Source organism: Mycobacterium sp. 1245801.1 (assembly GCF_001673055.1).
Lineage (GTDB): Bacteria > Actinomycetota > Actinomycetes > Mycobacteriales > Mycobacteriaceae > Mycobacterium > Mycobacterium europaeum_A.
This window is the reverse complement of record NZ_LZKY01000170.1, coordinates 1-57,671: the sequence shown is the minus strand read 5'-3', so window position 1 is coordinate 57,671 and position 57,671 is coordinate 1. Positions and strand designations below refer to the sequence as shown.

Sequence of the window (57,671 nt, the reverse complement as noted above, 5' to 3'; positions counted from 1 at the left end):
ACGACAGCGGCAGGTCGCCGTTCTTCGCCGCCTTCTGCAGCTTCTTGTCGGCGACGTGCGCTTCGATCCCGCTGATGCCGCCCTGCACCAGATTGCTCTTGTTGGCGAACGGGACACTCGGGTCGGCGAGGCTGGTGAGCACGCCGGTCAGCTGATCGGGAGTCGGCAGGTTGGCGCCCGCGACGGGCTGCGCCGGTGGCGGGTCCTGCGGAAGCGGCGCGCCGACAGTGGCGAGCCGCACCCCGGCGGCCAGCGCACTCGGGGTTGCGGTGGAGGCGACGCCGGCGGCAACGCCCCCGACGATGGCCAGGGCTGCCACCCCGGTGGCGATGGTTTTGACGATCTTCATGGTTCCCCCTTCGGTGGGCACGAATGTCGACGCAGGGTTGGCGATCCGCAACGCCGGTTCGTGGCGGTGTGGACGGTGTCAGCGTGCCCGTTGCGTTTGTTATTTCGTGTCTCGGCACCGATACGTTACGGCCATCCGATGTGCAGGCAACAGGAGAAGACTGTGCGCCGGCTGTGCGGGGGCGTCCGCCGTGGGCCCGATATGCCAAACCCCATGCGCCTGCGTTGCGGGGCGCATGGGGTTCGGCGATGTCGTCGGTGTCTTAGTTCGTCGCGGTCGCCGCCTGGATCAGCGCGATCGCCGCGTCGTGCTGCAAGACCCAGTTGCCGCCCTGGTTGACGAACACCAGGTGCTTGTTGACCGGCCCGGCGAACTTCGGGCCGGTGATGCCGACGTCGGCCTGGGCCAGGTTCGGCCCCGCCGGCGCGATGTTCGTCACGTTGAACTGCTCGGGGAAGTTCCCGTTGCGGTAGGCCTTCCGCAGGTCGTGGTCGGCCACCATGCCCTCGTTTTGAGGGATGCCGTTTTCGACGAGGTTGTTCTTGTCCCGGTAGTTGACGCCGGGGTCGGTTACTTGGGTGCACAGGTTGGCCAGCTGGTCAGCCGCCGGCAGCTGCCCCGGCGCGCCCGGCGGCGGGGGCGGAGGCGGCGGCGGATCCTGCGGCAGTGGCGCGCCGACGGCCGCCAACTGCACATGATCCATCGGTGCTGCAATGGAAGCCACGCCGGCGGCGGCGCCGCCAATGGCGGTCAGGGCCGCCACGCCCGTGGCAATGGACTTCACGGATTTCACAGGTCCCCCTTCGATGCACATGGACCGTGGCGGAATCCTGCGGATGGCCGCACACGGTCACACGTCTCCATGGTTGAAGATGGTGTAAGTGTGCCCCGTGACTTGGGATTTTGTGTCTCGGGTCGGTCACGTTACGACGACGCTACGGTCGCGACGTGCGAAAACACGCTAAATGGCCTGTGCCGCAAGTGGGTTTTGGCGCTGCAGGCACGCGGCCGGTCACTCCGCGGCGAGCGCCTCGATCAAGCTCTTGGGCCGGATGTCCGACCAGTTCTGTTCGACGTACTGCAGGCAATCCGCGCGGCTTGCTGCCCCGAACGCCACCCGCCAGCCGGCCGGTGTGTCGGCGAAGGTCGGCCACAGGCTGTGCTGGTCCTCGTCGTTGACCAGAACCACGAATGTCGCGTTCTCGTCATCAAAGGGGTTGGCGCTCATCGTGTCTCCTTCTCACGGGATACTTGGACGGGCTGACGGTGGATCCCAACACCCGATCGGACAGCAGCCCAAGGCAGCTCAGGTTGGGAAACCCGGGCCCCTGGGTGAGCCCGGACAGGTTCGGCAGGAACAACTTGGGTGTCACGTCGGTGACGGCCAGGTCATAACCTATCGCCTCCTGCAGTCGCTCCGAGGTCAGGGGCCCACCAAGGCCGAGTTCCAGCAGATCAAGCGCGTCCTGGCTGAATAACGGTGCGAACCAAAGCGAGTCGGCGCCGGAGCCGTCGATGACGAGATCGAACCCGTGTACCGTTTCGAAGTTCTCACTGCCGCGGTTGGTGGACAGCGTCAACCGGATCTGCCCCTCCTTGCCGACCGCGTGGGCGACGCGGCCACGCAGGTGGTGGATGCGATCGTCGGCCAGCAACGCCTCCTGCACGTTGGACGAGAACACCCCTCGGTCGGTGCGGGCCAACGCGTCGCGGCGTTCGGCCAGGGTCAGGGCCGGCCAGTTGGTGGGATCGGAGAACAGCGAGTTCTCGAAGAATCCCTCGCCGCGGGTGAACAACGTGGCCTGCGGGGAGATCACGGTGATGCTCGAAACCCGGTGGCGGAACAGCTCATAGAGCATCGCCGCGGCCGTCTCGCCACCGCCGATCACCGCCACCCGCTCCGCATTGATCCGGTCGTGATTGGCGGCGCGGTCCCAGAACTGGGCGATCGACAGCATGCGCGGATTGCCGGGCAGCAAGGACTTTTCGGCCTGGCCGGGGCCGGTGATCATCAGGGCATCGGCGTGCACGGTGGTTTCGTGTGTGTGCAGCGCCCAGCGGTCGCCGGTGATCGCCAGTCGTTCGACGTCACCGTGCACCACATTCATGCCCACGTGGTCGGCGACCCAACTCAGGTATTGGCTCCACCGGCGATGCGTCGGTGCCGGCCTGCCACGATCGATCCACTCGGCGAATGATGCCGTGGCGATCAGATAGGACTGCCAGCTGTACCGGGTCATCCGCTCGTCGAGTTCGGCGTTGCGGCGCGGCACCAGCGCCGAGCGGTAGGGAAACCCGACGTCCTTTTCCGGGCTGGTACCGAGCCGGTGCGCGCCGTCGGTCCATCCGCCGCTGGCCTGCCAGTTCGCCGCGACACCGATCCGCTCCACGGCCACCACGTCGGGCACCTCGACGCCCATCTCGCGCAACGCGAAGGCCTTGGCCGCGACGGCCACCGCCTTGGCGCCGGCCCCCACGATCGCCAGTGTGCTCATTTCACCATCTCCCGCAGTGATTCGATCCAAAGCTCTTGCAGCGCAGCAATATCGGAGTCATCGAGAATGTCGGGCAGCGCGCGCCACTGCGCGGCCAGCACCCGCTCCCCGTCAAAGGTCAGCACCATCGCCGCGATGGTGAGCTCATGGCGCACGGCCAGCTCCGGCTCCGGCACCGGCGACGCGCCGGCGAGCAGCTCGCGTTCGAGCCGCAGCCCCGTGCCGCCGTCGGCGTGGGCGGCGCCGAGGTAATTCAGCAGCAGTTGCGGGGGCCGGAAGCCGGCGAGCCGCTCGGCGGTGTCGGCCCGCAAGTAGCGCAGCAACCCGTAGTCGAGTCCGTCGCCGGGGATGGAAGCCAGCTGCTCCCCCACCCTGCGCGGGTCGGTCGAGTCCAGCCTCACCGGGTAGATGGAGCTGAGCAGCCCGACGGTGTCGCTGGTGTCGATCGTGTGTGCGCCCGGGCCGTCCACCAAACCGTCTGCGCGGCCGTGTGTTTCGAGCGCCAGCAGCGGTGGCGGGGTGGGCTGGCCGCGCAGCTCGCGCCAGCGGGTCACCGTCGCCGCGGTGGCGGTGACCAGCAGCGTGGGCAACGGCAGACCCGAATCCAGCAGCCGGCGGGTGACGTCGGCGTCGGTGACGGCGTTGCGGACGATCAGATCGCGGGCCCGATCGCTGCGCGGATCCAGCCGCCGGGCACCGAGGTCGGGATCGTCGCCGTCGAGCTGGGACGCCCAGAATTGCGCCGTGTCCAGCCGCTGCGCCCGCGCGGCGAGCGCGTCGGCCCAGCGGCGATAGCTGGTGTGTTCGCGAACGGGCGCCGGCGAGTGGCCGGTGGCCGCGGCCGCCAGCGCGGCGCCGAGTTCACCGAGGATCACTCGCCACGACGCGGGGTCCAGCGCGACGACGTGCGCGGCCAGCAGCAGAACGCTTTCCCCGGCGGGCGGTCGAAGCCACACCGCGGACAGCAGCGTTCCGCGTTCTGGGTCCAGGCGCTCGACGGCCTCGGTGACGCGGGCCGGTACCGCCGCGGCCAGATCGCCGCTCACCTCAACCTCGTTGAGTGCGTTGCGAATATCGGCGCCGGGGTTGGGTACCAGGGTCATGGTGGAGCGGTCCACCCGGGTGCGCAGCACCTCGTGGCCCTCGATGATGCCGGCCAGGGCCGCTTCCAGCTGTTCGCGGCGCAGCGTCTCGGGCAATCGGATGGCTTCGGTCTGAGCGAGCCTGCGCGGGTCGCCGTGTTCGTAGAGCCATCGGCCGTTGGGCAGCAACGGCATCGGTCCGGTACCGGTGTCCGCCTGCCGGGCGGCGGCCGTGGTCTCCGAGTCGATCGCTTCGGCCAGTTCGCGGACGTTGCCGCACTCGAGGATGAGCCTGGCGCGCAACGCAATTCCGCGTGCCCGGGCCGCTTGCACCACCGACAACGCCATGATGCTGTCCAGGCCCAGCTGCAAAAAGTCGGCGGTGACGTCGATGCGCGATTGCCCAAGGAGCTCGGCGAGCAGCTCGGCCAGCGCGGATTCCGTGGGCGTCTCGGGCGACGCCGTGCCGGCTTCGGATTCGTCGGCGTCGAATGCGGCCAATGCCGTTTCGTCGAGTTTTCCGTTGGGGGTCAACGGAATCTCGTCGACCACGATGATGCGCTGTGGAACCATGTAGCGCGGCAGCCGGTTGCTGAGCATGCTCCGCAACTCGGCGGCCGTGGACCCTTGGGTGGCCGGGTCGATCGCGACGTATGCGGTGAGCCGCGCAACGCCTCGGCGTTGCCGTACCAGCACCCCGGCGTGCCGCACGGCCGGATGTAATTCGAGGGCGGCCGCGATCTCGCCGGGTTCGACGCGGTGGCCGCGGATCTTCACCTGGGCGTCGGCCCGTCCCACGTATTGCAGTGAGCCGTCGGGCAATCGGCGCACCAGGTCGCCGGTGCGATACATCCGTTCTGCCGCCGCGAACGGGTCGGCGACAAAGCGCGCCGCGGTCTCCGGGGCGCGGCCCAGATAGCCGCGGGCCAGCTGGGCACCGCCCAGATACAGTTCGCCCGTCGCCCCGCAAGGCACCGGGCGCAGCGCGGAATCCAGTACGTAGCCGCGGGTGTGCCGGGTGGGGCGTCCGATCGAGGGCTCGTCGTGCTCGGCGATGGTGGCGACCACCGCCTCGACCGTGGTTTCGGTGGGCCCGTAGCAGTTGTGCGCCATCATCGAGGTGGTGTCGCAGGTGTTGCGGATCCGCGCCCAGGCCGCGCTGCCCACCGCCTCGCCGCCCAGCGCCAGCACGGTCAGCGGCGCCTCGGTGAGCAAACCGAACGCCTGCAGCTGGGCAAACATCGACGGGGTGGTGTCGATCATGTCGATGCCCTGCGCGGCGATCAGCGCGACCAGCGCCTCGGCATCGGTCTGGGTCTGCTCGTCGACGACATGCACGCCGTGCCCGTCGAGCAGACCGACCAGCGGCTGCCAGGCGGCGTCGAAGGCGAACGACCATGCGTGGGCGATGCGCAGGGGCCGGCCCAGTGTGGCTGCCGCGGGCCGCAATACGCGGTCCAGATGATCGTCGGCGTAGGCGCCCACCGCGCCGTGAGTTCCGATGACGCCCTTGGGTTCTCCCGTCGTGCCGGAGGTGAACACGACGTAGGCGGCCTGCGCGGGTGGAACGTCGACGGCGTCGAAGTCATCGTCGTGCGGTTCGCCGGCCTCGAGCAGCTTTTCGGTCAGCTCGTCGTCCAAGACGATCGACGCGCCCGATTGGCGCAGGATCGAGTCGATCCGTTCGGGGGGCATGCCGGGCTCCGTCGGCACGCACATGCCTCCGGCTTTGAGCACGGCCAATAGCGCGATGATGTAGTGCGGCCCTCGCGAAAGTTTGAGAGCCACGGGTGTTTCGGACTTGACGCCCTGTCGGGCGAGTCGCGCCGCAAGCCGGGTGGCGTGCCGGTTCAGCTCGCGGTAGCTCAGCGTCCCGCCCGCCCAGCTGATAGCCGGGTTGTCCGGCGTCCTGGCCACGACGTCGGCGAAGCGGGCGTGGATGCTCAACGGCGCCACCGGTTTCGGCGTTGCGGTCGCGCCCAGCGGGCCGTCCTCATCGTCGAGCAGGACGCTGACCTCGCGCAGGGCACGCTCCCAGCCCTGCAGCAGTCGCTCGGCGGTGGTCAGCACGCGGCGCCCGAAGGTGGCGGCGGGAACCGCCCCCAGCGCTCCGTCGATCGCTTCGATCAGCACCACCAGCTCGCCGCCTTCCATGTGGGCGGCGATGGCGATCGGGAAATGCGACAGGGTCTGCAGGGCGGACGGCCGGAATGTCGCTCCGCCGGCGGTCAATTCGCCGCCGGCGGTCAGGCCGTCCATCGGAAAGTTCTCGTAGACCAGCAGGGTGTCGAACATCTCCCCGACGCCGCCGAGGGCGCGAAGTTGGGCATGCCCGAGATAGCTGTGTTCGCGTAGCAGCGCGGCGGTGCGCTGCACGGCGCGGCACTGGTCGCCGGCGGAGGCGGACGGGTCGAGCCGGACCCGCAGCGGCACGGTATTGATGAACAAGCCGACCATGGTCTCGACGCCGGTCAGTTCGGGGGGACGGCCGGACACCGTGACCCCGAACACCACGTCGTGCGTATCGGTCAGCCGCGACAACACCAGCGCCCATGCCATTTGCATCAGGGTGTTGACGGTGACGCCCCGGGAGCGGGTGCCGTCGACCAGCCGCGCGGTGGTTTCGGCCGGCAGTCGCAGTCGGGTGGTGCGCGGCAGCCCCGGTTGCTGGCCCTCGCTCGTGTCCATGGATCCCAGGGCGGCGGCGAGCAGGGTGGGGCCCGGCAGGCCCGCCAGGTGTTCGCGCCAGACCCGTTGGCTGGCTTCCGGATCGCGGCTCGCCAGCCAGCCGATGTAGTCGCGGTAGGGCCGCGGGGCGGCGGGCAGCGCCGCCGGATCGCCGCCGGCCTGGTACAGCATCATCAACTCGTTGACGAACACCGGCAGCGACCAACCGTCGATCACGATGTGATGGGCGGTGAGTACCAAACGCCATTGCTCGCCGGGCAATTCGATCAGCAGGAAGCGGATGGCCGGCCCGTGCTCAAGATCGAACGGTCGCCGCCGCTCGCCGGTTTCCAGCGCCGCTACGTCCCCCGGCGCGGCGGCGACGAGCCGCCAGGGCAGCTCGACGCGGGACGGCACGATCTGCACCGGTCGCGGGATCCCCCGGCTGAAGAAGCTGGCCCGCAGATTCGGGTGGCGCACCAACATCTGCTCCGCGCAGTCGCGCAGCAGTGCGACGTCGAGTGCGCCGGAGATGTCCGCGGCGATCCCGATCACGTACGGGTCGTCCGCCTCTTCGCCGTCGGCGAATTCGGCGAGCGTGGTCAGCGAATACAAGCCCTCTTGCAGCGGGCTCAGCGCCATGACGTCCTCGATGTCGGGCGCGACATCGGTTTTGGCGGCCGTCACGTCGTGCCTTGGCGTGACGACGACCAAAGCTGCGTCACCGCGGCCAGGTCCGAGGACGACAGCCCGGAGGTGCTCATCGGCTCGAAACGGGTATCGGCCGCCGGCTCTTGCTGCTCGATGCCGGATTCCGCGTCGCCCAGGGCATCCAGCGCGGCCGCCAGCTGCTGCACCGTCGGATTCTCGAAGATCATCCGCGGGCTCACGGCCAGGCCGGCGGCCCGCGCCCGCGAGGCGAGCTGCACGGACAGGATGCTGTCACCGCCGAGGGCGAAGAAGTCATCGAAGCGCCCGACCTCGGGGGTGGACAGCAGTTCGGCGAACACCTTGGCCAGCGCCCGTTCGGTGTCGGTGCGTGCGGGTTCGGTCTGACCGCCGGTGCTGACCGCCGGCCGCGGCAACCCGGGCCGGTTCAGCTTGCCCGATTCGGTTTTGGGCAGGGCGTCGAGCACGGTCAGCGACGACGGCAGCATGTACCCCGGCAGCGTCGTGGCGATCGCGGCCCGCACCTCCCCCGCGAAAGCCGCCTTCTCGGCGTCATCCGAGATCGGCCGTTGCGGCACAACATATCCGGCCAGCGACGTGCCGCCGTGCACCTCCCAGGTGCGAGCCGCCGCGGCGGCGACACCATCGACGGCCGCCAGGGCCGACTCGACCTCGGCCAGCTCGACGCGGAAACCACGCACCTGCACCTGGTGGTCGGAACGCCCGACGAACTCCAGCTGCCCGTCCTCGGTCCACCGGGCCAGGTCGCCGCTGCGGTACAACCGCGAACCCGGCTCGAGTCCATAGGGATTGGCGACAAAACGGGTGGCGGTCAGGCCGGGGCGTTTCCAATATCCCCGAGCCAGCTGGTCACCGGAGTAGTACAGCTCGCCCACCACTCCGACGGGCACGGGACGCAGCCCATCGTCGAGCAGATAGGCCTGCGCACCCGGGACGGGCCTTCCGACAAGCGGATTCGGTGGGACCAACGGCCCGCGGGACACCGCACCGGACGTCTCGGTGGAACCGATGTTGTTCAACAGCTGGGTGCCGCCGTCACACTCGTCGGCGCACACCGACACCAGCCGCGCCAGCAGCGACGCGCTCACCGGTTCGCCGCCGCAGACCAGCCGAGACAGCGAGCGCACGGCGTCGGGCCGGCTGTCCACCAGGGCCGAGACCAGGCTGGGCACCGCGGTGACCTGAGCGACCGAGTACCGGTTCATCAGGTCCCCGAGGGCCTCCGGGTCGCGGTGTTCGGCGTCGTCGGCCAGGATCATGGTGGCGCCGGCCGCCAGGCCGGCCAGCATCTCCATGCCGCCTTCGAGGAAGGTGATCGAGGCCTGCGCCAGGCGCACGTCGTCGGTGCGCGGCGGGTAGTGGCGCAGCTGCCAGTCGAGCCGGGCGGCCATCGAACGATGCGTTCCCACTGCCCCTTTCGGCTTGCCGGTGGACCCGGAGGTGAACACCAGGTACATCGGGTCATCGGGGTGCGGCGCCCGCGCATTCCTCGCCTGCGGATCGACGTCGTCGCTGTTGACCAGGGTGCGCACCTGGGGATCGTCCAGCGAGATCAGCTCGACACCGGGCACCTGCGGCATGGTGTCGGTCGCTTCGACCGTCGCGACCACGACCGGCGGCGCGACGTCGTCGAGCATGAATTGCTTTCGCGCCAGCGGATAACCGGGATCGATGGGGAAGTACCCGGCGCCGGCCTTCATGATGGCCACCAGTGCCACCACCAGCTCGATGCTCCGCCGGGTCGACAATCCGACCAGCGTGCCCGGGCCCACGCCGCTCCTGATGAGCAGGGCGGCCAGATTGTCCGAACTACGGTGCAGCGCAGGGTAATCGATGCTGTCACCGCCGCAGCGCACCGCGATCCGGTCGCTTCCCCAGGCGCGGCTGGGTTCGAGCAATTCCGGGATGGTGCGCGGCCGGTCGTGCGGCGGTTGCTCGCCGCGGCTCCAGTCGCGCAGGATGCGGTCTTGCTCGCCGGCGTCGATCAGCTGGACGTCTCGCAAAGTCTGATCGAGGTCGTCGGCAAACTCGGTGAGCGCCCGGGTCAGCCATCCGGCCAACCGCTCGATGGTGGTCCTGGCGTAGAGCTCGGTGCGGTAGATGAGATTGCAGTTGTATCCGATGTCGCCGGAGCCGTCGGTGCCGAAGAAGTTGACGCTCAGATCCGCGTGCGCCATGTCGAAGATGGGGTCGAGCGAGGTGCACACGGTGTCCTGCTCGCCGCTGCCGGCCGCCGCGGTCTCGATGACCCGGGTAGCGGACAGGTGATCCCGCACGTGCACCACGACCTGGAACAGCGGGTTGCGGGACAACGAGCGCACCGGGCTGACGCTGTCGACGACGCGGTCGAACGGCAGGTCCTGGTGGGCGTAGGCGGCCAGGGCGGTCTCCCGGGCCCGCTTGAGCAGTTCGCGCAACGTCGGGTTGCCGTCCATGTCGTTGCGCAGCACCAGGATGTTGACGAAGAATCCGATCAGCTGGTCCAACTCGGCTTCGGTGCGACCCGCGACCGGGGTGCCCAACGGAATGTCGGTTCCGCCACCGGCTTTGTGTAACACCACGGCGACGGCCGTTTGCAGCAACATGAATTCGGTGATGCCCAGCTCGCGGCACAGCTCGCCGAGCTTGGCCCGCGTCGCCGCGTCGATGTGGAAGTCGACGGACTCGCCCGCACCGCTGGGCACGGGCTGGCGGGGGAAGTCCGGACGCAGCCCGGTGTCCTCCGGCAGACCGGCCAGTTGCCGGGTCCAGTACTCCCGCTGGTCGGCGGAGATCGCGGATTCCTGCCCGCCGGCGTCGCCCAGGAACGTGCGCTGCCACGCCGCGTAGTCGGCGTACTGCACCCGAAGCGGGGCCCAGGATGGCGCTTCTCCCCCGCGCCGGGCCCGGTAGGCCGTCATCACGTCGGAGAACAGCACGCCCGCCGACCAATGGTCGGACGCGATGTGGTGCACGACCAGCGACAGCACGTGTTCCGCGGTGTTCTCGGTGCGCAGCACCGCGACCCGGATCGGCAGTTCGGCGTCCAGCTCGAAGCAATGGCACCGTTCGATGTCGAGCTGCTGCTGCAGCCAGGCGTCGTCGGGCCCCTCCTCGCGGCGCACCGGGATTTCGACATTGGCCGGACCCACCACCTGGTAGGGCACACCGTCCAACTCGACGTAGCTGGTGCGCAGGATCTCGTGCCGGGCAACGACATCGCCGACGGCGGCGATCAGCGCATCGATGTCCCACGGCCCGGTCAGTTTCGCCGCGAAGGGAATGTTGTTGACCCGACTGGGCCCGTCCACGCGGTAGGCGAACCAGCTGCGCAGCTGGGACGCCGACAGCGGCATGGGCTCGTCGTGTGCGGTGGTGATCAGCCTGGGCCGCGACGGCGTCAGCTCGCCGGCACTCAGCTGGTCGATCCGCTCGGCCAACGCCCCGACCGTGGCGAGTTCGAAGACGTCGCGGATGCCGATCTCCACACCACACTCGGCGCGGATCGCGGTCACCAGTTTGGTGGCGACCAGCGAGTGGCCGCCCAGATCGAAGAACGAGTCGTCGACGCCCACCCGGTCGTGTCCGAGCAGTCCCGAAAACAGTTGCGCGACGCGCTGTTCGGTGGGAGTCGTCGGGTCGCGGTATTCGGTGGCGGCCGCGATTTGTGGTTGCGGCAGCGCGGCGCGGTCGATCTTCTGATGAGCGGTGATCGGAATCTGGTCGAGCACCACATAGGCGGCCGGGGTCATGTAGTCCGGCAGCGCGGCGGCCACCCGGGCGCGGATGCGCTCGACGTCAACCGATTCCGTGCCGGCGCCCTGGGCCGGCGTCACGTATCCCACCAGGCTCTTGCCCAGCTGGGGCAGGTCCATGGCCAACACGACCGCTTGTCCGACGCTGGGGTCCACCGAGATCGCGGCCGCGATTTCGCCCAACTCGATGCGGAAGCCGCGGATCTTCACCTGCTCGTCGGCGCGGCCGACGAACTCGATGTCACCGTGGGCGTTGCGGCGGGCCAGGTCTCCGGAGCGGTACATCCGCCCGCCCGGCGTGAACGGGTCGGCGACGAAGCGCTCGGCCGTCAACTGGGGCCTGCGATGGTATCCGTGCGCGACATGCGTTCCGGCGATGTAGATCTCACCGATCACGCCGACGGGAACTGGCTGCAGGGCATTGTCGAGCAGATATACCTGAGTGTTGATCTTGGGTCGGCCGATCGGCACCACCCGGGTGCCCTGGGTGCCTTCCACCGGGTAGCTGGTGCAGTTCACCACGGTCTCGGTCGGCCCGTAGAAGTTGTACAGCGACGCGTCGAAGGTGGCGTGGAACTTGTCGGCGATCTCACCGGGCAGGGCCTCGCCGCCGATCGGCACGCGCCGCAGCGTCCGCCACTGGCTGACGCCCGGCAGGGACAGGAAGAGCCCCAGCAACGACGGCACGAAGTGCATGGAGGTGATGCCTTCGCGGGCCAAAAGATCGGTGAGATAGCCGATGTCGCGCAGCCCGTCAGGCCGCGGAATCACCAAGCGGGCCCCCATGATCAACGTGCCGAAGATCTCGCCCATCGACACGTCGAAGCTGGGCGAGGCGACCTGCAGCAGCCGGTCGGTGTCGTCGATGCGGTATTCGTCGCCGAACCAGACGAAGTACTCGGCGATGGGCACGTGCGGCACCGGCACACCCTTGGGCAGCCCGGTGGAGCCCGAGGTGTAGATCAGGTAGGCGGTGTTTTGCGGGCTCAGCGGCCGGATCAACTTCGTGGGCGCGGTGCCCGGATAGCGTGCGGCGTCGGAAACCGGCTCGCGCAGCACCAGTTTGGCGTCCGCGTCGTCGAGAATGAAGCTCAGCCGGTCCTCCGGATAGGTGGGATCCACCGGCAGATAAACCCCGCCCGCCTTGAGCACCCCGAGCGCGGTGATGACCAATTCGGGCGACTTGTCCAGCAGCACCGCGACGCGGTCTTCGGTGCCGATCCCCTGCTCGATCAGCCAGTGCGCCAACCGGTTCGACTCTTCGTCGATCTCCCGGTAGGAGTAAGCACGCCCCTCGTAGACGACCGCAACGGCATCCGGCGTCAGACCCGCCCGGCGGCTGACCAGCTCGGGCAACGTGCCGGCCGGTGTGACGAACTCCTCGCCGGTCGACACCGCGCGCAGCCACTCGGCGTCTTCGGCGCCCATCAGCGCGCACGCCGACAGCTTCACGTCGGGGTCGGACAGCACGCCATCCAGCAGGGCGGCGTAGTGGCGCAGCAATTGCTCGACCAACTGCTGGTCCATCACCTCGACGAGGTATTCCGCCTCGATCACGCCACCGCCGGCGCCGTCGGGTGTCCGGTCCAGCTCGACCATCAGGCTCAACGGCAATTGGTTGAAATGGCCGCGCAATTCACCGCGTTCGCAACGCACGCCCGGCGGGCAGAAGCCGGCGCCATCGGGCTCCCGCTGCCCGAAGCTCACCCGGGTCATCCGGTCGGCGCCATGCCGGCGATCGGGATTCGACTCGCGGACCAGCCAATCCAGGTCGGCGCGCGAATGAGCGAAGGCGCCCACCGCGCCGTCACGGGTTTGGCTCAGCAGCTCACGGAACGTCTGGTGCGGCTGCGGGCGCAGCCGGATCACCACCGTGTTGCCGTGGTAGCCGATGACATCCTCGGTGCCCACGCCGCGGTTGAGCACCGGGGCGGCCACCAGGAAGTCGGTCGACTGGGTATAGCGGTGCACCAGGGCGGCGAAGGCCGCCATCAACACCATGTACGGGGTGGCACCCGTGTCGCGGGCCAACGCGGCGGCCCGGTCGACGGTGTCGGGCGACAATTGCGCGACCGCGCGCTGCGCGCGCCAGGTCGTGGGCACGACCGAGCCGTTGGGCCCGGGAAGCTCGAGTGGCTCCGGCAGGTCGGCCATCAGCGGGCGCCAGTAGTCCAGATCCGCCTGACGAACGGCGGCCGCATCCCCCGAGATGCCTGGGCGGACCTGCGCATCGGCGAAGGCGTCGGGGTCGGTGTAGGCGCGAGTCAGATCCGCGAAGAACGGTGCCCACGAGCCGTCGTCCCAGGCGATGTGATGCGCGGTGATCAGCAGCATCAGCTCGTCGTCGGCCAGCCGCGCCACCGTGACCCGCAGCGGCGAATCCTTGCTCAGGTCGAATGGGCGGCGAAAGTCGCGCTGCGCCAACACGTCCAGTCGCAGCCGGCGCGCCTGGTCGGTCAACCCGGCCAGGTCGTGTTCGGCCCACTCGGGCCGCAGGTCCTCGCGAGTCACCGGATGCGGATCGCCCTCGGCGTCGCTGGCATACGTCGTGTGCAGCACCGGGTGTCGCGCGGCGACGGCGTCGACCGCACGATGCAGCTGTGCGATGTCGACGGTGCCGGACAGGCGGTAGGAGACGCAGATGTTGAGCAGCGCGCTGTCAGGATCGACCGACTGCACGAACCACATCCGGTGCTGGCCGACCGACATGCGTGGCCCGTCGTCGGCCGACGCGGGCGCCGCGCCCGCCGTCCTGGCCAGGCCGCGTTCGGTCAGCTTGCGGCGCAGCAGTTCCAGGCGTTCGTCGTCGAGCCGGGTGCTGACGCCGGTGGTGTTAGTCACGCTAGGAGTCCAACCTTTCTAGCATCGCGAGCGTTGAGTGGTGCGCACCGTTGGCGGCGCCGGCGCGCTCGAATGACGGCTTCGCCGCGGGCGCGCCGGTTGGGTCGGCACGCAGCGCGTCGATCAGCTCGGTCACCGTGATGCCGCCGAGCATGCGGGACACCGGAACCGAGTTCCCCACCGTCCGGCGCAGCCGTTTGCGTAAATCGAGTGCGAGCAAGGAGTCCACACCCAGGTCGATCAGCGAGGCGCCCGGGTCGATCGACAGCGAATCACCCAGGTGCAGCGTCGCCGCCAGCTCGGCCCGCACGATGTCGGCGAGCGGCTTCTCAGCCGAGGTGTCGGTTTCCTCGCCCTCGCCGGTGCGTGCATCACTGAACGGCATTGGCATGCCCTGGCTTTCGAAGAACACCTGAAGCCGCTCGAAGTCGGCGTCGAAGATCAGCGGATCGCCGTCGTATCCGTACAGGCTGGCCTCGATCGCCCGCTGCGGGTCCATCGCCACCAGACCGGAACGCTCGGTGCGCGTGATCTCGGTGCCCACCACGACCCCGGCGCCCTGCCACAGGCCCCAGCGGATCGCCGTGCAGTCGCGGCCGGCGGCGCGCAACTGGGCGGCCAACACGTCGAGCATCCGATTGGATGCCGCGTAGGCCGCGTGGTGGTGCCCGCCCCAGACCCCGAATACCGACGAGCAGGCCAGGATCCGGCAGTCCGGGCGCAGCGGCCACACGTCGGCCAGCAAGGCCAGTCCGCGGACTTTGGCCGCGCACACCGCCGCAACGTCAGCGCCGCTGAGATCCGATCGTGAAAGGGCCCGCGCGATGCCCGCGGTGTGGATCAGCAGTGACGCGCCCGAACCCGCATATTCGGCGGCGACGGCGGCCAGGGCGTCCCTATCGGTGATATCGCATTGGGGGGCGTGGACTTTGGCGTCATACTGGCCGACGAGCTCGCGCAGCACCGTCGGATCAACACCGTGGCGGCTCAGCAGGGTGACGGTCCGGGCGCCGCGTTCCAGGCAATACCGCGCGTACTGCAGGCCGATCGCTCCGCTGCCGCCGGTGATCACCACGTCGTCCAAGGCGGCGGTATCGAGCGGGCGCGGGGTCGCCGATTGGCGGCACGCACGGAACGTGCGGACGTGGCGTCGCGGCGATCCGGCGCCGCGCACGGCGACCTCGGCCACCTCATCCAGCAGCACGTCGATGGCGAGCCGTGCCGTTGCGGGGTCGAAATCGCGGTGTTCGAGGTCCAGGTGCCCGAATGCCTGGTCCGGGAATTCGAAGCCGATGCTGCGATGCATCGCCGCCAGCGCCGCCTGTGCGGGAGACACATTGGCGTCATCGCGGTCGACGTGTTCGGCACCGGCGGTGAGCAACCAGACGGTCCGGCACCGGGGGCCGATGAGTGCGGGGTAGTCCGGTAGGCCCGCGTCGGGGCGGCCTGCGATCCGCTCGATTGCGGAGGCGGGGTCGAGCGGGTCGAGTCCCGGGGCGGCGATCACAAGAATTTCCGCCTCGTCCGGTGGCACCGCTCGGCAAGCACCATGCGCGGCAACGGTTTCGAGCAGCCGCTGCGTCAGGGTGCCCGCACCGACGAAGGCGATGTCGAGGCGGCTTGCGCCGGGTGTGACGGGCGCCGTGACCGGCTGCCAGTCCTCGACGGCCACGGTGAGCGCCGGCGCCGGCGCCGCTTCGGTCACCCGTTGCGGCGCCGCCCACAGGTGCACCGCACGCATCGGCGCGTGGGGGAAGCCGCGCAGCGCGGGCAGATCGGCCGTCGGGATCGCGTCGGCCCACCGGCAGCCGGGGTCGGCGGCCGCGAGTGCGGTGATGCTCGCCGACAGCGAATCGGTGATGGACCGGTCGCGATGACCCGAGCCGACGATGACGGCGGACTCGTCGTCGACGATGTCGCCCAGCGGGTACAGCAAGGACGGGTGCGCCGAGAGCTCAACGAACGCGTCGGCCCCACAACCGCGGGCATATTGCACGGCCAGGTCGAATCGTACGGTGCCGCAAAGGTTTTCATACCAATAGCCGGAGAAGTCGGTCGCCTCCCCCAGCTCGGCCCCCAGCGTCGATCCGATGAACCGCACCGGGGCATCCCGGAAGGTCGACTTCGGTGTCAGCTCGGCCAGGCTCGAACGCAACGGTCGGAGCGCACTGGTGTGTCCGGGATAGTCGACGGACAGTTGCTGGCTGAAGATGCCGCGCCGTTGGGCCAGTGCGACCGCGGCGGCCACCGCGTCATGATCACCGGCGACCACGGTCGACGACGGGCCGTTGACCGCCGAAACTTCCAACCAGCCCGGCGTTTCCGCGAGCAACGACTCCGCGACGTCCAGCCCGGTGCCCAGCACCGCCATTGCGTAGTGGCCGGTGAGCTGGTCGACCACGGTCGCGCGAGCAACCACCAAAGCGACCGCGTCGGGCAGCCCTATCGCCTCCGCCACATAGGCCGCCGCCACCTCACCGAGGCTGTGACCGATGGTGATGTCGGGCAGGACCCCGCGGGACCGCCATGCCTCGGCCAGGCTCACCGCGTGGGTGAACTGCGCGCCCTGGATCTCGGGGCGCGACCAGTTGCGCGGTTCGTCGCCCACCAGATACGGCAGCGGAGAAGCGAATCCGGCGGAAGCGAATGCTTGCGCGCACCGGTCGGCGGCCTCGCGGTAGGCCGGTAACCGTTGGTAGGCGCCGGCTCCCATCGCCTGCCATTGATTGCCCTGGCCGGGAAACACGAACGCGACCCGCGGCGGTGTCGTCCTCGCGGAGTACGAGACCAGCTCGTGCTCCTCGCCGTTGGCGATCGCGGACAGACCCGCGACGAGCTCGGTGCTGTCTGCCGCGCGCACCACCGCGCGGTGCCGTCGCAACCTCCGCAGCCGCAGCAGGGTGGAAGCGACCGCGGCGGTCAGATCCGCCGAGTCCGGGACGCGGCCAAGGTAATCGGCGATCGCGGCGGCGTCGCGGCGGATCAGCTCTGGATCATGGGCGCTCAGCAGCACCGGGATACGCCCGTCCGGCAGGCCATGGGTGAGCATCATGCGACCTCGGGGACGGAGACGATCAGGTGCGCGTTGGTGCCGGCGATGCCGAACGCGGACGCCGCGGCGGTGCGCTGCCCGTCAACGGCCGGCCACGGTGTCAAGGTCTGGGCCAACCGGAGTCCTTGCTTGTCCCATTCGATTTCGGGACTGGCGTCGCCGGCGTGCAGGGTGGGTGGGACGGCGCCGTGCTCGGCGGAGACCAGCACCTTGGCCAGACCCAGCGCGCCGGCGGCGGCCAACGAGTGACCGACGTTGGATTTGACCGAACCCAGCAATGCTCCGGCGCCGGGCTCGGTGTCGCCGTAGGTCTGGGCCAGCGAGCGCAGCTCGGTTCGGTCGCCCAGGCGGGTCCCCGTGCCGTGCCCCTCGATCATCCCCACCTCGGCGGGCTTGATCCCGGCCTGGCTGATGGCCCGCTGGAACAGCCGGACCTGGGCCTCGCCGCTGGGCGCGCTCAGACCGGCGCTGCGCCCGTCCTGATTCATGGCGGTGGCCCGCACCTCCGCGACGATCCGCCGGCCGGCACGCAGGGCGGCCGATTTGCGTTGCAGCACAAACATCGCCGCGCCCTCGGCCCACACGGTCCCGCTGGCCTGCGCGCTGTAGGGGCGGCAGTATCCGTCGTCGGAAAGCGCGTGTTGCTTGGAGAACTCGACGAAAAAGCCCGGTGAGCCCAGCACGTTGACCCCGCCCGCAAGGGCCAGATCGCAGTCGTCGTTCTGTAGTGAGCGCACCGCGACGTGGAAGGCCACCAGCGCCGACGCGCACGAGGAATCCAAGGTCAGCGCCGGCCCGGCCAATCCCAGCGTGTAGGCGATGCGACCCGAGATCACGCTGAGCGCGGTCCCGGCGAGCAGATGACCGCTGTGTTCGGAGAATTGGGCCATGTCGGGTCCGTACCCGGTGGCCGAGGCGCCGACGAAGCAGCCCACATCGTGACCGGCCAGCTCGTCGGGATTGATGCCGCTGTTCTCGCACGCCCGCCAGGCCACCCGAAGCGCCACCCGTTGCTGCGGATCCATCACGACGGCCTCGCGGGGCGAGATCCCGAAGAATTCCGGATCGAATGTGGTTGCCCCGGTGAGGAATCCGCCGCGGTCATGAATCTCTTTGAAGCCGCTGCGGCGCGAGCCGGCGAGCAGTTCTGGCACCGCCCAACCGCGGTCGGTGGGAAACGGGCCCAGCGCCTCACGGCCGTGGGCCAGCAGATCCCAGTAGGCCTCGGCGGTTTCGATGCCCCCGGGTGCCTCCACACCCATTCCCACGATCACGACCGGGTCGGCATACTCGGCGCCGCGGCCCGAGCCGAACCCCTCGTCAGACATTGACATCACCCGGCATTCACCTGCGCGGCGATCGCTTCGACGTGGTCGTAGACGTAGAAGTGCCCGCCGTCGTACAACGACAGGGCGAAGGATCCGGCGGTGTGCCTTTCCCACTGCCGCAGCACGCCGGTGGCGATGCGGTGGTCGTCATGGCCGCCCAGCACGTGAATGTCGGCGCCGATGCGGACGTCGGGGCTGGGGTCGTAACCGTTGAAGGCCTGATAGTCGGCGCGCACCGCGGTGGTCAGCAGTTCGGAGAACTCTTCGTCGGCAAGCAGTTCGGGGTCGGTACCGCCCAGATCCGCGATATCGGCCAGCAGCCCGTCATCACTGGTCGGCAGTTCGGGCATGTCGGCGACGACGCACGGTGGCGGGCCGGCCGACACCCACAGCTTTTGCACGGCCGTGCCGTGCGTCTCGGCGACTCGGGCGAACTCGAAGGCGACGACGGCACCCATGCTGTGCCCGAACAACTTCAGCGGCGCGACGCTGGACCAGGGCGCCGCTTGGAAGAGGCTGGCGGCCAGGTCGTGCACGCTGTCGTGGCCGGGCTCGCTGAGGCGGTCGGCGCGTTGCGGGTACTGCACGATGTAGGTGTCGCCGCCGGCGGCCAGCGCCGCCGCCAGCACCCGATAGCTTGCGGCGGCCGCGCCGGCGTGCGGAAACACCACGGTGGCTCCGGTGGACGACCCGTTGTTGCGGCCCGGGGTCAGTTTGATCCAGGACGGGAACGTGGCAGACACGGTGATCAGATTATTCAATGTCATTGCGCAATCTACGATTTCGCGGGTTGCTGAGAGGCCGCCAGAACCGATTCGGCGTCCATGCCGATAACCTCCAGATAGAGCTCGGCGACCTGGTCGAGCCGGCCGGGGTCGTCCTCGCCGGCACTGAGCACCGCGGCCAGCGTCGACACGGTTCGATTGGCGAAGAGGTCGGCGACCATGATGTCCGGCGCATCCAGCCAGGCCCGGATTCTCGCCACCGCCTGGGTGGCGAGCACCGAATCGCCGCCGAGGGCGAAGAAGTCGTCGTCGACCCCGATGTGTTCCCGGCCGAGCAGCTCGCCGACGATCAGTGCCAGCGCGGTTTCCAATGGCGTCGACGGCGCCCGGTGGCCCGGCCGCTGCGATTGCGCCACAGCGGCTTCCAACTCGCGTGCCACGGCCCGGCGGTCGAGCTTTCCGGCGTCGGTGAACCCGATCCGCTCCACCACCGCGATGTGGCGCGGAACCATGTGTGCGGGCACGAGGTCAGCGAGACGCTGCCGGATTCGCTCGGCGGTCAGGGCGGCGTCGTCGGTGCACACTTGGGCGGCCAGCACGTCGGATTCGCCGGACACCGCGATCAGGGCGGCCACCGCCGTGCGCACCCCGGGCACGCGCCGCAGCGCGGTCTCGACCTCGCCCAACTCGACGCGATAGCCGCTGATCTTGACCCGGTGGTCGGCGCGGCCCACGAATTCGAGGGTGCCGTCCGGCCAGTACCGCACCAAATCGCCGGTGCGGTACCAGATTCGGCCGTCGTGCTCGACGAAGCGTTCGGCGGTGAGATCGGGACGGCCGCGGTAGCCGCGCGCGATGCCGCGTCCGGACACCCAGTATTCGCCGGGCACCCAGTCCGGGCAGTCGGCCCCGGTGTCATCGACGACACGGCAGGCGTTGTTGGGAAGCGGGACGCCGAACGGCAAGGCCGTCCAATCCTCCGGAATCGCTTCGGTCACCTCGAAAATGCTGTTGTGCACCGGGGTTTCGGTCGCACCGCCGAGGCCGGCGAAGCGCAGGTCGGGCGCTTCGGCCTGGAGGCGGCGCACCACCTCGGGCCGCACCCAGTCGCCGCCGGTCGGGATCACCCGCACCGAGGACAGCCGCCCGCGGCCGACTTCGACGAGCATCTCCAGCCAGCCGGGCATGAAGTGCAGCACGGTGATCTGGTGAGTCTCGATGAGCCGGGCCCAGGCGTCGGGATCGCGTCGCTGCGCTTCGTCGACCACCACGAGGGAACCGCCCGTGCGCAGGGTGACGAAGACGTCCATCACCGAGATGTCGCCCTCCAGGGTCGACAGCGCCAGGCATCGATCCGCGGGGCCGATCTCGAAGTGGCGGCCGATGAATTCCACGGTGTTCATCGCCGCGTCGTGGGTGACCTCGACGCCCTTGGGCTCGCCGGTGGAGCCCGACGTGAACAACACGTAGGCGAGCGCGGCGGGATCGATTCTCGCTGAAGTAATCTCGGCGCTCGCAGGTGCCTCGCGAAGGATATCGGCCAGCACCAGTTCTGGCACCGGCACGGACAGCGGTCGTCCGCCGCAGGCGAGGGCCAGCCTCACCGCACCGGTTTCGAGGATGCGCTCGGCGCGATCGCGCGGCTGGTCGGCGCCGATCGGCAGGTAGACGGCACCGACGGACAGGATGCCCAGCAAGGCCGGAATCTGCTCGGCGGTTTTGGGCCCCATGATCGCGATGGTCTCGCCGGTGGCCACCCCGGCGGCGCGCAGCGCCGCGGCCACCGCCAGCGCCTGGTCGCGCAGTTGTGCATAGCTGAGGTCACCGGTGCTGGCGAACACCGCCGGGGCGTCGGGCTGCCGCTCGGCCTGCCGGAAGAACCCGTCGTGCAAGGCTTCTCCGCTGGGTTCCGCGGTGCGGGCGTTGGCCGCCTCGCGCACCGCGCGCTGCGCCTGGGGCAGTGCCGGCGGGCCCGGCGCCTCCCACGCGTCGTCGGCGCAGGCCAGCCGCAGCAGCTCGTCGATGTGGTAGGCGAACATGGCGTCGATGACGCCCGGGGGGAACATGCCTTCGCGCACATCCCAATTCACCAGGACGCCGCCGTCGAATTCGGTGACCTGCGCGTCCAGCAGCACCTGCGGCCCCTGGGAGATGATCCATCCCGGTGTGCCGAATCGGTCCGTCACCTCGCGGCTGAACAGTTCGCCGAGTCCCAGCGCGCTGGTGAATACCACCGGGGCGAGCACCTGAGTGCGGCGATGACGGCTGAGGTCGCGCAGCACCGACAGTCCCGGATAGGCGGAATGGGCGGCGGCCGTGCGCATCGCGCCCTGCACGGTCTGGGCCCGCGCCGCCGCGGTGTGGGCGCCGGCGAGATCGACGTCGAGCAGCAGCGAGGAGGTGAAGTCACCGACCAACGAGTCGACGTCGGGGTGCAGGGGCTGCCGCCCGAACAGTGGGACGTTCAGCAAAAAGCGCGACGTGGTCGACCAGCGCGCCAGGGTATTGGCGAATCCCGCGGCCAGGGCCATGGCCGGAGTGATGCCGCGCGCCTGGGCGCGGGCGAACAGCGCATCGCGGGTTTGCGGGTCCAGCCAGTGCCAGCGCCGCGTGCTCTGCTTCGAGCCGCGGCCACCGATGGACGGCAACGCCGGCGGGTCGGGCAGCTCCGGCAGGCGCAGCGCCCACCAGTCCCGGTCGGCGTCGCGGGCCGGTTGCGGCTGGGCCTCTTCGGCCTCGATGGCTTGGCGGTACTGCCGATAGGTGTAGCTCAGCTCGGGGAGGTCGCGGCCGCCGTACAGGGCCGCCAGGTCGCCCATCAGGGTCCGATAGCTCATCGCGTCGGCGGCCTGCATGTCCAAATCGACATGCAGCCGGGACCGCCCGGACGGCAACAGCGTCACCGCCAGTTCGAACACCGCGCCGTCGAGCTGCTGGTGTGATTTCGCGTCGCGGATGTCGGCGAGCCGCCGCTCGACCTCGTCGGTGCTCAGCTGGCGCAGGTCCTCGACCTCCACCGGGAAGGCGCCGTTCTGGTCGGCCGGGGGGATGTGTTGCGTGCCGTCGGGCAGGAACCGCACCCGCAGCATCGGATGGCGACGTGCCAGCGCGGTCGCCGCCGCGCGCAGCCGCTCCGGATCGATCGGGCCACCGTCGAATTCGACGTAGAGGTGCCCGGCGACGCCACCGAGCTGCTGGTGGTCCTGGCGGCCCACCCACATCGCGTGCTGCATCGGGGCCAGGGCAAACGGCTCGTCCTCGGCCGACGGCTCAGCGCTCCGGGCCGCCTCGGCGGGAACGGTCTGCTGGTCGGCGCCGTGCCCGTCGGCGGCGACCAGCCGGGCCCAGGCGTCGATCGTCGGCTGCTCGGCCAGGGTGGCGAAGTCGATGGCGACGCCCCGGCGGCGCCACCGGCCGGCCAACGTCATGATCCGGATCGAGTCCAGGCCCTGGCTGATGAGGTTGTCACCCGGCTGAACTGCATCGACGTCGACGCCGAGCAGTTCGGCCACCTCCGCCCGGATGTCCTCCGAGCGTGCCGAGGCGTGCACCACAGACCCTCCCTGAATTAGCACAGGCTGCCCTAATTTTTTGGTTACCCTATCCTTACTCCCTGCGTCCCCGCTACTAGCCCCGTTCGAAGCCCCCGCTGAAGGAGCCATGAGCCCGAACACACCGCAGCCGCCGGCCGGAGTCCTCGACGGGTTCGTGCCCTTCCCCGCCGATCGGAGCGCCGCCTATCGGGCGGCCGGCTACTGGGCGGGGCGGCCCCTGGACACGATCCTGACCGACGCGGCCCAGCAATGGCCCGACCGAGTCGCCGTCATCGACGCCATGAGCGACACCGGCCTCAGTTATGCGGACCTGGACGACCAGGCTAACCGCGCGGCCGATGGACTGTGCGGCGCGGGTATCGCGCCGGGCGATCGGGTGTTGCTGCAATTGCCGAACGGCTGGCAGTTCGCGGTGGCGCTGTTCGGGCTGCTGCGGGCCGGGGCGATACCGGTGATGTGCCTGCCCGGTCACCGGGCCACCGAACTGGGACATTTCGCCGCGGTCAGCGAGGCCACCGGGTTGCTGATCGCCGACACCGCAGGCGGATTCGACTACCGGACCATGGCGCAGGGCCTCGTCGAGCGGCACGGCGCGCTCAGGCACGTCATCGTCGACGGCGACCCGGGACCGTTCACCTCGTGGACCCAACTGCGCGATGGGACGACCACCGGCGCGCGGCCACCGGCACCCGATCCGGGATCGCCTGCGCTGCTGTTGGTTTCGGGCGGCACCACCGGCACGCCCAAGCTCATCCCCCGCACCCATGACGACTATGTCTTCAACGCGAAGGCCAGCGCCGCACTCTGCGGGCTCACCCGCGACGACGTGTATTTGGCGGTGCTGTCCGCCGGGCACAACTTCCCGCTTGCCTGTCCGGGTCTGCTCGGTGCGATGACGGTCGGCGCCACCACCGTTTTCGGCACCGACCCCAGCCCCGAGGCGGCCTTTGCCGCCATCGAACGCCACTGTGTCACGGTGACCGCCCTGGTGCCGGCGTTGGCCAAGTTGTGGGCGCAAGCTTGCGACTGGGAACCCGTGACACCAAAGACGCTGCGGCTCTTGCAGGTTGGCGGCGCCAAGCTGGAAGCCGAGGATGCCCGCTTGGTGCGCAGCGCATTGACCCCGGGCCTGCAGCAGGTGTTCGGGATGGCCGAGGGGCTGCTGAACTACACCCGGCTCGACGATCCCCCGGAACTCACCGAACACACCCAGGGCCGGCCATTGTGTCCGGCCGACGAACTGCGCGTCGTCGATGCGGAGGGCAACCCGGTGCCGCCGGGCGAGGAGGGCGAACTACTGGTCCGCGGACCGTACACGTTCAACGGCTACTTTCGGGCCGAGCGCGACAACGAACGCAGCTTCGACGCGCAAGGGTTCTTCCGCAGCGGTGACGTGGTGCGGCTGCGCAACGACGGCTATCTGGTGGTGACCGGTCGGGTCAAGGACGTGATTTGCCGTGGCGGAGAGACCATTTCGGCGGCGGACCTGGAGGAGCAGCTGCACAGCCATCCGACGATCTTCTCGGCCGCCGCCGTCGCGCTGCCTGACCCTTACCTGGGCGAGAAGATCTGTGCGGCCGTGGTTTTCGACGGCCCTGAACTGTCGCTGGCGGAATTGAACGGCTACCTCGACGAGCGCGGTGTGGCCGCGCACGCCCGCCCCGACGTCTTGGTGGCGATGACGTCCCTGCCCACCACCCCGATCGGCAAGATCGACAAGAAGGCGATCGCCGGCCAGGTTTCGTCGCGACAGGCGCCCGCCCCTCGGTGACGCGGGCCCAGCCCCCGTGGCCCGCGGTCAGCCCATCGCCGCGTAGAGGTCAGCCAACAGCCCCGCGGTCGTGGTGAAGTCCATGCACCGATCGGTCACGGACTGGCCGTAGACCAACTCCCCGCCGAGCGATTGGGCGCCGGCGACCAGGAAGCTTTCCAGCATCAGTCCGGCGATACCGCGCTCGCCCCCAGCGATGCGTGCGGTCACCTCGGCGGTGACCTCGGCTTGGCGCACATGGTCTTTGGCCGAGTTGGCGTGTGAGCAGTCGATCATGACCTGCCCGGAAAGCCCGGCCGTGCCAAGCCGTTCGATGGCGCTGGCCACCGCGGCGGCGTCGTAGTTTGGTCCGGTGGTGCCACCCCGAAGGATGACGTGGCAGTCGGGATTGCCCATGGTCTCGACGACGGCCGCACGACCGAAGTCGTCGGTACCGAAGAAATTGTGCTGCGCCGCAGCGGCTTTGACCCCGTCGATGGCGACCTGAACGTTGCCATCGGTGCCGTTCTTGAACCCGACGGGCATCGACAGGCCCGACGCCAACTGGCGGTGCACCTGCGACTCGGTGGTGCGGGCGCCGATCGCGCCCCACGCGACGGCGTCGGCGATGTACTGAGGACTGGTGGGCTCTAAAAATTCGCACCCCACCGGCAGGCCGACGTCGATGATGTCGAGTAACAACCCGCGCGCGACGCGGATGCCCCGCTCGACGTCGAAGCTGCCATCCATGTTGGGGTCGTTGATCAGTCCCTTCCACCCGACGGTGGTCCGCGGCTTTTCGAAGTAGACGCGCATCACGATCTTCAGCCGATCCGCGTAGTCGGCGGCCATCGGCGCGAGCCGGCGTGCGTAATCGAGCGCGGCGACGGGGTCGTGCACCGAGCACGGGCCGACCACCAGCAACAGCCGATCGTCACCACCGGCCAGGATCGCCGAGATCTCGTCACGATCGCGCTGGACGGCCTGGGCGCGCCGGGCGGTCAACGGCAGTTCGGTGCGAATCACCGCCGGTGCCGACAGTTCCCGGAACGAGACGATCCGGTGGTCGGACGTGTCGATGGTCGCCGTCTCGTAATTGATGATGGACATGGGGGGTGTGTGCCTTTCTGTGCTGGCTCCCAGGGCACGCCCGCTGGTTCCCGATGCCCTGAAAAACGAAAAGCAGCGACCGTGTGGTCACTGCTGGGCTCCGGGTATCAGTCGTGCGCGTGCGTCAATCGGCCGCCGCATCGCCGGCTCCACCCGGAGCCACGATAAAGCGCCAATACGCGCGCACGCCGATAGTCACGTCGGCGAAGATACCACGTCGGGTCGGTGCGGCTGAAAACGCGTCGCGCCGCGCACGTGGTCACCGACAGCCACGAGTCCCGTCGGGGATCAAAACCGCGCTGGCCCAATCGAATCAGCGCAGATTCAGCGCGGCGATCTGGTCGAGGAATGCGCGCGCGGGGGCGGACGCACTCGCGGAGACCGCGACGCCGAGGCGCCGCACGGTCTGGGGCAGCAGCGGACGCACCGCGACGCCGGGCAGTTCTGGCAGGCCGGCGCTGGGCAGGATGCTCACTCCCAGGCCGGCGCGCACGATCTCGAGCGTCGCCGCGATCTCGCGTGCTTCGAAGGCCAGGTCGAATTCGACCCCGGCGCGGCGCGCGATCGGCATGAACACATCCGCACATCCGCCCGTACCACGAACGAAGGGTTCCTTGGCCAAGTCGGCGTAGGTGACGACGTCCTTGGCTGCCAGCCGGTGCTCGGCCGGCACCACCGCAACCATGTCCTGTTCGCCGAGGACGGCGACGTCAAGGCCCTTGCTGGGCAGGCTGACCACACCGGCTTCGGCGGCCCCCTGGTCGAGCCAATCCCGAATCTCTTGCTCACTACCCTCGAGCAGCCGGATGGTGACGGCCGGATGCCGCTGGGCGAACGCCCGGAGTTGGGGCGCGACGAGCGTTGCGGTGGCCGACGGCAGGCTCGCGAGGCTCAGCGTCCCGGTGATGTCGCCCGCCAGGCCGGCGACCTCGGTGCGCATCAACGTGAGGTGGCGCACCGCCTCTCGCGCGTGTGTCAGCGCGATGGCACCCGCTTCGGTCAGGGACAGCCCGTCTCGGCGGCGAACGAACAGCGCCAGGCCCAGCTCCTTTTCCAGCGTGGCGACGGTGCGGCTGACGGCCGGCTGGGATGACCCCAGCCGGCGGCTGGCCGCCGTGAAACCGCCCTGATCGACCACCGCAATGAACGTTCTGAGCTGCGCCAACGTCGTCATCGATCCTCCATAAGGGCAACGTCATCGCCCATAACAACAACGTTATGCAACATTTGCGTTCCAGAACGTTTCAGTAATCATACGAAGCCGTTGAAGGAGGACACCATGACCGCAAGGCGCGTACTGATCACCGGGGCATCGAAGGGGATCGGCCGGGCAGTCGCCGACCGGGTGAAGAGGTCCGGCGACATACCCGTCGGCCTGGCTCGCACCGCGCCCGACGACTTCCCGGGCGAGTTCTACGAGGCGGACCTCACCGATCGGGTCGAGACCGACGCCGCGCTCGGGCGCGTGCTGGCGAACGGGCGCATCGACGCGGTGGTCAACAACGTGGCCGTCGCCCGGTTCGGCCGCATCGGTTCGATCAATCTGGACGATCTGGCCGTCACGTACGACCTGAACGTGCGCGCCGCCGTGCAGGTGGTCCAGGCGGTGCTGCCCGGCATGCTGGTCAACGAGTGGGGGCGCATCGTCAACGTCACCAGCTTGACCACACTGGGCACCTCGGAGCGCACGCCCTACGCGGCGACGAAGGCGGCACTGGAAGCGTGCACCCGGATCTGGGCCGGCGAGCTCGCGCAGTCCGGCATCACGGTCAACGCCGTGGCGCCCGGGCCCATCGAAACCGAGATGTACCGCGCGCTCAGCCCGGCCGGCTCCGAGCGCGAAGCGCGTATGCTGCAGACGATTCCGCTGCGCCGCCTCGGGACACCCCGCGAGATCGCCCATGCGATCTGCGCACTGTTGGACGACGACGCCGGCTACATCACCGGTCAAATCATCCGAGCCGACGGGGGCGGCAGCATCGCGGCGTAACGACACCTATCGGCGAGCGGTGCGGCAGACTAGCCAGAACCGTTGGCGCGCAACGCGTCGATGAGTCGGTCCAGCACCGCGCCGGCTTCCGCGCGGGCCCGACGATGATCGTCGGCGCGGGCGATGTAGAGCGTCGCCTCGCGCAGTGCTCCCATGATCGTCAGGGCGGTCACCTCGACGGGCTGGCGGGGAATACTGCCGGATTCGATGGCGTCGGTGAGCAGTCCAGTCACGAACCCGATGTTGTAGCGACGGCCGATGTCGCTCCAGCGTTCCCATCCCAACACCGCCAGCGCCTCGAGCAGGACGATGCGCTGGATCTCGGGTTCGGCGCACGCATCCAACCAAAGTCCCGAACAGAGTCGCATGATCTCGACGGGATCGGAGTGTCCGGCGGCGGCGACCGCGTCGACCATCCGGGCGGCCATCTCCCCCTCGACGCGCTCGAACACCGCCGCGAATAACTCTGTCTTGTCGGCGAAATGGTGATAGAGGGCGCCGCGTGTCACCCCAGCGTTGCGGACGATCGTTTCCAGGGACGCGTCGGCGAATCCCACTGACGCAAACAACGGCCGGGCGGCACCGATCAACGCATCGCGTGTCTCAGCCGCGCGTTCGGCCTGCGTGCGGCGACCGCCCTGCGCCATCGACCCTTACCTTTCACGCCTCCGTAGGCATTCTCATACATACCGTATGAAGGTCCGGGATCGCGCGACCGACCGGTGTGGCGTCGTGTTCGGACCCGGCTCAGAACACCCTGAGCCGGCGAACGACATCAAGCGACGACGGGTCACCCTCCGCCTGCACACCCAACTCCCCCCAGGTGCCGCGCTGGGTCACCCAGCGCACGAAGGCCTGCGAGTCGGACGTGACACGCGCCCCGACCTCGGCGCGCGGGCCGATGTGCAGGGTGCGGGCGCACAGCCCGTCGAGGCGAACCTCCACGCCGGTGTGTAAGTCGTTGAGCAGCGGCACATTCTGCTGCGGCAGTGCCGCTTCGATCCAATCGAGGGTGGGGGCAAGCCGCAGCTCGTCGACGGGCGGCGGGTCCCCCGGCAGCGGCCCGTCGGGGGCAAAGAGGTCGCAGCGAGTGTGGATGAGTGATTCGAAGACGAAGGTTGTCGGCACCACCGAGGCCGGGTAGGTTCCAACGTCGCCGATGGGGATGTCGATGTCCTGACCCTCTATCGCAGCGAGCACCTCGAGCCCTCGGCCGCTGACCGATTCATAGTCGGCCACCACCTGTTCGGGGGTCATAGAGCGTCGCGATTCCACATAGAGGTCGGCCGCGCGTTCGGCCGGCAAATCGCCGGGACTGGGCAGCCTCGACGGATCGACAGCCAGCCAGAAGCTGCACGCCATGTGCGACACGAGGTCTTGCACCGACCAGCCCGAGCAACCACTGTCCTTCACCCACAACGGATCCGGCATTTGCGAGCAGAGCTCCAGAACAATTCTGCGTTCTTCCGCTATGGCGTCGAGCGTGGTGCTCATGAGACCCACCTTTCAGATACATACTGTATGTATTAACATACACACTGCATGTATGAAGTCAAGGCGATGTCGATATTGAGGCCGTACCGGGTCAGCCGGTGCCGAGGAGGCGTTGCTTCTGCGTCGAAAGTCATTGCGCTTGGCCAAAACCGGTGCAGGTAGGGGCAGTGAAATACTCACACCGCCATCCGGTGCCCATGACCACCAGCCGTCACGGGTCGACTGTCGTGGGGTACTCGGGTTGCCAACGCACCTGCGCGATGCGTTCGGCGAGCTCTGCTTCGCTGCGCGTCGGGGCGACACCGTCCGCGACCGCCTGCACGGCGACGGCGTGCGCGATGCGCACGGCGACATCCGGCACGTCCGACCACGCCGGTAGCAGCGGCTGGTCGGGGTCGGCGAGGGCGGGCGAGGCCTCGCCCAAGGTCTGCGCCGCGACGCGCATCATCTCGTCGGTGACCCGGGTCGCCTGAGCCGCCGTCACCCCGAGCCCCATCGCGGGAAAGATGTAGACGTTATTACACTGCGCGACAGCATGTTCCACGCCGTTGCGGTGTAGCGGCGCGAACGGCGAGCCGGTGGCGATCAGCGCCCGCCCGTCGGTCCACTGATCCAGCTCGGCGGGGCGCGCCTCGGCGCGGCTGGTGGGATTGGAAAGCGGGAAGATGATCGGCCGGTCGGTCTTACCGGCGAGCTCACGCACGATGCTCTCGGTGAAGGCACCCGCGGCGGTCGACAGGCCGAGCAGCACGCCCACCTCGACGTGGTGGACGACGTCGGCCAGCTGAGCGGGACTTGACAGACCCCATTGCGCGACGCGGGCGGCAGGCTGGGCGAATCCGCGCTGCGCATCGGACAGGTCGGTGCGGTCATCGGTGAGCAGGCCGACGACGTCGACAACCCAGATACGCTGCGAGGCAGCCTGTTCGGACAGCCCTTCGTTCATCATCTGCCGTCGAATCATGTCGAGCACTCCGATACCGGCCGAGCCGGCGCCGAGCATCACAATCTGTTGCTGCGAGAGCGGGCGGCCGGCGACCTTGGCGGCGCCGTGCAGCGCTCCGAGCGTGACGGCGGCCGTTCCCTGGATGTCGTCGTTGAAGGTGAGCAGCTTGTCGCGATAACGGGCCAGGATCGGCAGCGCATGCGTGGTGGCGAAGTCCTCCCACTGCAGCAACACATTCGGCAACTGCTTGCGCACCGCGGCGACGAACTTGTCGATGAACGCGTAGTAATCCTCGTCGTCGATGCGCCGGTGCCGCCAGCCCAGATATTGGGGATCGTCGAGGAGCTCGCTGTTGTCGGTACCCACGTCGAGCACGATAGGAAGCGTGCGCGCGGGATCGATGCCACCGATCAGGGTGTAGAGGGACAGTTTCCCGATCGGGATCCCCATGCCCCCGATCCCCTGATCGCCCAGGCCGAGGATGCGCTGCCCGTCGGTCACCACGATCACATCGACCTCACGTTGCGGCCGGTTGTTCAGTACCTCGTCCAGGCAATCACCCTCGGTGTAGGACACGAACAATCCCCGAGGCCGCCGGTAGATCTCACTGAAACGCTGGCAGGCCTCACCCACGGTGGGTGTATAGACGACGGGCAGCGCCTCGGGAATGTGGTCGCGCAATACGCGGTAGAACAACGTCTCGTTGCGGTCCTGCAATGCCCGCAAATAAATGTGTTTGTCGAGATCGTCGCGCCGAGTGGAGAATTCGTGCCAACAATGCGCGGCTTGCTGCTCCAGCGTCTTCACCGTCGTCGGCAACAGACCCAAGAGACCCAGCCGCCGGCGCTCGGCTTCGGTGAAGGCGGTGCCCTTGGTGGTCAGCGCATCGAACAGTCTGGCCGGACCGCGGAGCTCATCGGGCATCGTCTAGGTCCCTTCTTTGCGACTCTCGCGAAACGGGAAACGGCGGTGTCCAGATCATCATCGATCATCGAGGGCGCTTTGTCTGCTGAGCCCTCGCGGCTTCGGCCCCGCGTGGCTCGCCTTTCGATGGGTGCTCAAGGATTGAACCCGCGCGTCACGCAGTTTGCTGCGGGCGCCACGGTTCTCACGATGTTTGATCCACAAGTTGTCGTCGGCAGCGACGTAGGGCTCAGTGCCGCCGCGCTTTTGGTGGATCGCTTGATTGTTTGCCCGCATCAGCGGCGCAAGAAATCTTTCACTGACAGTATTCCAATACGGCCGTGCATCACGATATGGTAACCCAGGCGCCGTTTCGGCAGGTCCGCAAGCATCACGTGGGGCCTAGTCAAGATTGCGCCGGCTCTGTGGGTGGGAATCGACAGGTTGGGTCATCACGTCGAGATAAATGCTTGTTCGAGTCGTAGTTCCGTGTTAACGACGCACGAATTAAATGACCCCGCGTGTCGACTACCTCACACGAGCACACGACCGGTTGGCAGAACTTCCTGTGCGATTGCGGGCCCGAAAGGGGAACTTTATGATTGCGCCGCGGAAGGGTCGGCGAGTCATTTGTCTGCGCCGCTTGACGATATGCGCATCACCGGCTGACAACACCCTGGTCCGCACCGAACGTGCGCATTGTTCGACGCAGCGTGGCGCGAGGCACTTGCTGGGCCCGCGGAACCGGACCGCTTCGGCAACCGACTTACTCAGCAAATCACCTGCGTTGCCGCTAAGGTCATCCGGACCGGCGTCGCCAGCTGACGGACGAAAGGTAGCGCATGTTCTTGGGCACAGTTGAGGACTGGACAGCCGAGGGCACCGTCGTCTCCTGGTACCCCACTGCGGCTACCCATCGGCGCGCGGCCGAAGCTCAATACCATCCCGCCCCGGTGAGTTATCAGCAGGCGCAGCATCTTCGCTATTACCGCCGGCAGGTCAGTCGCGGCCGCGACATCCCGCGGTTGTGCATCGGGGCCTGGGAAATCAGCGGCCTCTGCGACATCGATGCGATGACCCAAGCCGTGAATAGTCACCTCCGGCGACACGACACCTACCACGACCGGTTTGACTTCGGCGACAACGATGAGATTCTTCGCTATGTCATTCCCGACCCGGAGCTCATCACCTTGGCTCCAACGGATCTCGGGAAGATGGCGCCGAACCAGATCCGCAAACTGCTTCTCGATACGCCCGATCCGCTGCAATGGGACTGCTTTACCTTCGGCATCATTCAGGCCCAAGACCGGTTCACCATCTATATCGCCGTCGACCACCTGCGCGCCGACGGCATGTCGGCGGGGGTGATCTTCCTCGACATCCAGACCATGTACTACGCCGCGTTGCAGAGGGCGGAAAACCCGCTGCCGCCGGCCCCGAGCCATCGCGAATACAGCGCGAACCAGCATGCGTACACCCGGGGCCTGAACGAGGAGTCGCCCGAGATCCAGTCGTGGCGGGCGTTTCTCGCGGCGAACAATGGGGCGCTCCCGAAATTCCCGCTGGAACTGGGTGAGTCGAATGCGGACACACCGGGGGCCATCGACGTGTTCGACCTGATCGATGACGACCAGGGCCGCCGGTTCGAAGCGGTGTGCCGCGCGGCGGGCGCGCGTTTCAGCGGTGGCGTGTTCGCCTGCGCCGCGCTGACCGAACACCGGTTGACGAGCGCCACAACGTATTTCGGACTCACTCCATTCGACAACAGGCGGGAGCCCGCGTACGCCACCGCGGTCGGTTGGCTGGCCAGTTTCGTCCCGTTGGCGATTCCGACCGCCGGTGCGTCGTTCGCTGAGGTGGTCAGCGCCGCCCAGGCGTCTTTCGACGGCAACACGGCCCTGGGCGCGGTGCCGTACTACCACCTGCTTGAGTCGACGGACCCGTCGTCGAACCCCATCGAGGTTCCCGACCGCCCGGTCCCGATGCTGTCCTACATCGACATCCGCAAGTTGCCGTTCGGCGGCTACTTCGACGGCCTGCGCGCCGGCGTCTGGGGCGACAACCGGCTGTCGGAGACGGTGTGCATGTGGGTCAATCGCATGCACGACAAAACGCAGCTGGTGGTCGCCTACCCGGGCACCGACGTCGCCCGGAAATCCGTCCTGCGCTACGTCGAGACGATGCGCGCCGAATTCACCCGGGTGTGCGAGGCCGGACCGCATATCGATGCGTGATGCCCGTCCCGTCCTGTCGCCGCGGGAGGTCTCGGTATGAGTGCCCTCGTGGCACTCACTTTGCGCACGATGTCGGGATCGCGCCGCGATGCCGACCTACTCTTCGCGGCGCTGGCTCCGGTGGGCTGCTTCTTGGGGTTCACCCTCGTGCTGGGCGGCATCATCCGCACCGGCCCGATGACCTATCCGCAATACGTGCTTCCGGTGGTCATCGTGCAGGCGATGCTGTTCGGGGCGATGACCACAGCCGACCGCGCCGCGCGAGACCGGTTGTCCGGCTTCGGGTCCCGGCTTCGCACCCTGCCGGTCCCAGCGGCGGTGCCGCTGAGCGCACGGATGCTGTATTGCTTGATACGCGCGATCATCGCGCTGGTCGCTTCCGTTGCGGTCGGGTGGTCGTTCGGTTTCCGGATGCAGGGCGGCCCGGGCATCGCGGTTCTGTTCGTGGTCATCGTCGTGGCGTTCGCGATGGCGGTGTGTCTCGGCGCTGACGCTTTGGGCTCGCGCGTCGGCTCCGTCGAGTCGTCGAGCCAATTACTGCTGCTCCCCCAACTGGTCCTGGTGTTGTTGTCCACCGGCATCGCTCCGGCGGAATCTTTTCCGGCCTGGATCGGACCGTTCATTCGCTACCAACCGGTGTCGCAGGTCACCGAGACGCTGCGCGCTCTGTCCGCCGGTCACCTTCCGGGCCGGGAGCTCGCGGTGACGCTGGCGTGGTGCCTCGGATTGCTGGCGCTGTTCGGTGGACTCGCGGTGCGCATGCAGGGACGCGTCGGCGCGGGGAGTTCGGGTGCCGGCCGGCTCGTGCGCAAGCCCCGCCCGAACGCCTTACCGACGGGCGATGCGTGCGCCGAACAGGCCGCGATTGCCGTCAATACCGCTGCAGGGCAGAGGATTTCACGCCTGACACCGCTGACGGCCTTCGTCAGCCAAAGCGCGTCGGAGGCGGGACGGCTACTGCGCCGCTGGCGGCGCGATCCGATCGTCGCGGTGCAGGCGCTGTTGTTTCCGACCTTTCTGCTCATCATCTACAAGCTGCTGGTCGGCAAATCCGTGTTGGCCATCACCGGACACGACAGCCTGTACGGGCTGGTACCCATGTGCGCGGTGGTCGGCGCCGTGTTCGGCACCCTCGGCGCCGGTTTGGCTCTGCCGTCGGAGCGGGAGTCCGGTGTGCTGACCAGGCTGTGGGTGCAGCCAGTGCATCGAGCCAGCACCGTGGCGGGGCGACTGGTCGCCGAGGCCGCCCGAACCACCACGTCCGCCGTCGTGCTCACCGTCTTCGGGATCGCGCTGGGTCTGCGATTCAGCTATGGCTGGATGGCGATGCTGGCCTTCGTGCTGGTGCCCGTGGCGATTTCGGCGGGCATGGCGACGTTGGTCATCGCGATCGCGGCGCGCGCGGACGGCAAGGCGATGGTGACGTGGCTGGGTGCGGGGTGCGTCGTGCTGTTGTTCCTCAATACCGGTGTGGCGCCGGCCGAGGTGTTTCCGGGCTGGCTGCAACCCGTGGTGCGTTTTTCGCCGATATCGCCGACGATCGAGGCGATGCGCGCGCTCGCGGAGGGCGGACCGGTGCTGTCGCCGCTGTGGCAGGCGGGCCTGTGGGGTGGCGTCCTGGTCGCCGTGTTCGCGCCGGCGGCGGTGCGCGGGTATCGCGCCGCGGCCGAGGCGGGGTGCTAGTGACCAGGCTGGCGCTGTTGGACCAGGCCGCTTTCCTTCGGCTGCGCGCCACCGGTCAAGGCAGCACGGTGCAATGCACGTGGGTCTACGACCGTGACGTGAACATCGACGAATTGCGGGCGTTCAAGGACAATCTGGGTGCCGGCCTGCTCGGCCGGCGCATCGAGCGCTCGCCGTTGCCCTTCGGGCGTCATCGCTGGGTGGTCGACGGCCGCTCGCCCGACATCGCGTGGGAGCCGCGGCAACCGCGGCACGAGATCGGCGCGTGGCTCGAACGGCGCGCCCAGGTGCGGGTGGACCCCGAACATGGCCCGACGTTTCACCTCGGCGTGCTGCCGCTGGTCGACGGTGGCGCAGCGGTCACCCTGGTGGCCTCGCACTGCGTTGTCGACGGGCTCGGCATGGTTACGGCCGTTGCCGAAGCGGTCAAGGGAGAACAACGCAATCTCGGTTACACTCGGCCGAATTCACGCGCGCGGTGGCGCGCGGTGGGCGAGGATCTTGTCGATGCCGTCATCGCGCTGCCGGCGGCGATCCGGGCGCTGATCGCGACGCTGCTGATATTGCTCAGGGTGTCGTCCAACCAGCAGCCCTCGCCGCGCACGCGGAACCCGGAGGCGCTCACGCCGACCGACGACCCGAACGCGGCGCCGTCGGTGACAATCCAAACCGACGCTGCGGCTTGGGAAGCGCGGGCGCGCAGCCTCAATGGAAGCAGCAACGCGCTCTTCGTTGCGTTCGTCGCTCGGCTGGCGCACCGGATGGGCAGAGTGCTGCCCGACGGGAACTCGGTGACGGTGGTGCTTCCGGTCAGCGACCGGACCGCCGACGACGACCGGGCCAACGCGCTGACCTCCATCACGGTGACGGTCGACGGCACGGCGGTGGCCGGCGACCTGACCGCGGTGCGCACCGACGTCAAGACAGCGCTGACGTCCTTGGAAGAACAGCCCAACGAAATGCTCGCCGGGTTGCCGCTCATCCCGTTCACGCCGCACTGGCTGGTCCGGCGCGCCGAAGGCATCGCGATGTCGTCTGGTCAGTTGCCGGTGGGATGTTCCAATCTGGGCGCCCTCGACGCCGCCGTCAGCCGCATCGACGGCGGGGACGCGTCCGAGCTTTCCATGCGGCTCGCCGAGCAGGGCATCACCCGGGCGCGTATCGAACAGGCACACGGCCAATTGTTCTGCGGCACAGGGACGGTCAACGGCAGCCGGTTTCTCACCGTCGTCGCCTATCAGAGCGGTTCCGGCGACACCTTCGCCGCCCGCGAGCTCGCGTGTGGTGCGCTGGCGGATCTACAGTTGTCCGCCACCACCGTGTACGAGGGCCGCAGCTGATGGTGGCCGTGGAAGTTGAGGCGAATCCGCTTACGCGAAACCACATCCTGTATGTGGGCGCCGCGATCGCGGCATGGTCGGCGGTCGTGTTGTGGTTCGCGATCAAGGTCGTTCCGCTCGACGTGTACTGGATGTCCTATTACGCCGCCGATTACCGGCACGGCTTCGTCCGTCGTGGCCTCGCCGGCGAATTGGTTCGCTCGGTCCCCGGACATTATTTCGCGGCCTCCCTCGGCCTGCGGTGGCTGTCCACGGGGATCTATCTGTGCGGACTGGCGGCGGTCGCGGGCGTGGTGGCGTTCAGTCGCCATCGCTCGCAGCGCCGGCTCCTGCTGGCGATGGCGATTCCGTTGCTGCCCTTCGGTGTACCGTTCGCGGCGTTTTCGGCACGGCCGGACTTGTTCGGTGGGGCGGCCCTGGCGCTGTTCAGCTCGGCCTTGGCCATCACGCGTACCAGGTCAATCGCGATGGGCTGCTGCGCAACCTACGGCGCCGCGATCGCGGTGCTGACCCTGGTGCACGAGGCGAATGGGCTGCAGTACGCGTTGGGAGCCGTGCTGGCGATCATCGTTCTCGGCGGCGCGCTGGAAACCACCCAGCGTCGGGGCGTGCTCCTGGCCGTGACACCGGGAGTGATCGCCGCGGCCGTCGTGGCGGGATTCGGCCGTCACGACATCGCCTCGCAACTGTGTGCGTCCGTACCGCATCGCGTGATGCCCAACCCCTTCGCCACGGTCACGTCGCCGCAAACGCTGATGCGCTTCGTCATCGACGGCCAGAGTCCCAGGACCGATTATCACGACTGGGTGTGCCGCAACGTGTTGCCGAACTACGACCACGGGATCGGGGACGCCATCCGCGCCGTCGGTCAGATCGGAATACTGGGCCTGACAATCTCTTTGCTATTCGGCGCCGCCGCGCTGGCGGTGACGCTGTGGGGAGTCAGCGGTGTTTCGGGCGTACCGCTGCGCGCGTTCGTCGCTGCCCTGCAAGGGCGAATGAACTGGGTGATCGCGGGCCTGGTGCTGGTCATTCCGGTATTCCTCACCGGTTACGACTGGACTCGCTGGCTGACGATCGTAGGGTTCGATGTCGCGATCGTGTTCGTTCTCTTCGCGGCCCGCCGACCGGAAATCGAGCAGGCGATGACCCCGAGAACGTTGCGACTGTTCATTCTGCTCTCGATCGCGTTCGCGTTGATCCCGGTGGGCACCGTCCCGGGTTTCGGCGGGCCCCGGATGATGTGACGCCACCGACGGCGTGGCTCGGTGGCAGCCGCCGCGTCGCGGCTGGTAACGTAAGTGGCACTGTGAGTTTCGGAGTTACAAAGCCGTCACGCTGGTCACGACGACAAGCTGCGTCCGCCGTCGTTGCTGCGCTGGCCCTTCTCGCAGTTGTGCTCGGTTGCGGGGCTTTGCGCACCGAGAAGACAATCGACGCGGCAGCGGCGCCACCGGCGGTGGCGGCAGCGGCCAGCCCGGTTTCCGGCCCCACACAGCTGAGTAACGACTCGATACCGGTCCGTCGCGTTGGCGTGTGGTCCACCGTGAACGACGACAAGGCGTTCAAAGGCGGCGGGCTAAAGCGCTATCGGCCAACCACTTTGGCGTTTTCCACGCCCCGCTCCCCCGGATCCGCGACGCCCCCGATGGTCACGATTGTCCGCTCCGAGCAGCGGCTCGACCCGCCCGCTCGTGCGCCGGCGCCCAGCTCAGTTGACCAGAATTTACTGATTCGATTCTGCGTCGCCCGCTGCTGATCATGCATGGCGGACTCTCGCGGGCAACGCCGTCGCGGCAGGTCCGGCGTTAGCCGTCAACAGGTTTCGCTTGCCTGACGTCGGCTGATCCGCAGTCGCGGCAGTTGCATCGATGCGATCTTCGCGGCCGAAGCCAATCTGCCTCAATCGCCGCGAACCTCGGGCGTCGTCGTCAACCATGGCGCCTCTGCGCGTCGGCTTCGGCGATTTTCAATCAGCTACTTCATCTGCTGACCCGACGTGGGGCGCGACGCCACCAACGTCCAGCGACGCGATGGCCTCGGCACGGTCAGCCAACCCAGGCACCAAAAAGTTAGGGAAAGACATGGATTTTGGCGCATTGCCACCAGAGATCAACTCCGGTCGGATGTACCTCGGTCCCGGGCCCGCCACCTTGCTGGCCGCCGCCGCAGGATGGGAGTCGCTGGCCGCCGAGCTGGCGGACGGCGCCGGAAGCTACCACGCCGTGATCGCGGGCCTCACCGGCGAGTCCTGGTCGGGGCCCGCGTCGATGTCGATGGCGGGCGCCGTGCTGCCCTACATGGCGTGGATGGCCGCCACCGCCGAGCAATGTGGGCAAACGGCGACGCAGGCCACGGCCGCCGCGGTGGCGTTCGAAACCGCTTACGCGATGACAGTGCCACCTCCGCTGATCGCAGCCAACCGCGCCCGGCTATTGGCATTAATCCAGACCAACATCTTCGGCCAGAACACGCCGGTCATCATGGCGACCGAGGCCGAGTACAGCGAGATGTGGGCGCAGGACGCCGCCGCGATGTACACCTACGCCGCCAATTCGGCTGCCGCGTCGAGGCTTTCGCCGATTGCGACGCCGCCGCAGACGACGAATCCGGGCGGCCTCGCCGGCCACATCGGCACCGTCACGCGCGCGACGGCCCAATTCGGTAGCAGCGCACACACATCGGCGACGCAGTGGGCCTCTTCGGTGCCCCAGACTCTGCAGGGCCTCTCGACCCCCGGCTCATCCTCGAGCACCGGTCTGTCGCAGGCGGCAATGGGCACGGGCGCGTCGCTCGGGTCGTCGGGAGCCTCCGCACCGCTCAGTTCCCTGTCGGGTTTGACCGGCGCCTCGGGCAAGGGTGCGACCAAGAGCGCGAGCACCGGTGCCGGCGCGGCCTCGGGCCTGGCCTCGGCGCTCGCCGCCGCACCCGCGGCGGACGGGGCCACTGCGGGCCTGGCCTCCGAGGCGGCAGGATACGGCGCCGACGGCGCCGGTCTGATCGCCGACGGCGGTGGAATCGGCATCGACCTCTACGGCCTCGATTTGGATTACCAGGGCTTGGCACTGGACGAAGCGGGCGCCGGTTCCATCCTGGGGGCCGAGGGCGCCCAGGGCATAGCCGGCATGGGAGGGACCAGCGCCGCGGCCGGCGTGGGAGGCCTCGAGCCGCTGGCGGGACTGGGCCAGGGCGCCGCGGCGAGCGTGGGCCAAGCCAGCGCGCTGAGCACCTTGTCCGTACCCCCGAGTTGGGCGACGACGGTTTCGTCCGTGGCCCCGCTGCCGGCGCTGGGCGGCGGTGCCGTGCCCGGCGGCTGGGCCGTCACTCCCGCGGCATCACCCGGCACCGCGGTGTCCAAGCTGCCATTCGGCGGCATGGTCGGACGCGAATCGGAGGGCGCCGTTCAACGCATCGGCATGCGCGTCTCGCTGATTCCGCATTCGCCGGTGGCCGGCTAGGGCACCGAATCGGTCATCACATCGTCAAAGGGTGGATAAGCTCTTCGACCGCAAAGGAAATCGCCATGAACGTGCCCACAGCACGCCAGACCGCGCGGCGCTCCACGCCGAACCGAAACCCGCTGTCTTTCAGCATGAAAGCGGTGATGTGCACCGCCCTGATCGTGGTGTTCGGCGCTTGGGTGGCGACGACGGCGGGCGCCGATCCGGGCGTCGGCGGTGAGCCCGATCCGTTCGGTGGCCTCAGTTGTAACTGCGACCAGAGCGTTTCGACCGATGGTCCGGTCGCGAGGCAACAGGTCCGTCGGGGGATGCGGGAGGCGATTGCCAACGCGCACTAGCTGTGTCCTCTTGCGACTCGATTGCGTGGGGCGGCCGAGCGGGGCGGCCGAGCACGCATATGGTCGCGGGCACTGCTCATCATGTCGCCGAGGATTCGCACCTCGCGGGCGGACAGCGAGTCGAACAGCAGGTCTCGCACGACCTGGATGTGACCGGGCAGGACCTTGGCAACACGGGCCCGGCCCTTCTTGGTGATGTCCACGACCGTGGCGCGCTGGTCGTCAGGGGAAACCGCGCGAGTGATGAGCCCCTGCTTTTCCAATAGCCCTGCCTGATGGGTCAGGCCGGAACGGCTGTACACCACGCCGTCCGCCAACTCGGTCATGGTGAGCTTCCGTTGGGCGTCAGCGAGCTTGGCCAAAATCTCGAACTGCACGTAGCTCAGTCCTCCTTCGGCCTGCAACTGTTCGCGCACCGCATATTGCAGCAGGCTCACCGCCTCCATCAGGGCGAAGTAGGCCCGCAGTTGATTGGGGTTGAGGGCTTCGGCCATGCTTGGATTCTAATGTTTCGACATCGAAGTGGCTGGGTTTCGCTACGCGCTGGTAGCCTTCGCCCGGCGGCGACCATCGAGCGAGTGTGAAAGACACGGCGGCACAACTCTTCTCACCAGACATCTGTCGGGAGCGGCCGCGACCCCGCGCGCATGCGGGTAGACCGGAACCATAGCCCCGGTCTGCCCGCGCTAAATGGTTGCGCCAGCGGTCTACTGCTCGGCGGGCAGGAGGATGGTCTTGCCGCGCAGCCGGCCGGCGTCGGATTCGGCGTGCACGGCCGCGGCCTGATCCAGGCCGCGGCGGTCGGCGACCTCGATGTGCAGTTGCCCGGCGTCGACGCGGCCGACCAGTTGTGCGAGCTGCTCAGCGTCGCTGCGGACGAAGACCCGCTGCGTGCGGACGCCGCGGCCAGGGTCTTCCGGCCCCGAAACCATGGTGCCGACGTGGAAACCGCCGTCGACGACGACGTGGATGAGGGCTTCGGTCTGCTCTGGGGTGGTGGAGACCAGATTGAGTACCACGTCGAATGGCGCTCCGTCGACGGTGATCGGCGCGTGCGTGTAGTCGATGTAGTCGACGATCCGGTCGGCGCCATAGCCGCGCAGACGGTCGGCGTCGTGCGGCTTAGCGGTCGCGGTGACGACGGCTCCGGCCTGCTTGGCCAGCTGAACTGCGTAGCCGCCGACCGCACCGGAGGCACCGTTGATCAGGACCGTCTGCCCCGCGGTCAGCCCGGCGATCTCGAACAGCGCCTGCCACGCGGTCAATCCGGCCTCCGGTAGCGCGGCCGCGTCGGCGAGAGCCACCGTTCGCGGCGCGGCGGCCACGGACTCGACCGGCGCGAGCGCGTAATCGGCCGCAGCGCCATCGGCATCCAACGGCAGAAAGGCCACGACCGCATCGCCGATTCTCCACCCCTGCACTTGCGCACCGATTTCGACGATCGTCCCGGCCACATCGACGCCGGGGACGTGCGGGAAGCTGATTTTGTACACCTCAGACAGATATCCCCCGCGGATGCCGGCATCGACCGGGTTGAACGAGGTGGCGGCCACCTTCACCAGCACCTGCTGTGGTCCTGGCACCGGTCGCGGGGCCTCCTCGTACTGCAGAACGTCGCTAATGCCATAACGGTGGTATCGCACGGCTTTCATGATCTTCTCCTTTGTCATTTGCTTCGAATTCGAAGCAGCTACGTGAGTAGCAACCGCTTCGACATCGAAGCGATTTCCGCGACGCCTGTGATCGTCGTCACGATGCTTCGAGATTGAAGCATCGGCGATGGCACCCGTTGGGTAGATGGGCTCGATCGCGTCCAGGTGGCGCCTTTGGCGCCGACGAGCTAGCCGACGAGCGATTGAGCGCCGATGACCGCCAGCAGCGCCAGCCGCTCGGCGTCCTCCGTGCCGGGTTCGGCGGTGTAGAGCATGATCGTCAGGTCGGCGCCGGGAACAGTCAGCATGTCGCAATCCAGGGTGATCGCGCCGACCTGCGGGTGGACGATGGTCTTACGCGACGCCAGCTGATAGTTGACCACGGCGGACGAATCCCACAGCTCGGCGAAAAGGCCACTCTCAGCCTTTAGCTCGTCGATCAACCGTCGCACGGCCTGGTCGGCGGGATAGCGTTGCGCCGTTGCCCGCACCGCCGCGACTTGGGCGGTTTGCAAGTCAAGCAGCGACTCCGGCGTGTGTCGTATCCGGCCGCGGGCACCGAGAAAGTTGCGCCACAGCGCGTTTCGCTCCTTGCCGACATGCTCGCCCATGAGCGCGACGTAGAGCGGGCTGGCCATCAGCTGCGTCAGCGCCGCGTCGAACACGGCCACCGGCGTCTCCCGTAGCCGGTCGAGCATCCGTTGCACGCCCGGCGGAATATAGGCCGGTACCGTGCCCTGCCCCGGCGGCACCCGGCCGGCCAAGTTGAACAGGCGGATGCGATCCGCGCTGGACAGCCTCAACGCCCGGGCCAGAGCCTCGATGACCTGTTCCGACGGATTGACCGCACGCCCCTGCTCCAAGCGGGTTATGTAGTCGACCGAGATTCCGGCCAGCTGCGCGAGTTCTTCACGACGCAAGCCGGCGGCACGCCGATGACTCCCTCCGGAGAGTCCGGCGGCTTCCGGAGCCACTTTGTCCCGCCAGGCGCGCAGCGCCAGCCCGAATTCCGTCGTCGCCATGCGTCCACTTTGCCCTTATTCGATTGAGCCGTCCTGGTATCGGCGGTCCTAGGAAAATCGGACTCCTGGCTTAGGGGGTGGCCGCATCGCATCGTGGGGTCATGACGACGACACTCATCACAGGAGCAAACAAAGGTATCGGCTTGGAAACCGCTCGCCACCTGGTGGGGCTGGGACAGACCGTGTACCTGGGTAGCCGCGACGCGGAACGGGGTCGCCTGGCCGCTGGCGCCGTGGGCGCGCGCGCTATCCAGCTTGACATCACCGACGACGAGTCGGTGCAGGCCGCGGTTCGGACCATCGAGTCCGCCGGCGGGCTCGACGTTTTGGTCAACAACGCCGGGATCGAGGAACGCGCCGACGGCAACGCGGTGATCGGTCCCGCGGACGTGACCGCCGACGTGATGCGAAAGACGTTCGAGACAAATGTCTTTGGAACGGTCCGGATGTTGCACGCGTTTTTACCGCTGCTGCAGAGGTCTGCCGCGCCGGTGGTGGTCAACGTCAGCAGCGGCCTAGCGTCGCTCACCCTGCTCTCGTCCGCCCCTGCGGACTTCTATCCCGGCGTGGCCTACCCGGCGTCGAAGGCGGCGCTGAACATGGTCACCGTGCAGTACGCCAAGGCGTTCCCGCACATCCGGATCAACGCCGTCGATCCCGGGTTCACGAAGACGGACCTCAACGGCAACACCGGTACGCAGACGGTGGCCGAGGGCGCCGAGGCGATCGTTCACATGGCACAGCTTGGCGCAGACGGTCCGACCGGCACCTTCGTCAACCGCGACGGTGCGCTGCCATGGTGATGACTGCTTGAAGAGCGTCGGCCGAGGCGCACGGCGCGGACGCGTTGCTTAGTCGAGCGTTTCGTGTCTGCCGGCGAACTCCTTGACCAGCAGTTGGAGACGCTCCGCGTCGTGGTCTGGGCGCAACCGACCCGTGCGACTGAGTATCACCAGGCCGTGTAGCGCGGCCCAGAACACTTCGGTGAGGGTATCCGCGTCATGCTCATCAGCCACGAGTCGAACCGCTTGGCGCAGCTCATCGAACGCCGTCGTCAACTGCGGCGGTGTGTCCGGCGCGGCGAAGCGCAGGGTGGTCGCGCGCGTGAACATCGCGTCGTACACCGCCGGGTTGGCGCGGGCAAAGCCGAGGTAGGCGTGCGCGATTCGGCCCAGAGCTTCGGCGTCCGAGCCGCCGTCGGAGCGAGCGGCTCGAATGACGTCGGCGAGTTCGCCGAAGCCGTCGATGGCGACGGCCTCAGCGATTTGCTCCATGCCGGTGAAGTGCTTGTACAACACCGGCTGGCTGTACTCGATCTCGGTGGACAGCCGACGGGTCGTGACGGCATCCCAGCCGTCGGCCTCGGCCAGCTTGCGAGCCGTCGTGACAATCAGCCGCCGGCGCGCGGCACGCTCCCGCTCCCGGCGGTCCTCGATGCCCATGCCGAACGATAGCACGGCTAGAACTGCTAGCGCTGCTCTTGACACGGTTAGAGCACAAGGGTTAGCGTTGCTAACACCTACCACGGAGCGGAGTTTTGACATGACCTCGGACTTGATCGCCCGCGCCGCCGCCCTGGCCGCACTGCTCGGCACCGCGGTGGTCTACGGCACCGATGTGTTCTGCGCGATGGTGCTGCGACCGGCCCTGGCCGCGGTCGACGATCGTGCCCTGGTTGCGGTGACAGGAAGCGTGCATCGATACGGAGACCGGCGAATGCCGGTGCCGGGGGTACTCGGCGTTCTGGCCACCGCGGCAACCGCGGCGCTCGCAGCGGTGGCCGCGCATTGGCCACAGGCGATCGCCGCGGCCGCCGCCCTGATCGCGCTGTTGGTCTGGATCGTCCTCTACACGCGGGTGAGCGCCCCCATCAATCGACAATTGACCGCGGCCGCCGATACCGGCCAGGACCTGCCGAACGGGCGTGCGCTGCAAGCCAAGTGGGACAGCATCATCGGCCCCCGCGCCGTGCTACAGGGTCTGGCGGTGAGCGCCCTGTGCGTGGCGCTGATGTTCTAAAGCACCCGCATAGCCGCGGCAAAGGCGAAATAGATTGAAGGAGCGCTGAATTCGATGTTTCAGCTCAGGGTCTACACCCTGCGATCACCCGAGGCTCTCGCCCAATACGCAACGGTTCACTGGGCCCGCCACTTGAGGACATTCGCGTCGTCCGGTGTCACTACCCATGGCGTGTGGACCGAGCGCAGCGGCGCATCTCGCCTCATCACACTTATCGGCTACCCAGCGGGGGCCGACCCTGAACAACTCACGCGGCAGATCATGACCGGTTCCGAATTCGCTGCCGACATGGGCGGCTTCGACGTCGGCGACATCGTCGGTGTCCAGACGATACTGCTTGATCCGACACCGTTTTCACCAATCCACTGACGCAAACCCGGGAGTCCGCTACATGTCCATCACCACGACCATCGGCTGCATCCTGGCCGGACTGCTAGCCGCGGGCATCGTCTTCATCGGCGCGCGATTCCTGGTCTCGCCCCGTGTCGCCGCCGCCGGCTACGGTGTGCTGCCAGATCTGGACCAGCCGTCCGCTGGCGCCTACTTGAGCGTCAAGGGCATACGTGACATCGCCTCCGGATTGTTCGTCATCATCCTGTTGGCCGCGGGCGCAACCCACCTGGTGGGCTGGGTGATGCTGGCCGCCACCATCATTCCGCTGGCTGACGCGTCGATCGTGCTGCGCCACGGCGGCTCGAGGTCGGTCGCCTGGGGAGTCCACGGCGTCACCGCCGCCGTCATGCTCATCACTTCTGCGCTCTTGATCATTGCGTAGGCAGGAGCGCCCCCCGGAGCGGATATTTCACATCCGTTTCGCTGGAGTATGCCGAAGATTACACTGAGCGACGTGCCGTCGGGGTGCGGGCCGTGCCGCCCGCTGCGGAAGGACGCTGAGCGCAATCGCCAGCGGGTGGTTGAGGCTGCCCGAGACCTCTTCGCGTCGAGAGGGCTCGAGGCGACCCTCAATGACGTCGCGCACCACGCCGGTGTCGGAGTGGGCACCGTTTATCGGCGATTTGCCACCAAAGACGAGCTGGTCGAGGCGATCTTTGAAGATGGCATCGATCAGATCACGGCGCTCGCCGAGTCCGCGCTGCAAGAAAAGAACTCGTGGCGAGGGTTTGTGTGGTTCGTGCAGCAGTTATGCGAGCTCACCGCAACCGACCGGGGGTTGCGGGAAGCCGTATTCAGCAAGGCTTACGGGGGTGACCGCGTCGAGGCTTCGCGGCTGCGGCTAACCCCTACGGTGACGAAACTCGTTGAGCGGGCCAAGGACGACGGCTATTTGCGCCCGGACATCTCACCTAACGACATGCCGTTCTTGGGCCTGATCGCGGGTACGGTCAGCGAGTACGCCGGCCATATCGAGCCGGAACTGTGGCGGCGATATGTGGCGATCCTCCTCGACGGTCTCCGCCACCGCAGGGGACAGAAACCGTTGACCGTCGAAGCGCTCGACGACGAACAGCTCGACGCCGCGATGCGCACCTGGTATCCCGCAGCGTCTAGCTGACCAGGCACCCGACCGATCGTCTCCGAGCGCGCATGACGGGCGAGCCCTAGTCATCCACGGCATATGAGCCTTACCTCCGTTGCCGGCAGCGTCGTGCCCATGAGCGCCAACGGATCCCGAGAACGCCGACTCAACCGTGCAGATTGGAACCCGGTGCCGAAGCGCACGCCGGTCGAGGTGTCGACCCCGCGAGCCGATGTGACCACCGTCCCACAGAAGCGGATTGACTTCATCCACTTAGGCGGTTAGGTTACCTCTTACTCCCCCACGTCGTCGTCGGTCATCCACTTCGCGCTGGCCGCATTTTCGCCGAAAGGCCCGCAGTTGATTGCCTTTTCCGATGCGACTCGCGTTCACACCATCCCGTCGGGCCCGAGCGTGACCCCGCCCGAACACCGCGGTGCGAGGCGATGGGCGCACGGCGAATCACGCGCCGGGTGCCGGCGATGAATGCGACGGTCGGACTCGTGCGGCGGGTGTGGCTGCCGCTGCTCATCGTGGTGGCAGTCGCGGTCGGTGGCGTCGCGGTGACGAAGTTGCGTGCGGTCTTTGGCTCCAACCCCATCCTGGTGGCGCCCAACAGTTCTGACAGCGCAGCGGACTTCAACCCCAAGGTCGTCACCTACGAGGTGTTCGGCTCTGCGGCCAGGGCGGTCATCAATTACCTCGACCTCGAGGGGAAGCCGCAGCGCGCCCCGGACGTGGTGTTGCCGTGGTCGTTGACGCTGCAGACCACCGCACCGGCGGCAACGCCCAATCTGCTTGCCCAGGGCGACGGTAGCTCCATTGCTTGTCGGATCACCGTTGATCGCGCGGTCAGGGACGAACGATCGGTGGCCGGGGTGAATGCCATGACCTTCTGCTTGGTGAAGTCGGCGTGAGCGCCCTGATGGACCAAACCCAGACCGAGCCCATCCCGGCCGCCCGCCACGCGTCGCGCCCTGGGATACCGCGCACGATTCGGGTGCTGGCGGTGCCGATCATCCTTGCCTGGGTCGCCGTGGTCGTGGTTCTCAATACCGTTGTGCCGCAACTGGAGGTTGTCGGCAAGACCCGCGCGGTGTCGATGAGTCCCAATGATGCGCCGTCGATGATCGCCACCAAACGGGTGGGCAAGGTGTTTCACGAGTACGACACGAGCAGCTCGGTGATGATCGTGCTCGAAGGCGACAAACCGCTGGGTGCCGACGCCCACCAGTTCTATGACCGCGTGGTGCGCGACCTGCGGGCTGACCCGAAGCATATCCAGCACGTGCAGGATTTCTGGGGTGATTCGTTCACCGCCGCTGCGGCACAAAGCGTCGACGGCAAGGCCGCCTACGTGCAGGTCTACATCGCCGGAGATCAGGGAGAAGCACTGGCCAACGAGTCGGTGGAGGCGGTGCGCCATGTCATCGCCAGCGTGCCCGCACCGGCGGGCGTCAAGGCCTATGTGACCGGTCCTGCGGCAATGAGCGCCGATCAAAACGAGACCGGCGACAAGAGCATGCAGGTGATCACGCTGCTCACCTTTGCCGTCATCATCACGATGCTGTTGCTCGTCTACCGATCGGTGGTCACGGTGGGCATCGTGTTGGTGATGGTGCTGCTGGAATTGGCCGGTGCTCGGGGATTGGTGGCCTTCCTCGGCTATTTCAAGGTTTTCGGCCTGACGACGTTTGCGACCAATCTGGTAGTGACGCTGGCGATCGCCGCGGCCACCGACTACGCCATCTTCCTGATCGGCCGCTACCAAGAAGCGCGTCGGCTGGGCGAGGACCGAGAAGCCGCTTATTACAGCATGTTTCACGGCACGGCCCACGTCGTGCTGGCTTCGGGAATGACTATTGCCGGGGCGGCCTTCTGCTTGCGCTTCACCCGTCTGCCGTACTTCCAGACCATGGGAATACCTTTGGCGATCGGCATGACGATCGTGGTCGCTGCGGCGTTGACACTCGGGCCGGCGCTTATCGCGGTGGCCAGTCGCTTTGGCCGGGTTCTCGATCCCAAACACATGACCCAGCCACGGGGATGGCGGCGTATCGGTGCGGCGACGGTGCGCTGGCCCGGCGCCATCCTGATCTGCGCGATCCTGATTGCGCTGGTCGGCTTGCTGACGCTGCCCGGCTACCACACCACCTACAACGACCGCATCTATCTACCCGCTAGTGTCCCGGCGAACGTCGGCTATGCGGCCGCGGATCGCCACTTCTCCCAAGCGAAGATGAATCCCGATCTGTTGATGGTCGAAGCCGATCACGATTTGCGTAACCCGGCCAGTTTCCTGGTGATCGACAAGATCGCCAAAGCCCTTGTGCGGGTGCACGGTATCGCCCAGGTGCAAACCATTACGCGGCCCGAGGGACGGCCGATCCAACACACCTCGATCCCCTACAACATCAGCATGAACAGCACCGGCCAGGTGATGAATAACGACTACCAACAGACCGTCCTGCAAAACACCCTCAAACAGGCCGACGACATGCAGGTCAGCATCGACTCGATGGAGAAAATGCAGGCCATCACCCAGCAATTGGCCGGCGTCACCCACAACATGGCCACCAAGATGAAGAAGACCAGCGGGGACGTACAGGACTTACGCGATCACATGGCCGATTTCGAAGATGTCTGGCGCCCGATCCGCAGCTACTTCTACTGGGAAAAGCATTGCTTCGATATCCCGGTCTGCTGGTCGCTGCGGTCGGTGTTCGACGCCCTGGACGGCATCAGCACCATGTCCGACGACCTCTCCGATCTGGTTCCCGACCTTGACCGCATGGACGCGTTGATGCCGCAGATGGTGGCCCTGATGCCGCCCATGATCGCGTCGATGAAAAATCAGAAACAGATGATGCTCAACCAGTTTCAGGCCCAGAAAGCCCAGCAAGACCAAACCATGGCCTTGCAGGACAACGCCACAGCCATGGGCCAGGCGTTCGACGAGGCCAAAAACGACGACTCCTTCTACCTGCCGCCCGAAGCATTCGACAACGCCGACTTCAAACGCGGCGTGAAGCTGTTCTTGTCCCCGGACGGCCATGCCGTGCGGTTCACCATCATTCACCAAGGCGACCCGTTGACAGAGGAAGGCACGTCGCGCACGGCGCCGCTCAAAATCGCGGCAGCAGACGCTATCAAAGGGACACCGTTGGAGGGATCAAGGATCTACCTCGGTGGAAGCGCAGCCATGTACACCGACATGCAGAAGGGCGCCAACTACGACCTGCTCATCGTCGCGGTCGCCGCACTGATCTTGATCTTCATCATCATGGTGATCTTGACCCGGGCCGTGGCTGCCGCGGCGGTCATCGTGGGAACCGTGGTGTTGAGCCTGTCCGCGTCGTTTGGGCTCTCAGTGCTGCTGTGGCAACACATCATCGGCATTCCCCTGCACTGGATGGTGCTGCCGATGACGGTCATCATCCTGTTGGCCGTGGGATCCGACTACAACTTGCTACTGGTCTCGCGGATGAAGGAGGAAATCCACGCTGGGCTCAACACCGGCATCATCCGCGCCATGGTCGGCACCGGTTCCGTGGTCACCTCCGCCGGCCTGGTCTTCGCCTTCACGATGATGTCCATGGCCATAAGCAGACTCATCGTGATCGGACAAGTCGGGACCACCATCGGTCTCGGCCTGCTCTTCGACACTCTGATTGTCCGCTCGCTGATGACGCCCTCCCTGGCAGCCTTGCTGGGCAGGTGGTTCTGGTGGCCACGCCGCGTGCGGCCCCGACCCCTTGCCCAACCATGGCCGCAACCGCTGCATCACGAGTCCAAGGAGATGCAAAAAGTATGAGCAGCCCCGCACCACGCAGGTGACCCCCGGGCTGACTGAGAAGCGGGTCATTTCGGGACCACCCACTGGTTAGATGAAGAAGCTTTGGTGGGCGGCTGATTCAGCATGCACCACACCGAAAATTCACCGCACTGAATCCAGTGGTACCGGTGGGCTTCCCCAGACCCTCGACTTCCCGGCCACCATCTCGGGTGCGCCTTAAAATCGTCAGGAGTAAACACTTTCGACAGCCGGGCGACCTCGACGCGGTGTACCGGTACCACGGCATCGACGCAGACAGCATCGTGCGCGCCGCGCTCGATGTCACGACGTGAATCAGTGGGAAGTCTGAGGCGTCACCGCCGGGTTGAGACCGCGATCAGCCGCACCGGCAGGTGGTCGTGTCGATGGATGATGTTGTTGATCGCCCAGGTTGGCTCCGCGACTATCTCGATGCGCTCGACGCTCTCGGTGAGGGCTTTGAGCATTGCGGTGGTCTCGAGCCGCGCGAGGGCTTGGCCGGCGCAGGCGTGCGTACCGTTGCCGAACCCGACGTGGCGTCCGGCGTCGTTGCGGATGTCGAAAACGTCGGGAGCATCCCACTCGCGTTCGTCACGGTTGGCTGAGGCGTAAATGACTAGCAGCCGGGCGCCAGCAGCGATGGGCACACCCTCGATCTCCGTGCTGTGCACGGCCTTTCGAGTGAACGCGCGAAGCGGGGACTCGTAGCGCACGACTTCGTTGACGGCGTTGGGGATCAAAGAGCGATCACTTTTGAGCAGTTCCCACTGGTCGGGACGCCGGGCGAACAGGTAGATGGCATTCGAGATAGCGCTGATGGTGGTGTCCAGCGACGGGGCGATGTAATCGATCATCAGCGGCGGCACTTCGTCGACGGCGAGATTGCCCTCGTCGACAGCGGTCAGGAGTTCATGGGCCATGCTGCCGGGTAACACGTTGCGGTCGCGTACGACGCGGCGCGCGAAGCACAGCATCTGCAGGCTGCGCGGTACGGCTTTAAGCGCCTGCAGGTTCGCCGGTCCCAGGATGTCGAATGTGGCTGCGCCCCAATCGAGTAAGCGGGCTCGTTGATCGCGCGGCCACCCCACCAGATCGGGCACGACGGCCAGCGGTAGGGCCGTGGCGAGATCGGCGACCGCGTCCACCTGTTCCCGGCGCAGGGCGTCCTCGACGATGGAGCGGGCCTGGGCGTCGACGTCGTCGCCGAGCGCGCGCAGGGCGCGAGGCATCATGCGGTGCGCGAGGAGTTTTCGGCGCCGGTCATGGTCGGCGCCGTCGCTGTTGAGGGTGGTGCCGCGCGAGAGGCGGTTGGCCAGCGGGTTGGCTGCGACCCCGTGTCCGGACAGGAACTGGCCGTCGTCGCGCAGGGTGGCCTTGCATGCGGCGTAGCGCGGCAGCGCGTAGAGGCGGTGACGGGCCAGCCAAACGACGGGCCCAAGTTCACGCAAGGCACGGTAGTGCGGGTGGGGGTCGAGAATCGCTGCGCGGGTGTAGATGTTGGGCCGGTACACCGGTACGGCAGAGGGGCGACGAAACACGGGGACGATTCCTATTCCTAGTGGGCCGGGCCGATACGTTGCGAGATGTCCGACGCTCGGTCGACCAGGAACAGCGGGACAGCGCGGCACAGGGTGGTGAGGTTGCGGCCGGCGATCATGACGGTGCGGTCGGGCCGGATCACCGCGGCCTTGACGTGGTGGCGGTTCAGCCAGCGGGCCAGCTCGGACCCGGCGGCGGCGTGGACCGTGCGGGCACCGCGTGCCACCACGATGTCCCGCTGCGACGGGGTCAGCTCGACGGTGGTGATCACGCCGAAGCCTGTTCCCAATGCGTCGTCGAGCCGATAACCGTTGCCCAGAAACGGGTTTGGGCAGAGCCGCCCCGTGATACCGCGGGTCGCCAGGGTGCGCCGAACCAGCGTCGAGGACCGCAGCGGCGGGGTCTGCGAATCGGTGACCTTCGCCCGCAGCCCGGGCACCAGGTGCACGCGGGGCAGCACGACGGCGCGGGCGGCCGCGCCGAGCCGGCCCCCGAACGTCATGGCGCGTCCGACGTTGAGCGCCAAGGCGATCATGGCGCGGGCATGCGGCCGTCGCTCGGCCTCGTAGCTGTCGAGCACACTGGGCGCGAGACCTCCGCGCTGGACGGCGGCGATCTTCCATGCCAAGTTCATCGCGTCGCGCAGTCCGGCACCCATGCCCTGACCGATGAACGGCGGGGTGAGATGGGCCGCGTCGCCGAGCAGAAAGATGTTCCCACGCCGCCAGCGGTCGGCGATCTGAGCGCGGAAGGTGTACTCGGCGGCCCGCATCACGCGCAGGTCCGCGTCATCAACGTGTCGCGTCCACGGGGCGATCAGCGGCCGCAGGGCGGCCAGGGTGGCGTAGTCGTCGACCGATTCGTGATCGAGCAGCGCGAACTCCCAGCGGTACCTCGTGGGTCCGATACGCATGTAGGTCCCGGCCCGCTGCCCGTCGCAGACCTGATGCACGCCGTCCCACTGCTGCAGGTCGGCGGTGGTGGTGATGTCGACGACCAGCCAGCGCTGGTCGAACTCGAGGTTGCGCATCGACGCGCCTATGGCGCCGCGCACTGTGCTGTTGGCACCGTCGCAGCCCAGCACGTAGTCGGCGCTGAGTGTCGACTCGAGGTTGGTCATGCGGTCGCGGATCCGCAGGTGCAGTGGACCTGCCGCATCGTTTGCGGTCACCCCGAGAACCTCGACGTCACCTCGGAATCGGGCGTGCGGAAAACGGGCGAGGTTGCGGCGGAGCAACTCCTCGAGTTCGGGTTGGTCGAACATGCTTGCCGCTGGAAAGCCGTTCTGCGTCACCGGTGTATCGCGCCGGAATTCTGCCAGTACCTTCAGATTCCGGTCCACCAAGCGCAGACCGCGGGCCGGACGGGAGATCGCGGCGAAGTCGTCGGCGATGCCGAGCCGGGCCAGGATGCGGTAGACCTCATCATCGAGGTGCACGGCGCGCGGCTGCGGATAGACCTGCGGCCACCGGTCCAGCACCAGGGTGTCCACCCCGTACTGCGCGAGCAAGGTCGCCGCGGTGATGCCGGTGGGACCGCCGCCCACGATGGCCACCGAGACATGCTCGGCGGGCGCGCCACTGGGGGCGCTCATGCGTGGCGCACCGCCAACCGTTGGGCGCCGAGATCGATGGCGCCGTCGTCGGTGGCAATGGAGGCCTCGACGACGTCGCCGTGCTGCAGATACTTCGGGTTCTTCGCCTGTCGGGAGAAGAAGGCTTTCCACTTGACGGCCGGTGGTAGCAGGTTGCCGATGATCTCGATTGGCTTGGGCGGGGCGGTCAGCGCGGTGCCGGCCGGGGTGCCGGTGAGGATCAGGTCGCCGGCCGCGAGGTCTTGGAATCGTGTCAGCGATTGCAGTGCTTGTAGCGGTCGGTAGAGCATGTCGCCGTCGACGACGGAATTCTGGCGTTCCTCACCGCTGACGCTCAGGCGCAGCCGCAGGTCGCCGAATCGGGTCAGCTCGGTAGGGTCGACGAGCACCAGCGCCGGCCCCACCGGAGTGAAGGTGGGGTACGACTTCGCTTCGTAGAACTGCGTTTGCGGCAGCTGAATGTCGCGGGCGGACACGTCATTGGTGATGGTCAGACCGGCGATGTACTCGGCCAGGTTCGCGTCGGTGATGGTGGTGCCCACCGGGATGTCGCGCCCGATCACCAAGCCGATTTCGACCTCGTAGTCCAGCAGCTGCACATGTGGCGGGCGGACGATCTCGCCGAAGGGCCCGGTGATGGACGCTGAGGACTTCCGAAAGAAGGTCAGCGGCACCGTCTTTGGGTCCATACCGGAATCGATGACGTGGGATTCGAAGTTGGTCATCTGGGCGACGACGCGGCATGGGGTGGTCACCGGGGACAGCAGTTGCAGTTCGTCGAGGGCGACGGTGCCGGCGGTGGCGGCCGCCGCGTCGATCGCGGCTCTGTCGGCGAGGAGTTCGGCTGTGGTGGCGGCGCTGGTGTTGATGCGGGCGGCGCCGGTGGGGCTTTGCACCCACCAGCCGTCGGCGGTGCGGAGGACGGAAATGGTCACGAGACCGCTACTTTCAGTAATCCGATGAGCCGGTTGAGGTCGAATTCGTTGTCCGCGCGCAGGGCGTTGACCATCGCGGCCACCTGGTGGCGGGCCGCGCGGGGGTCGGCGTCGAGGAAGTCTTTGGTCGCCGGTGGTCCCCACTGCGCCAGGCCGGATGCGGTGAAGGGGGCCCAGCCGGGTGCGAGGGTGTTGTCGAACATGTCGCCGTCGGTGAAGTGTTCGACCAGGAAGCCGTCCGGGTCGCGCCAGTAGTCGAACAGTTGGCTGCCCTGGATGTGGCGACCGATTCCCCAGGACCGGTGGTAGCCGCGTTCACGCAGGTATTCGCCGCCGGCGGCCAGCGCGTCGAGATCGCTGACTTCGTAGGCGGAGTGGATGTAGCGGTTGGCCGGTCCGAGTGCCAGGGCGAGGGTGTGGTGGTCGGTCGGGGTGGTGCCGCGGTCGCAGCGGATAAAACTCATTGCCGGGCCGCGGGCGCGCTGGCCGGGGAAGAACAGGAAGTCGCTGACGATCATCCCGAAGGTGTCCAGATACCAGTTGAGTGTGCGCAGGTAGGTGGTGGACTGCAGTACGACGTGACCGAGGCGTTGCACGCGGGCGGGTACGCGAGGCGGCCGCACGGCGGCATTGATCCGGGCATCAGCGGGCCCGGTGTTGACGACCTGCGGGGCCTGAGCGGGTTGGGCCGGCAGCTCGTGGAGACCGGCGACGACCTTGACCGCCATGCCGCTGGGATCGGTCAGATGCACCGCCACGCCGCCGATCGATTCCGGGAGCGGCTGCAGCGAGGCGCCGGTTTTGTCCGCCAGACGGACCAGGTCGACCTCGTCGGCCGCGCGCAGCGCGAGTCCGGCGAATCGGGTGCGCTGCCCGCGTCGCAGTACGACGCATGCCGAGCCGGCGTTGGTGCCGCGCAGATGCAGCTGCTGGGGCTCGCGTAGGGCGATGCCGAACCCGAAAGCTCGGGCGAAGGCCTCCGCGCGGACCAGGTCGGGCTTGTCGAACTCGAGCCAGGCGATGTCGGCCACTCGAATGATGGGATCCCGCGACCGGCCGGGATGTTCGCCACCCGAGGCGCCCTGGTCGCTGTGCAGACCCGCGTGCCCGTCGCTCACTGGCGTCACTCTCTGTGCCACGCGCTGCCCTCCTCGCCTTTGATCTGACGAAATCGTCACATACGTACGAATGCTCAGTCAAGGGTTCTGACGATATCCTCAGGATTGAGCCGAACCTGATAACCTGTGGCCCATGGACATGCCCGAGCGCGATGCCGCTGAGTCGTCGAACACGCCGGTCAACCGCCTGGAACGACGCAAGATGCGCACGCGCAACGCTCTGGTGCGGGCGGCGAAAGGGTTTATCGCGCAGGGCAAACTCAGCGTTCCCATACTGGAAATCACCCAGGCCGCCGATGTGGGCATGGGGTCCTTCTACAACCACTTCTCGAGCAAGGAGGAGCTGTTCGCCGCGGCCGTGACCGACGCCCTCGATGACCTCGGTGCCCTGCTCGACGGCTTCACCGGATCGATCTCGGACCCAGCCGAAACTTTTGCCGCCAACTACCGCCTGAGCGGGCGACTGTTCCGTTACCGCCCGCAGGAGGCTGCGTTGCTGCTGGCGCACGGAGACTCGCTCATCCTGTCCGACCGCGGACTGTCGCCGCGGGCGCGACGCGACATCGCCGCGGCGATCGACCAGGGACGGTTCACAATCGGCGATCCCGAACTGGGCTTGGCCATCGCCGGAGGCATGTTCATCGGCCTGGCCACGCTGCTGCGGGAGCGTCCCGAACGTGACACCGACGCCACCGTCGACGCGGTCACCGAACGCCTCCTGCGGACGCTCGGCATGACGCCCAAACAGGCCAGCGCGCTGTGCCGCAAGCCGCTGCCCGACATCTCATCATTGCGCGAATCGCCCGTCGACTGGCCCACCCCGATAACACCCGCCTCGATCGACCCCCACTGAAACACGTTCGCCTCCGCGCGACCCCGATACCTTCTCGCGCTGCGAACGCGCGCCCGCGCGGTTAACATCGGTACATACTCCTGCGGCACAGCCAGCAGCCGCAGTTCTTCATTTCGCGTGGGACGCAGGACCGTGCAGGAGCCCGTCCCCACTTGATCCAAGGAAATTTCATGAGCGACCCTCTGTTTGCCGGTTTTTCGGACGCCGGCTGGGATCACGCACCGTGGGATGTCGAACCGATATTCTCGGCCGAAGAAATGCAAATTTTACTAAATCCGGAGCTGTCGGTCGCCGAAGCCGCCGACCTCGTCGGCTGCGTCGAACACGACGTCCGACGTTTACGGCGAGCGGCCTCCTAGCCTCAGTGCATTCACCAAAACGGCCGGCTACTGGACGCCGCGCTCGGATCTGTGTTTAATCCTGATCGCCGGAACCGAGGCCTTGTTACGAGACGTGAACTGCTCGCGCATCGCGAACAGCGTTGTCCCTTCACGCACTTCGTCCGGTGGCGCTTTTCGATCAGGCGCGGTCGTGGAGCGTGACATGGTAGCCGTCGGGGTCGGCGAAGGTGAATGTCCGGCCGAAGGGGCCGTCGATCGGCGCGGAGACGATGGTGTGACCATCGGCGACGAGCGCATCGTGGATGGCCTGGACGTCGTTGGCGTGGAGCCAGATCGCGGTACCGATGCCGGGCTGAGCAACGGATGCGAGGTCGGTGCCCGGAATGACGTCGCGGAGTGCGAACGCGATCGGCTTCGTCTCGAACACGACGGCGTGCGGAGGCCCGGCCTGCGATCGGACGAGGCCGAGGTATCGCTCGTAGAAGGCCTGCGACGCAGCGAGATCGCGCGCTTGGAGCGAGATGAAGTCAGGACCGGTGACAGGCATGAGGCAACTCCTTCGACGTATGTCAGTTTTCTGACATATGTGACTGTATGTCAGAATGCTGACATGAGTCAAGGCGGTGTGGGCGTCGACTTGGAGACGTCACTGGGTTACGTGCTGAAAGAGGCGTCGAGTGCACTTCGCGCAGCCATGGAGGAGGTGCTGCGGCCACTCGGGATGAGCGTGACGCACTACTCGTGCCTCGAGTTGCTGGCTCAACGCCCGGGCTTGTCGAACTCCGAGCTCGCCCGGGGCGCGTTCGTGACACGGCAGTCGATGAACGTGCTGCTGCAGGCTCTGGAACGAGACGGCTTCGTGACCAGGCCCGCCGAGGCACCCGTCGGGAAGGTCCTTCCGACCCGGCTCACACCCCGCGGCCGACGGAGCCTCGAGAAGGCGTCGGCGGCGGTCCGTTCCGTCGAGGTCAGAATGCTGGCCGGCCTTAGCGAGGCCGAGCAGTCACAGGCGTTCCGGATCTTGCAGAGCATGGTCCATTCCCTGCGCGACGGCAAAGACGGCGCGTAGCTCGTTCATTTGCGCTCCACGCGCCTGCAATGTCCGCAGGCGCCGCCGCCCGATCATCCGTGGCGGACGTAGCCGAATAACGGGGACGACGTGTCGAGACGCCGTGCAACTCCTTGTCGACACGGTTGGTTCTGGCGCGCTGCACCGATCCTCTTCATTGGGCCGAAAACTACATGATCTAAACATGATTGCCCAGCATGGACTGGCCAACCAGCGGGTCTGGGAATGGGCTGGCGGGTTGTACTTCGGCAAGCGGCCGCCCTCCCCGCGTATTGATCTGCAGCTCGCGACATTTCAGTCGCTGCGAACCTGAGCAACGCCGACGCGTGGGTGAGCCGGTCGAGGTGCTCGTCGTTCTTTTTGACGACCGGTTGATGACGTCCGTGGGGGCCAACAGGGCGGCCGCTTGCTGCTCGAACAGGGCCGTGTCCGGCAGGCCAGGGGTACCAATGGTTTGTCGGATGCGGTTACC

44 protein-coding genes (1 of these 44 running past the window's edge) are annotated in these 57,671 nt (G+C 67.5%); 18 read left to right on the top strand and 26 right to left on the bottom strand.

The window, feature by feature from the left end; translation table 11 throughout:
* From A5622_RS10855 to A5622_RS10810, 10 genes are all read right to left on the bottom strand, one after another.
* Nucleotides 1–349: the 5' portion of a hypothetical protein gene (locus A5622_RS10855; protein ID WP_066867777.1), read on the bottom strand. It extends 173 nt beyond the left edge of the window; 349 of the gene's 522 nt are visible here — the first part of the coding sequence; it begins with the start codon at nucleotides 347–349; its stop codon lies off the left edge, out of view.
* A 262-nt stretch (nucleotides 350–611) separates the two neighbouring features.
* A complete protein-coding gene (locus A5622_RS10850) occupies nucleotides 612–1,142 on the bottom strand; it encodes a hypothetical protein (protein WP_066878441.1) in 531 nt (176 codons plus the stop codon).
* A gap of 219 nt (nucleotides 1,143–1,361) precedes the next feature.
* Nucleotides 1,362–1,577: an MbtH family protein gene (locus A5622_RS10845; protein ID WP_066867782.1), complete on the bottom strand. Its 216-nt coding sequence runs from the start codon at nucleotides 1,575–1,577 to the stop codon at nucleotides 1,362–1,364.
* On the bottom strand, nucleotides 1,558–2,844 hold the full coding sequence (mbtG, locus tag A5622_RS10840) for an NADPH-dependent L-lysine N(6)-monooxygenase MbtG (RefSeq protein WP_066867785.1): 1,287 nt from the start codon (nucleotides 2,842–2,844) through the stop codon (nucleotides 1,558–1,560). The genes A5622_RS10845 and mbtG overlap by 20 nt, the downstream gene beginning before the upstream one ends.
* The gene (locus tag A5622_RS10835; protein WP_082994567.1) at nucleotides 2,841–7,280 is read right to left on the bottom strand and encodes a non-ribosomal peptide synthetase; all 4,440 of its coding nucleotides are present in this window, start codon (nucleotides 7,278–7,280) and stop codon (nucleotides 2,841–2,843) included. Before A5622_RS10835 ends, mbtG begins: the two co-directional genes overlap by 4 nt.
* A complete protein-coding gene (locus tag A5622_RS10830) occupies nucleotides 7,277–13,858 on the bottom strand; it encodes a non-ribosomal peptide synthetase (protein WP_066878439.1) in 6,582 nt (2,193 codons plus the stop codon). The genes A5622_RS10835 and A5622_RS10830 overlap by 4 nt, the downstream gene beginning before the upstream one ends.
* 1 nt (nucleotide 13,859) lies before the next feature.
* The gene (mbtD, locus tag A5622_RS10825) at nucleotides 13,860–16,907 is read right to left on the bottom strand and encodes a mycobactin polyketide synthase MbtD (RefSeq protein WP_066878437.1); all 3,048 of its coding nucleotides are present in this window, start codon (nucleotides 16,905–16,907) and stop codon (nucleotides 13,860–13,862) included.
* The gene (locus tag A5622_RS10820; protein WP_066867873.1) at nucleotides 16,907–18,238 is read right to left on the bottom strand and encodes a polyketide synthase; all 1,332 of its coding nucleotides are present in this window, start codon (nucleotides 18,236–18,238) and stop codon (nucleotides 16,907–16,909) included. Before A5622_RS10820 ends, mbtD begins: the two co-directional genes overlap by 1 nt.
* Before the next feature lie 5 nt (nucleotides 18,239–18,243).
* Nucleotides 18,244–19,005, bottom strand: a complete 762-nt coding sequence (locus A5622_RS10815) for a thioesterase II family protein (RefSeq protein WP_066867791.1) — start codon at nucleotides 19,003–19,005, stop codon at nucleotides 18,244–18,246.
* Nucleotides 19,006–19,013: 8 nt separating this feature from the next.
* On the bottom strand, nucleotides 19,014–22,517 hold the full coding sequence (locus A5622_RS10810; protein WP_066878435.1) for a non-ribosomal peptide synthetase: 3,504 nt from the start codon (nucleotides 22,515–22,517) through the stop codon (nucleotides 19,014–19,016).
* A gap of 106 nt (nucleotides 22,518–22,623) precedes the next feature.
* Here A5622_RS10810 and A5622_RS10805 point away from each other — a divergent pair, with 106 nt between their 5' ends.
* The gene (locus A5622_RS10805; protein ID WP_066878433.1) at nucleotides 22,624–24,288 is read left to right on the top strand and encodes a (2,3-dihydroxybenzoyl)adenylate synthase; all 1,665 of its coding nucleotides are present in this window, start codon (nucleotides 22,624–22,626) and stop codon (nucleotides 24,286–24,288) included.
* 27 nt (nucleotides 24,289–24,315) lie between these two features.
* Here A5622_RS10805 and A5622_RS10800 read toward each other — a convergent pair whose 3' ends face one another.
* Both A5622_RS10800 and A5622_RS10795 read right to left on the bottom strand, forming a co-directional pair.
* On the bottom strand, nucleotides 24,316–25,377 hold the full coding sequence (locus A5622_RS10800; protein WP_066878431.1) for a 3-deoxy-7-phosphoheptulonate synthase: 1,062 nt from the start codon (nucleotides 25,375–25,377) through the stop codon (nucleotides 24,316–24,318).
* A 313-nt stretch (nucleotides 25,378–25,690) separates the two neighbouring features.
* Nucleotides 25,691–26,551 carry a LysR family transcriptional regulator gene (locus A5622_RS10795; RefSeq protein ID WP_066878429.1) on the bottom strand — a complete coding sequence of 287 codons (861 nt, stop codon included), beginning with the start codon at nucleotides 26,549–26,551 and terminating at the stop codon, nucleotides 25,691–25,693.
* 105 nt (nucleotides 26,552–26,656) lie between these two features.
* Here A5622_RS10795 and A5622_RS10790 point away from each other — a divergent pair, with 105 nt between their 5' ends.
* Nucleotides 26,657–27,367: an SDR family oxidoreductase gene (locus A5622_RS10790; protein ID WP_066878427.1), complete on the top strand. Its 711-nt coding sequence runs from the start codon at nucleotides 26,657–26,659 to the stop codon at nucleotides 27,365–27,367.
* A gap of 29 nt (nucleotides 27,368–27,396) precedes the next feature.
* On the opposite strand, the gene A5622_RS10785 is transcribed toward A5622_RS10790, so the two are convergent.
* The 3 genes from A5622_RS10785 to A5622_RS10775 form a co-directional block, all read right to left on the bottom strand.
* Entirely contained in the window at nucleotides 27,397–28,014 is a 618-nt protein-coding gene (locus A5622_RS10785) for a TetR/AcrR family transcriptional regulator (RefSeq protein WP_066878425.1), read from the bottom strand.
* A 100-nt stretch (nucleotides 28,015–28,114) separates the two neighbouring features.
* The gene (locus tag A5622_RS10780) at nucleotides 28,115–28,861 is read right to left on the bottom strand and encodes a maleylpyruvate isomerase family mycothiol-dependent enzyme (protein WP_082994566.1); all 747 of its coding nucleotides are present in this window, start codon (nucleotides 28,859–28,861) and stop codon (nucleotides 28,115–28,117) included.
* 211 nt (nucleotides 28,862–29,072) lie between these two features.
* Nucleotides 29,073–30,731, bottom strand: a complete 1,659-nt coding sequence (locus tag A5622_RS10775) for an NAD-dependent malic enzyme (protein ID WP_066878422.1) — start codon at nucleotides 30,729–30,731, stop codon at nucleotides 29,073–29,075.
* Nucleotides 30,732–31,552: 821 nt separating this feature from the next.
* On the opposite strand from A5622_RS10775, the gene A5622_RS10770 reads away from it, so the two are divergent.
* The 5 genes from A5622_RS10770 to A5622_RS10750 all read left to right on the top strand — a co-directional run bounded on the left by A5622_RS10770 (nucleotide 31,553) and on the right by A5622_RS10750 (nucleotide 39,425).
* Entirely contained in the window at nucleotides 31,553–32,944 is a 1,392-nt protein-coding gene (locus A5622_RS10770; RefSeq protein WP_066878420.1) for a condensation domain-containing protein, read from the top strand.
* 36 nt (nucleotides 32,945–32,980) lie between these two features.
* Nucleotides 32,981–34,627, top strand: coding sequence for an ABC transporter permease (locus tag A5622_RS10765; RefSeq protein ID WP_066878418.1), 1,647 nt, complete (start codon nucleotides 32,981–32,983; stop codon nucleotides 34,625–34,627).
* The gene (locus A5622_RS10760) at nucleotides 34,627–35,967 is read left to right on the top strand and encodes a hypothetical protein (RefSeq protein WP_066878416.1); all 1,341 of its coding nucleotides are present in this window, start codon (nucleotides 34,627–34,629) and stop codon (nucleotides 35,965–35,967) included. The genes A5622_RS10765 and A5622_RS10760 overlap by 1 nt, the downstream gene beginning before the upstream one ends.
* Nucleotides 35,967–37,214 (top strand): hypothetical protein, encoded by a 1,248-nt coding sequence (locus A5622_RS10755; protein WP_066878414.1) that lies wholly within the window; start codon nucleotides 35,967–35,969, stop codon nucleotides 37,212–37,214. Before A5622_RS10760 ends, A5622_RS10755 begins: the two co-directional genes overlap by 1 nt.
* 837 nt (nucleotides 37,215–38,051) lie before the next feature.
* On the top strand, nucleotides 38,052–39,425 hold the full coding sequence (locus A5622_RS10750) for a PPE family protein (RefSeq protein ID WP_066878412.1): 1,374 nt from the start codon (nucleotides 38,052–38,054) through the stop codon (nucleotides 39,423–39,425).
* Between the two features lie 16 nt (nucleotides 39,426–39,441).
* Here the strand turns inward: A5622_RS10750 and A5622_RS29105 are convergent, their stop codons facing one another.
* On the bottom strand, nucleotides 39,442–39,579 hold the full coding sequence (locus A5622_RS29105; protein WP_156752918.1) for a hypothetical protein: 138 nt from the start codon (nucleotides 39,577–39,579) through the stop codon (nucleotides 39,442–39,444).
* Between A5622_RS29105 and A5622_RS28110 the strand changes: the two genes are divergently transcribed.
* Nucleotides 39,572–39,766, top strand: a complete 195-nt coding sequence (locus A5622_RS28110; RefSeq protein ID WP_082994565.1) for a hypothetical protein — start codon at nucleotides 39,572–39,574, stop codon at nucleotides 39,764–39,766. The genes A5622_RS29105 and A5622_RS28110 overlap by 8 nt on opposite strands.
* Here A5622_RS28110 and A5622_RS10740 read toward each other — a convergent pair.
* The 3 genes from A5622_RS10740 to A5622_RS10730 all read right to left on the bottom strand — a co-directional run bounded on the left by A5622_RS10740 (nucleotide 39,763) and on the right by A5622_RS10730 (nucleotide 42,440).
* Entirely contained in the window at nucleotides 39,763–40,260 is a 498-nt protein-coding gene (locus A5622_RS10740) for a MarR family winged helix-turn-helix transcriptional regulator (RefSeq protein WP_066878410.1), read from the bottom strand. The genes A5622_RS28110 and A5622_RS10740 overlap by 4 nt on opposite strands.
* 213 nt (nucleotides 40,261–40,473) lie before the next feature.
* Complete coding sequence (locus A5622_RS10735) at nucleotides 40,474–41,418, bottom strand: NADP-dependent oxidoreductase (RefSeq protein WP_066878447.1); 945 nt, start codon at nucleotides 41,416–41,418, stop codon at nucleotides 40,474–40,476.
* Between the two features lie 188 nt (nucleotides 41,419–41,606).
* Nucleotides 41,607–42,440 (bottom strand): helix-turn-helix transcriptional regulator, encoded by an 834-nt coding sequence (locus A5622_RS10730; protein ID WP_066878408.1) that lies wholly within the window; start codon nucleotides 42,438–42,440, stop codon nucleotides 41,607–41,609.
* A gap of 101 nt (nucleotides 42,441–42,541) precedes the next feature.
* Here A5622_RS10730 and A5622_RS10725 point away from each other — a divergent pair, with 101 nt between their 5' ends.
* The gene (locus A5622_RS10725) at nucleotides 42,542–43,243 is read left to right on the top strand and encodes an SDR family NAD(P)-dependent oxidoreductase (protein WP_066878406.1); all 702 of its coding nucleotides are present in this window, start codon (nucleotides 42,542–42,544) and stop codon (nucleotides 43,241–43,243) included.
* 48 nt (nucleotides 43,244–43,291) lie between these two features.
* Here A5622_RS10725 and A5622_RS10720 read toward each other — a convergent pair whose 3' ends face one another.
* Nucleotides 43,292–43,882 carry a TetR/AcrR family transcriptional regulator gene (locus tag A5622_RS10720; protein WP_066878404.1) on the bottom strand — a complete coding sequence of 197 codons (591 nt, stop codon included), beginning with the start codon at nucleotides 43,880–43,882 and terminating at the stop codon, nucleotides 43,292–43,294.
* A gap of 100 nt (nucleotides 43,883–43,982) precedes the next feature.
* On the opposite strand from A5622_RS10720, the gene A5622_RS10715 reads away from it, so the two are divergent.
* The 6 genes from A5622_RS10715 to A5622_RS10690 all read left to right on the top strand — a co-directional run bounded on the left by A5622_RS10715 (nucleotide 43,983) and on the right by A5622_RS10690 (nucleotide 49,750).
* Nucleotides 43,983–44,459, top strand: coding sequence for a DUF1772 domain-containing protein (locus A5622_RS10715; RefSeq protein WP_066878402.1), 477 nt, complete (start codon nucleotides 43,983–43,985; stop codon nucleotides 44,457–44,459).
* A gap of 54 nt (nucleotides 44,460–44,513) precedes the next feature.
* The gene (locus tag A5622_RS10710) at nucleotides 44,514–44,828 is read left to right on the top strand and encodes an NIPSNAP family protein (RefSeq protein ID WP_066878399.1); all 315 of its coding nucleotides are present in this window, start codon (nucleotides 44,514–44,516) and stop codon (nucleotides 44,826–44,828) included.
* A gap of 22 nt (nucleotides 44,829–44,850) precedes the next feature.
* On the top strand, nucleotides 44,851–45,234 hold the full coding sequence (locus A5622_RS10705) for a DUF4267 domain-containing protein (protein WP_066878397.1): 384 nt from the start codon (nucleotides 44,851–44,853) through the stop codon (nucleotides 45,232–45,234).
* A gap of 72 nt (nucleotides 45,235–45,306) precedes the next feature.
* Nucleotides 45,307–45,972 (top strand): TetR/AcrR family transcriptional regulator, encoded by a 666-nt coding sequence (locus A5622_RS10700; protein ID WP_231997999.1) that lies wholly within the window; start codon nucleotides 45,307–45,309, stop codon nucleotides 45,970–45,972.
* A 410-nt stretch (nucleotides 45,973–46,382) separates the two neighbouring features.
* Nucleotides 46,383–46,853 carry an MmpS family transport accessory protein gene (locus A5622_RS10695; protein ID WP_304441480.1) on the top strand — a complete coding sequence of 157 codons (471 nt, stop codon included), beginning with the start codon at nucleotides 46,383–46,385 and terminating at the stop codon, nucleotides 46,851–46,853.
* Nucleotides 46,854–46,861: 8 nt separating this feature from the next.
* Nucleotides 46,862–49,750, top strand: a complete 2,889-nt coding sequence (locus tag A5622_RS10690; RefSeq protein ID WP_156752921.1) for an RND family transporter — start codon at nucleotides 46,862–46,864, stop codon at nucleotides 49,748–49,750.
* A 335-nt stretch (nucleotides 49,751–50,085) separates the two neighbouring features.
* Here the strand turns inward: A5622_RS10690 and A5622_RS10685 are convergent, their stop codons facing one another.
* Genes A5622_RS10685 through A5622_RS10670 form a run of 4 tightly spaced genes read right to left on the bottom strand, consistent with a single transcriptional unit; the run spans nucleotide 50,086 to nucleotide 54,957 of the window.
* Nucleotides 50,086–51,288, bottom strand: a complete 1,203-nt coding sequence (locus tag A5622_RS10685) for a cytochrome P450 (RefSeq protein WP_066878391.1) — start codon at nucleotides 51,286–51,288, stop codon at nucleotides 50,086–50,088.
* Nucleotides 51,289–51,305: 17 nt separating this feature from the next.
* Nucleotides 51,306–52,883 carry a bifunctional 3-(3-hydroxy-phenyl)propionate/3-hydroxycinnamic acid hydroxylase gene (locus A5622_RS10680; RefSeq protein WP_066878389.1) on the bottom strand — a complete coding sequence of 526 codons (1,578 nt, stop codon included), beginning with the start codon at nucleotides 52,881–52,883 and terminating at the stop codon, nucleotides 51,306–51,308.
* Nucleotides 52,880–53,818, bottom strand: coding sequence for a fumarylacetoacetate hydrolase family protein (locus tag A5622_RS10675; RefSeq protein ID WP_066878387.1), 939 nt, complete (start codon nucleotides 53,816–53,818; stop codon nucleotides 52,880–52,882). The genes A5622_RS10680 and A5622_RS10675 overlap by 4 nt, the downstream gene beginning before the upstream one ends.
* Complete coding sequence (locus A5622_RS10670; RefSeq protein ID WP_066878386.1) at nucleotides 53,815–54,957, bottom strand: VOC family protein; 1,143 nt, start codon at nucleotides 54,955–54,957, stop codon at nucleotides 53,815–53,817. The genes A5622_RS10675 and A5622_RS10670 overlap by 4 nt, the downstream gene beginning before the upstream one ends.
* Before the next feature lie 112 nt (nucleotides 54,958–55,069).
* Here A5622_RS10670 and A5622_RS10665 point away from each other — a divergent pair, with 112 nt between their 5' ends.
* Nucleotides 55,070–55,789 (top strand): TetR/AcrR family transcriptional regulator, encoded by a 720-nt coding sequence (locus A5622_RS10665; RefSeq protein WP_066865272.1) that lies wholly within the window; start codon nucleotides 55,070–55,072, stop codon nucleotides 55,787–55,789.
* 170 nt (nucleotides 55,790–55,959) lie between these two features.
* Nucleotides 55,960–56,148, top strand: a complete 189-nt coding sequence (locus A5622_RS10660; RefSeq protein WP_066878384.1) for a hypothetical protein — start codon at nucleotides 55,960–55,962, stop codon at nucleotides 56,146–56,148.
* Between the two features lie 160 nt (nucleotides 56,149–56,308).
* Here A5622_RS10660 and A5622_RS10655 read toward each other — a convergent pair whose 3' ends face one another.
* Nucleotides 56,309–56,677, bottom strand: coding sequence for a VOC family protein (locus tag A5622_RS10655; RefSeq protein ID WP_066878382.1), 369 nt, complete (start codon nucleotides 56,675–56,677; stop codon nucleotides 56,309–56,311).
* 63 nt (nucleotides 56,678–56,740) lie between these two features.
* Here A5622_RS10655 and A5622_RS10650 point away from each other — a divergent pair, with 63 nt between their 5' ends.
* On the top strand, nucleotides 56,741–57,199 hold the full coding sequence (locus tag A5622_RS10650) for a MarR family winged helix-turn-helix transcriptional regulator (RefSeq protein ID WP_066865281.1): 459 nt from the start codon (nucleotides 56,741–56,743) through the stop codon (nucleotides 57,197–57,199).
* A gap of 178 nt (nucleotides 57,200–57,377) precedes the next feature.
* Here the strand turns inward: A5622_RS10650 and A5622_RS30100 are convergent.
* A partial coding sequence (locus A5622_RS30100) for a hypothetical protein (RefSeq protein ID WP_232002931.1) occupies nucleotides 57,378–57,671 on the bottom strand: 294 nt, incomplete at its 5' end.

Excerpts from the sequence above, each read along its gene's own strand:
- A5622_RS10845 (WP_066867782.1), bottom strand. The coding sequence starts at position 1,577 with ATGAGCGCCAACCCCTTTGATGACGAGAACGCGACATTCGTGGTTCTG.
- mbtG (WP_066867785.1), bottom strand. The coding sequence starts at position 2,844 with ATGAGCACACTGGCGATCGTGGGGGCCGGCGCCAAGGCGGTGGCCGTC.
- mbtD (WP_066878437.1), bottom strand. The coding sequence starts at position 16,907 with ATGCTCACCCATGGCCTGCCGGACGGGCGTATCCCGGTGCTGCTGAGC.
- A5622_RS10820 (WP_066867873.1), bottom strand. The coding sequence starts at position 18,238 with ATGTCTGACGAGGGGTTCGGCTCGGGCCGCGGCGCCGAGTATGCCGAC.
- A5622_RS10815 (WP_066867791.1), bottom strand. The coding sequence starts at position 19,005 with ATGACATTGAATAATCTGATCACCGTGTCTGCCACGTTCCCGTCCTGG.
- A5622_RS10805 (WP_066878433.1), top strand. The coding sequence starts at position 22,624 with ATGAGCCCGAACACACCGCAGCCGCCGGCCGGAGTCCTCGACGGGTTC.
- A5622_RS10800 (WP_066878431.1), bottom strand. The coding sequence starts at position 25,377 with ATGTCCATCATCAATTACGAGACGGCGACCATCGACACGTCCGACCAC.
- A5622_RS10795 (WP_066878429.1), bottom strand. The coding sequence starts at position 26,551 with ATGACGACGTTGGCGCAGCTCAGAACGTTCATTGCGGTGGTCGATCAG.
- A5622_RS10790 (WP_066878427.1), top strand. The coding sequence starts at position 26,657 with ATGACCGCAAGGCGCGTACTGATCACCGGGGCATCGAAGGGGATCGGC.
- A5622_RS10785 (WP_066878425.1), bottom strand. The coding sequence starts at position 28,014 with ATGGCGCAGGGCGGTCGCCGCACGCAGGCCGAACGCGCGGCTGAGACA.
- A5622_RS10780 (WP_082994566.1), bottom strand. The coding sequence starts at position 28,861 with ATGAGCACCACGCTCGACGCCATAGCGGAAGAACGCAGAATTGTTCTG.
- A5622_RS10775 (WP_066878422.1), bottom strand. The coding sequence starts at position 30,731 with ATGCCCGATGAGCTCCGCGGTCCGGCCAGACTGTTCGATGCGCTGACC.
- A5622_RS10770 (WP_066878420.1), top strand. The coding sequence starts at position 31,553 with ATGTTCTTGGGCACAGTTGAGGACTGGACAGCCGAGGGCACCGTCGTC.
- A5622_RS10765 (WP_066878418.1), top strand. The coding sequence starts at position 32,981 with ATGAGTGCCCTCGTGGCACTCACTTTGCGCACGATGTCGGGATCGCGC.
- A5622_RS10755 (WP_066878414.1), top strand. The coding sequence starts at position 35,967 with ATGGTGGCCGTGGAAGTTGAGGCGAATCCGCTTACGCGAAACCACATC.
- A5622_RS10750 (WP_066878412.1), top strand. The coding sequence starts at position 38,052 with ATGGATTTTGGCGCATTGCCACCAGAGATCAACTCCGGTCGGATGTAC.
- A5622_RS28110 (WP_082994565.1), top strand. The coding sequence starts at position 39,572 with ATGTGCACCGCCCTGATCGTGGTGTTCGGCGCTTGGGTGGCGACGACG.
- A5622_RS10740 (WP_066878410.1), bottom strand. The coding sequence starts at position 40,260 with ATGGCCGAAGCCCTCAACCCCAATCAACTGCGGGCCTACTTCGCCCTG.
- A5622_RS10735 (WP_066878447.1), bottom strand. The coding sequence starts at position 41,418 with ATGAAAGCCGTGCGATACCACCGTTATGGCATTAGCGACGTTCTGCAG.
- A5622_RS10730 (WP_066878408.1), bottom strand. The coding sequence starts at position 42,440 with ATGGCGACGACGGAATTCGGGCTGGCGCTGCGCGCCTGGCGGGACAAA.
- A5622_RS10725 (WP_066878406.1), top strand. The coding sequence starts at position 42,542 with ATGACGACGACACTCATCACAGGAGCAAACAAAGGTATCGGCTTGGAA.
- A5622_RS10720 (WP_066878404.1), bottom strand. The coding sequence starts at position 43,882 with ATGGGCATCGAGGACCGCCGGGAGCGGGAGCGTGCCGCGCGCCGGCGG.
- A5622_RS10715 (WP_066878402.1), top strand. The coding sequence starts at position 43,983 with ATGACCTCGGACTTGATCGCCCGCGCCGCCGCCCTGGCCGCACTGCTC.
- A5622_RS10710 (WP_066878399.1), top strand. The coding sequence starts at position 44,514 with ATGTTTCAGCTCAGGGTCTACACCCTGCGATCACCCGAGGCTCTCGCC.
- A5622_RS10705 (WP_066878397.1), top strand. The coding sequence starts at position 44,851 with ATGTCCATCACCACGACCATCGGCTGCATCCTGGCCGGACTGCTAGCC.
- A5622_RS10695 (WP_304441480.1), top strand. The coding sequence starts at position 46,383 with ATGGGCGCACGGCGAATCACGCGCCGGGTGCCGGCGATGAATGCGACG.
- A5622_RS10690 (WP_156752921.1), top strand. The coding sequence starts at position 46,862 with ATGGACCAAACCCAGACCGAGCCCATCCCGGCCGCCCGCCACGCGTCG.
- A5622_RS10680 (WP_066878389.1), bottom strand. The coding sequence starts at position 52,883 with ATGAGCGCCCCCAGTGGCGCGCCCGCCGAGCATGTCTCGGTGGCCATC.
- A5622_RS10665 (WP_066865272.1), top strand. The coding sequence starts at position 55,070 with ATGGACATGCCCGAGCGCGATGCCGCTGAGTCGTCGAACACGCCGGTC.
- A5622_RS10660 (WP_066878384.1), top strand. The coding sequence starts at position 55,960 with ATGAGCGACCCTCTGTTTGCCGGTTTTTCGGACGCCGGCTGGGATCAC.
- A5622_RS10655 (WP_066878382.1), bottom strand. The coding sequence starts at position 56,677 with ATGCCTGTCACCGGTCCTGACTTCATCTCGCTCCAAGCGCGCGATCTC.
- A5622_RS10650 (WP_066865281.1), top strand. The coding sequence starts at position 56,741 with ATGAGTCAAGGCGGTGTGGGCGTCGACTTGGAGACGTCACTGGGTTAC.